This window comes from Blautia sp. An46 (assembly GCF_002161645.1).
Taxonomy (GTDB): Bacteria; Bacillota; Clostridia; order Lachnospirales; family Lachnospiraceae; genus Blautia; species Blautia ornithocaccae.
On record NZ_NFIF01000006.1, the window covers coordinates 57672 to 115342 of the forward strand.

Sequence of the window (57671 nt, forward strand, 5' to 3'; positions counted from 1 at the left end):
ACATGGGAATTTATCAGCTTTTTATCCCCAAAGTCCGGGTGGGAGACCTGTATAAATTCTGTATTACCACCTATAAAGGAGAAAAGCTGTATAAGGCGGACCCATATGCAAACTTTTCAGAAGTACGTCCAGGTACAGCCTCCAGGGTAGTGGATATTACCAATTACAAATGGACAGACGCTACATGGATGAAGAAACGTCAGGAGTTTGATGTAAAAAAAGACGCTATGGCCATTTACGAGGTACATCCCGGTTCCTGGAAAAAACATCCCCGGAAAGACGAGGAAGACAAAGGCTTTTACAATTACCGGGAACTGGCCCATGCCCTTGCAGACTATGTAAAAGAGATGGGATATACTCACGTAGAACTTATGGGGATTGCAGAGCATCCCTTTGACGGCTCCTGGGGCTATCAGGTAACAGGTTATTATGCGCCTACTTCCCGTTATGGTACTCCTGAAGACTTCCGTTATTTTGTCAACTATATGCACAGAAATAAAATCGGCGTTATCCTGGACTGGGTACCGGCCCATTTCCCAAGAGACGCCCATGGACTGGCAGATTTTGACGGTACGCCTACTTACGAATACGCAGACCCGAGAAAAGGGGAACATCCCGATTGGGGCACCAAGGTCTTTGATTATGGCAAGAATGAGGTGAAGAACTTCCTTATTGCCAACGCGCTGTTCTGGATCCAGGAGTATCATGTGGATGGATTGAGAGTGGACGCTGTGGCTTCCATGCTGTATCTGGATTATGGACGGCAGCAGGGACAGTGGGTTCCTAATCAGTATGGAGAGAACAAGAACCTGGAGGCGATTGAATTCTTCCGTCACCTGAATTCCGTGGTTCTTGGGAAAAATAAAGGCGCCGTTATGATCGCTGAGGAGTCTACCGCCTGGCCTATGGTTACCGGAGATCCAAAAGACGGAGGCCTTGGCTTCAGCCTGAAGTGGAATATGGGCTGGATGCATGACTTCCTGGAATACATGAAGCTGGACCCCTATTTCAGAAAATATAACCACAATAAGATGACGTTCTCCACTACCTACGCTTACAGCGAGAATTATGTCCTGGTACTTTCCCATGACGAGGTAGTCCATCTGAAATGCTCGATGATCAATAAAATGCCGGGCCTGGGACAGGACAAGTTCGAAAACCTGAAAGCAGGTTATTCTTACATGATCGGTCATCCGGGAAAGAAACTGCTGTTCATGGGACAGGATTTCGGCCAGTATCAGGAATGGAGCGAGGAGAGAGAACTGGATTGGTACCTCTTAGGAGAGCAGAGCCACCAGCAGCTCCAAAACTACGTGAAACAGCTTTTTGCCCTTTATAAAAAATACCCTGCTCTGTACGCCAATGACGCAAATCCTCAGGGCCTGGAGTGGATCAATGCAGACGATGCTACAAGAAGTATTTACAGTTTTATGCGGATGTCACCTACAGGAAGAAACAATCTTCTCTTTGTGATCAACTATACTCCTGTGGCCAGGGATGACTACCGGGTTGGCGTGCCAAAACGGAAACAGTATAAACTGATCCTGAACAGCCGGGAGCCGGAGTTCGGCGGCCATGAACATAAAGAACAGACCATTTACAAAGCAGTGAAGAAAGAATGCGACGGAAGGCCATATTCCTTTGCATATCCGCTGCCGGCTTATGGAGTGGCAGTGTTCTTATTCTAAAATAGAATATTGAAAAAGAGGAATCCCTCAAAATCTCTGACGAAATTTGAAGGCAGAGGTTTTGGGGGATTTTTATGGGTGGATTAGATGATCTATAGGTATAGATTAATGATTGCGATTATGTTAAAATTTAAAGTGTTTATACAAAAGATGAAGTAATGCTAAATTGAGGAAAATAAGTATGTTTAAGATAACAGAGGGCAATTTTAAAAAGCAGAAATATGGAAATGAAAGCTACCTGTCCAACTGGCCCATGCTTTACATATTAGAGAATGGGAAACAGGCATATATAGGGCAGTCTAACCATGTGAAAAACCGCATGTCACAACATTATAACTCTGTTGATAAACGTATTTTTAATAAAGTACATTTTATATATTCTTCAAAATTTAACCAGTCCGTTACTTTTGATTATGAGTCTAAACTTATCCAGTATATTGCAGCAGATGAACTCTATGAGGTACGCAATAAAAACGCTGGAATGGCGGATAAGGAATATTATGGAAAGAAAGAATATGACGATAAATTTCAGGTGCTGTGGCGCAGCCTCCAGCGGGCGAAGTTAGTAAAACATTCGTTAGAAGAACTTGAGAATTCTGACCTGTTTAAATATTCCCCATATAAAGAACTGAATAATGATCAGAGAACAGCAGTAGAAGAAATTGTCGGATCATTGAGACAGGAAGAGAACCAAACCATTGTTGTAAATGGTATGCCTGGAAGCGGAAAAACAATCGTTGCTATCTTTCTGATGAAATATTTAAAAGACAGTGAAGAATTTAAGGGGAAAAAGATCGGATTTGTAGTACCTCAAACTTCACTGCGAAAAACATTAAAAGGAATTTTCAAAAGCATTTACGGCCTTAGGGTATCAGATATTTTATCTCCATCAGACGTGACGAAACAGTTCTATGATATTCTGCTTGTAGATGAGGCTCATCGGCTCCACCAATATAAAAACATTTCCTATATGGGACCATTCAAAAAAAGCTGTGAACGGATCGGATTAACAACGGAAAGCGATGAGTTGGACTGGATCCTGCATCAATGTAAATGTCCGGTATTATTCTATGATGAAATGCAGGTGGTTGGCCCATCCGGTATTGATGTAAAAAGATTTCAAAATAAAATGCGAAGGGAACAGTCAAAAAGAGTATTATCTTATTACAATCTCCTCACACAGATGAGAGTGAAAGGCGGAAAGGATTATATAGCCTATGTAAAGCAGCTTTTAGAAGGACGAGTAAAAGAGAAAACAACTTTTGCAGGCTACGAGCTGAAACTAGTAGAAGATTTTGGTAAATTCAATAACCTGATGTACCAGAAAGAAAAAGAAGTTCAATTAGTAAGAATGGCAGCCGGTTATGCATGGGAATGGGACAGTAAAAAGGATAAGTCCTTGTATGACATTGAAATCCAGGAAATAAAGAAACAGTGGAATCATTGTACAGAAGGCTGGGTGCTTTCTGAAGGAGCCATTGATGAAGTAGGATGTATCCATTCCATTCAGGGCTATGACCTGAATTATGGTTTTATTATTATAGGCGATGAAATTGGATATGACGCTGTTAAGAAAAAAATTATAATCCGTCCTCAGAATTATCATGACCAAAACGGGAAAAGAACAGCGGAATACGAAGAACTTAAGGAATACATTCAGCATATTTACTATGTGCTGATGACCAGGGGCATTCTTGGCACATACCTTTATGTGTGCGATCCTGCTTTAAAAGAGTATATTTCGCAGTATGTTGACACAGAGTGATCGGGAAAGGGGATAAAACTATGAAAGAAGAAACAATTAATGAGGTATTAAAATTTCGGGAAGACAGGAACTGGAAGCAGTTCCATAATCCAAAAGACCTGGCAATCTCCATCTGTCTGGAAGCAGCGGAACTGCTGGAAGTCTTTCAATGGAGTGCAGAAGATGTCTGGTGTGAGTCCAAAAAAGAAAAAATCCGGGAAGAACTGGCAGATGTATTAAACTATTGTATTTTAATGGCAGATACATGCGGGCTGGACATGGATGAGATCATTCAGGAAAAAGTCAGAAAAAACGGAGAAAAGTATCCGGTGGAAAAAGCATATGGGCATAAAGAAAAGTATACAGAGTTGGGGACATAGAAGGGAACTTAGTCTGTATTCTAAAATAACAGGATTGTTTCTATTTTCATAAAAAAAGAATTTTGACAGGAAAAGCTGCAGATGATGAACTATAAGTCAAGAGAGGAAAATTTAATAAAAGAAGGATGTGTTACAGCATATATTGATAAAGTATATCCTTCTAATTTGGCCTATAAGCCTCAGTTTATTTCTAACAACTATAAAGAAGGGCGCAAAGTTATTTCATCCATCGAAGATGAGCTTTTATCATGTGAAGAATTTTTTATTAGTGTCGCTTTTATTACAATGGGAGGTATTACACCTCTTCTTCAGACATTGAAAGATTTGGAAAAGAGAGGCATTCCCGGGAAAATCCTTACCACGGACTATCAGAATTTCAGCGAACCCAGAGCCTTAAGAAAGCTGGATGAACTGAGTAATATTACATTAAAGATGTATCAGACGAATGAGGCCCAAGAAGGCTTTCATACGAAAGGCTATATTTTTAAAAATGAGGAATTTTATCGGATCATTGTTGGAAGCTCGAATCTGACCTTAAACGCTTTGACAAAAAACAAAGAATGGAATACAAAAGTAGTTTCTACAGAACAAGGAGAATATGCAGAGGAACTGCTAACAGAATTTGCCGGCTTATGGAATTCCCCATATGCTGTGGCATTTGAAGATTTTATTGATGAGTATGCTTTAAATTACAGTGTGATCCGGAGACAACGAGAAATAGCAAAAAGGGAACAGATTCCATCTCTGGAACAATACAAACTTCAGCCGAATACCATGCAGTTAGGATTTATTGCTAATCTTCAGAGAATCTGTGCAGATGGTGGATCTAAGGCTTTATTAATTTCAGCGACAGGAACAGGTAAAACTTATGCATCGGCATTCGCACTGCGAGAAGAAGGAACAAAGAAAGTGTTGTTCCTTGTGCACAGGGAACAGATTGCAAAACAGGCGATTGTAAGTTACAAAAAGGTGTTTGGAAATACCCGCACCTTTGGACTGCTTTCAGGAAATTCAAAAACATTTGATACGGATTACCTGTTTGCAACTATGCAGATGATGGCGAAGCAGGAAATCCTTTCTAAGTTCCGAAGAGATGAGTTTGATACGATTATTATTGACGAGGCTCATCGAATAGGTGCGGAAAGCTATCAGAATATCATGAAGTATTTTACACCGAAGCTTTGGCTGGGTATGACTGCTTCACCGGAACGTACAGATACTTTTGACGTATACGCTGCTTTTAACCATAATATTGCTTATGAAATACGTCTTCAGCAAGCGTTGGAAGAAAATCTGCTGTGTCCGTTTCACTACTTTGGCATTACAGATTTACAGATTGACGGCGAGACAATAGATGAAAACACAGGGCTGAAAGATTTTAATAAACTTACCAGCGATGAACGGGTCAGTTATGTAATCAAACAAATAGAATATTATGGTTATTGCGGTAAGAGACCTAAGGGATTGATTTTTTGCAGTTCTAAAAAAGAAGCATGCATATTAAGTGAAAAATTTAATGAGAGGGGATACAGAACCCTGGCATTAACTGGCGATGACAGTCAGGAGAAGCGGGAACGGGCAGTTGAAAGGCTGGTTCTTGAAGAGGGGGCAGACAAGCTTGACTACATTCTCACAGTTGATATCTTTAACGAAGGAGTTGACATTCCGGAAGTAAACCAGATTATTATGCTCAGACCTACACAGTCGCCGATTATATTTGTGCAGCAACTGGGCCGTGGGCTCCGCAAAGCTGAGAATAAAGAATATTTAGTAATTTTAGATTTTATTGGAAACTATAAAAATAATTTTATGATACCTATTGCTCTGTCTGGCGACAGAAGCTATAACAAGGATAACATTCGTCGATATGTTTTAGAAGGAGAGCGAATAATACCAGGTTCTTCAACGATTCATTTTGACGAAATATCGAAAAAACGAATTTTTTCGGCAATTGACAGTGCGAATTTCAGCGATATCCGGTTGATAAAAGAAAATTACAGAAATTTAAAAAATAAGCTGGGACATATTCCTGCTTTGAAGGATTTTGATGACTATGGGGAGATGGACGTTCTTCGTATCTTTGATAACAGCAGCCTTGGTTCCTACTACAAATTTTTAGTAAAATATGAAAAGGAATATACGGTCAGACTTTCTCCCGAGGAAGAAAAAGTGCTTGAATTTATTTCAAAAAAGTTAGCCAGCGGGAAAAGGATCCACGAACTTGCTATGCTTAACCGTATGCTGATCTATCGACAGAGTTTTTTTCAGTTGTGGAAGAAAGATCTGTCAGATATTTATGGAATTGAACTAAAGGATAAAACAGTTAAAAATGTTGTTAATGTAATGACAAATAAATTCCAGTCTGGATCAGGTAAGAAAACATATTCAGACTGCATTTTCTTAGATAGAACAAAAACAGGGGAGTATGAGATTTCTCCGGAATTTGAGAAAATGCTGGAAAATCCGGAGTTTTATAAGATTATAAAAGAACTGATTGAATTCGGTGTTTCCAGGTATAAAGAGAATTACAGTCGCAGATATCAAGATACAAATTTTGTTCTTTATCAGAAATATACATACGAAGATGTATGCAGACTTCTGGAATGGGAGAACAATGAAGTGCCGCTGAATCTTGGTGGATATAAGTATGACCGGAAAACGAAAACATTCCCGGTATTTATTAATTATGATAAAGAAGAGTATATCCAGGATACGATAAAATATGAAGACCATTTTGAAAGTCCAAGCAGACTTATTGCTATATCAAAGCAGAGCAGAACGAGAGAATCTGATGATGTACAAAATTTTCTTCATGCGAAGGAACGTGGTATTGATGTGGAACTGTTTGTCCGCAAAAATAAAGATGATAAAATATCAAAGGAGTTCTACTATCTGGGAAGAATGACGGCAACCGGCAAAGCAGAAGAATTTGTTATGGCAAATACAGATAAAACAGCGGTGGAGATTGAATGGCAGTTGGATACGCCGGTTCGTGAGGATATATACGAATATATTGTAAATACATAATGGAGGAATTGAATGAAAACAATAAAAGTAGCTGCAGCAATTATCATACATGACAATCAAATATTTGCCACCCAGCGGGGATATGGTGAATTCAAGGATGGATGGGAGTTCCCAGGAGGAAAGATCGAGGAGGGGGAGACACCTCAGGAAGCTCTAGCTCGGGAAATAAAAGAAGAATTAGATACAGAAATTGAAGTAAAAGATTTTCTGGAGACCGTGGAATATGATTATCCGGAATTCCATTTATCTATGGATTGCTTTTTCTGTACAATTAAATCAGGTGAGCTCGTGCTAAAGGAGCATGAGGCGGCAAAATGGTTAACGGCAGAAACACTGGATAGCGTGGATTGGCTGCCGGCAGATCAGGCATTGGTTCAGAGCATAAAAAAGCATATGGAGGAAATACAAAAGAGATAGATGAAAATTTTTCCGGCTGGACAGGCCGGCTCTTTTATCTTCAATTATATGAAAATGAATAAAAACGGTAAATGTGTCAACAATATTCAATAGGAGATTGCTTATAGCTATTTTACAGTATATAATAGTTAAAAAAAATGGCATTTGTGTCAAAAATATTCAATGAAAAGAGGCGCTGTATGGAAATCAAGAGAAATCATTATTTGCAGGCACTGATTAACCGGATGCACAATCACCTGATTAAGGTAGTGACCGGTGTCAGAAGGTCTGGAAAATCTTATCTGATATTTCATATTTTTCGAAATTATCTTTTGGAGCAAGGAATTTCAGAATCTCACATTATCAGTATTGAGCTGGATCAGAGAAAACACAGACAATACAGGGATCCGGATGTGATTCTCGAATATATTGAATCCTGTATTCAGGATGGAGAGATGCATTACATTCTTCTGGATGAAGTACAGCTCTTAAATGAATTTGAAGAGGTGTTAAACTCTCTGCTGCATATCGACAATGTGGATATATATGTGACAGGGAGTAATTCAAGGTTCCTTTCCAAGGATGTTATAACGGAGTTCCGGGGGCGAGGAGACGAGATTCATATTTTTCCACTGACATTCCGGGAATTTATGCAGGTATATGAGGGGGATATGTACCACGGGTGGGCAGACTATATGTTATACGGGGGACTGCCCCTGACTGTGACAATGAAGACAGAGGACCAGAAAGTTTCTTATTTGACCCGACTGTTCGAGGAGACCTACCTGAAGGATATTATTGAACGTCATCATATTGAAAAGTCACAGGAACTGGAAGATTTGGTTAATATCCTTGCTTCTGCTATCGGTTCACTTACCAATGTGTCAAAGATTGAGGCGACATTTAGAAGTGTTCTTAGGTCCAGCATCAGTGGAAATACAATACGCCAGTATATTGAATATCTAGAGGACGCTTTTATTGTGCACAAAGCAAATCGTTATAATGTGAAAGGCAGAAAATATATCGGTACACCTGTGAAATATTATTTTGAAGATGTGGGACTTCGAAATGCCAGACTGGGATTCAGGCAGGTGGAGGAAACCCATCTGATGGAGAACATTATCTATAATGAACTCCGCAGCCGAGGATATTCCGTAGATGTGGGACTTGTAGAGAAACGAGGAAGAGATGTGGAAGGAAAATCAGAGAGAAAACAGCTGGAAATTGATTTCGTTGCTAACATGGGGAGCCGAAGATACTATATTCAGTCTGCATTTGCTATGCCGACGGAGGAAAAGCAGCAGCAAGAGAAAGCGTCTCTGCTTCAGGTGAGGGATTCATTCAAAAAGATCATTGTGGTGAAAGATGTGGTAAATGTGACAAGAGATGAAAACGGGATCACGACCATGAGTATATATGATTTCCTGATGAAAGAGAATAGCCTGGAACTGTAGCTGGTTAACAGGCATGGAATAGAGGTAAGAGTGCATCGCCGAAATAGAGGTAAGAGTGCATCGCCGAATGAGAATGAAGCCAGATATATCCGAAAAGTAATAATCCCCTTGTCTATTACGGAAGGCTTCTGGTTTATTTTGTAAAGACCGGAGTACTTCAAAAAAGGAAAGTATTACGTTCTATCCTCTTGCAGAAAGTGTAAAAAGAGTGTATGCAAGGGGATATATTCAAAAGGAGAAAAAAGTGTTATTTATAATATAATGCACCAATATATTTTCCAATTTAATGTTCACGGATAAAGGGAATGCCCCCTTATTTCTCTGCATAGATTGTAAAAAGCAGAGATTTCGGGGGATTTTCCTTGAAAGATTATATTGAAGAGCGTGCTATTGAAATTGCAAATTATATTATTGAAGAGAAAGCCACGGTAAGGCAGACAGCAAAGAAATTTGGGGTGTCGAAATCTACGGTACATAAAGATGATGGTGTCATAATAGGAATAGAATTTCAGGGAAGGCAAAAAGCGCCTGTTTAAAAGGTTTTCAGGGCTTCTTCGGGCAGGAAGGAGCCTGATCACAACTTCATAGTGGATTACATAGCGTCTGTTTGACGATTCATAAGAATCGCCGGACAGGCGCTTTTTTCATGCCCGGAAACGGGTGAAGGAGGTGAGCCAGAATGTCGGAAGTGAAATATGCGGAGGACAGACCGAAGGACTGCAGGTACTGTTACTTCTGGTCAGGAAAGAAAAAGGGCTGTGATCTGGGCGGTGAGGAAAACTGCTACTACAGAGTACGGCCGGAAAAGAAATTGCACAGCGAATGCAACGGCTGCCCTTACAGGCAGGAGCCGAAATGCGTGAGCCTGTGTATGAAGAAAATCCTGAAGGACTGGAAGGAAAAGAGATGACCGCTGTCCTCATGGATGTGGAAAGGCGGTGGCGGTAAGTGGCTTTTGATTATTTTTACGGCCCACAGGCGGAGCAGTTTGCCTTCTACCGGATTCCTAAAGTGCTTTTCACAGACGGACGTTTCGGGAATATATCCACAGACGCTAAAACACTGTATGGAATCCTGCTTGACCGGATGAACCTGTCTGCGGCTAACGGCTGGCTGGATCAGGCGGGAAGGGTATATATCATCTTCACCGTAGAGGAAATCATGAGCGCCCTCTCCTGCGGGAACAAGAAGGCTGTTTCCCTTCTGGCGGAGTTAGAACAGAAAGCCGGGCTGATTGAGAGAAAGCGCCAGGGACTTGGAAAGCCCAACTTAATCTATGTCAAAAACTTTACTGGCGTTTATGTGGATAAGTCTGTGGATAACTATGTGGATAGCAATTCCCAGAAATGTCAAAAGGACACTTCTGGAAGTGTCGAAAGACCATTTCAGGAAGTGTCAGAACGACACGGAAATAATACTGATTTAAAAGAGACTGACAGTAATGATACTGATCTTTTCTCTTCTTTCAGGATGAAGGGACGGGATAGCGAGGGAATAGAACTTCGCAGAAGTTATGAAGAGTATTTTCGGGAGCAGCTTGGATATGTGTATCTGGTTCAGGAATATCCCTATGAGACAGAAAGCCTTGAAGAGATACTTGGACTTCTGGTTGATACCTGCTGTACGGCCAGGAAGCTGATAAGGATTGCCGGGGATGATAAGCCAGTGGATGTGGTAAAGAGCCAGTTTATGAAGCTGACAGGTGAACATATCCACTTTGTACTCTCCTGCCTGAAGGAGAATACCACAAAGGTGCGGAACATGAAGCAATATCTGCTGACTGCGCTTTATAATGCTCCGCTGACTATCAGCAATTATTACTCGTCCCGTGTGAACCATGACATGGCAAACGGGAGGATATGAAGGGAGGAGGAAAATGACGAATAAAGCTGTCGTTCTGGCTGTCTCGAACCAGAAGGGCGGAACGGGTAAAACGACAACCTGTGAGAATCTGGGGATTGGGCTGGCCCAGGAAGGGAAAAAGGTGCTGCTGGTAGACACAGATCCCCAGGCAAGCCTTACGGTGGCCCTTGGATATCCCAGGCCGGATGAGCTGCCTTTCACGCTGTCCGATGCGATGGAGAAAATTATGATGGAGCAGCCGTTTGCTCCGGGGGAAGGGCTTCTTCATCACCCGGAAGGCGTTGACCTGATGCCTGCCAATATCATGTTGTCCGGTCTGGAGGTATCGCTGGTGAACGCCATGAACCGGGAAAAGATCCTGAAACAGTACCTGGATACGGTGCGGCGGGAGTATGACTTTATTCTGCTGGACTGTATGCCCAGCCTGGGGATGCTGACGGTCAATGCGCTGGCGGCGGCTGATCAGGTGCTGATTCCGGTACAGGCCCAGTATCTTTCCGCGAAGGGTCTTGAACAGCTACTTCAGACCATCAGCAAGGTGAGGCGGCAGATCAATCCCAAACTGAAGATAGAAGGCATTCTTCTGACAATGGTGGATTCCCGGACGAATTACGCGAAGGAAATCAGCGCACTGATCCGGGAAGCCTATGGAAACAATATTAAAGTTTTTTCTACGGATATCCCCCGGTCTGTCCGGGCCGCTGAAATTAGTGCCGAGGGGAAAAGTATTTTTCAGCACGATCCGAAGGGAAAGGTGGCGGAGGCTTACCGCATATTGACGAAGGAGGTGTTAAGCGATGCAGAAAAAAGGCGGAAACGTCAGCTTGAACACTTACGCTGATATCTTCTCCACAGAGCAGAGCCGCGCTGAGGATAGGCTGGAAAAGGTACGGGAGATACCGTTGGCGGAGCTTCATCCTTTTAAAAATCATCCCTTTAAGGTGCTGGATGATGAATCCATGCAGCGGACGGTGGAGAGTATCGCAAGGTTTGGTGTTTTGTCTCCGGCGATTGCAAGGCCATCCCCGGACGGCGGTTATGAACTGGTAGCTGGGCACAGACGACATCATGCCTGTGAACTGGTAGGCATGGAAACCATGCCGGTAATTGTCAGGGACCTGGATGATGACGCGGCCACGATTCTCATGGTGGACAGTAATCTGCAGAGAGAAACCATTCTACCCAGCGAGCGAGCTTTCGCCTATAAGATGAAGCTGGAAGCGATTAAACATCAGGGAATGCGTTCCGATTTAACTTCTACGCAAGTTGCGCAGAAGTTATCCGTACAGCAAGTTGGTGATGAAGCTGGGGTAAGCAAAGATACGGTTCGGCGCTTTATCCGGCTGACCGAACTGATCCCTGAACTGCTGGATATGGTGGATCAGAAACAGATTGCCTTTAATCCTGCGGTGGAGCTGTCTTTTTTAAAGCCGGAGGAACAGAAGCAGCTTCTGGAAGCCATGGATTACGCGCAGGCTACGCCCTCACTGTCACAGGCGCAGAGATTAAAGAAATACAGCCAGGAAGGGAAATGTACCTTCGAGGTCATGTGTACGGTCATGGATGAAGAAAAGAAAACGGATCTTGACCGGGTCATTATCAAGCAGGACGTCCTGCGGAAATACTTTCCCAAATCCTATACGCCCAAACAGATGGAGGACACGATCATCCGGCTGCTGGAGCAGTGGCAAAGAAAAAAGCAGAGAGAACAGGAACGATAAACGAAGGAATCTTGCCCCATAGAGGGCATTTTTTATACGCAGAAAAAAGGAGAATTTCAGATGGATATGAGTGTAAACATTTCTGGAAACGTAAACTTTTTTGTCCCGGTACTGTCCGGCTCTCCGGATGAGGCCAGACGGCTGCTCCGCTACTATGAAAAGGAGCTGGAAGGACGCAAGACAGAAGAAGCGGCTGCCCTGTTGGATTTCCTTCAGGATTTTCTGGAAGAGTGTCAGGAGGAACAGGACAAAGAGAAAAGTAAAGGCAAAGAGGAGGCGGGAAAACAGATGGACGAGGATGTGAATGTCATGATTGTGGAGCCGGGAAAGCCCACAAAGCTGATGAAACTGCCGCTGGCTCTTGAGGTGATGGAGCAGGAGTTCCAGGGGACAACGGAAGTCCTGGAATGTGTTGTACCGACGTATGATCTGACTATGTGCTGCAGCGGCGGAAAGGTGATTCCTGTAGGAGAAGAAAAATTTCTGTTTGGGAAGGCCATGATCTGCAAAAAGGTAAGCGACGATTTCTATCTCCCGCTGACTGGAGATGAGATTCACGATGTTACCCGTATTTTTGAAATGCTGACCGTAACGCTTTGCGCGGACGGGAAGGATTTTCAGGCGTTTCGCATTTAAGGGGGAAATGAAAATGAAGAGACCGCTCGCCTATATCACTGCTCCATGGGGCAGCAAAGACTTTGATAACCGTGAGAATGCAGCCCGTTACTGCCGTCAGGTGTACGAAGCGGGATACTCTCCCATCTGCCCGGTTCTGTTTCAGCCCTATTTTCTTCATCCGGAGGTGCCGCAGGAGGCAAAAGACCGGGCTGACATGGCCGCTGAACTGCTTCGCCGCTCCAGGATTCTGGTGGTCTGCGGGAATATCGCGACACAGGAAGTGAAAAATGACATCGCTCTGGCAAAGCATCTGCGGATTGCAGCCACAACGCTGGAAGGGATTCTGACTGTGGACGGCAAAGGCAAAGACGGCGGGGAGGGCGTGTGAGATGGGGAAAACCATTGGCGAGATGATGGAGGAAATGCGCATCCGGGCAGGAGCTATGGAGTACAAAGGGCATGAGTATCTGGACCTGAACCGCTTCGCTGAGGACACCCGGCACATGATTATCTTTGATGTGAAATCGGATGATTCGCCCTGGGGCTTCAAAGGCGACCGGATGCGCCTGTACCTCAATGACACAGGTTATGGGAAGGCAAAGGAGTTTCAGGATCAGGGATATATCCAGATCCGGAGTCATGCCAGAGTAATCGCCGGAAACCTGCATTATGATTCCAGATCGCAGGAGCGGTGACGGACAGGAAGGAGGAAAGACAATTCAGAAATATCAGGCAATCTACGCAGATCCGCCATGGGATTATCAGCAGTGCCGTTTATCCGGCTCGGCAAAGAAGCATTATCCCACTATGCGGATCGAGGAACTCTGCGCGCTCCCGGTGGCTGAGATCGCCGACCGGGACTGCGCGCTTTTTCTATGGGCTACGTTTCCGCAGCTTCCCGAAGCGCTCCGGCTGATCCAGGCATGGGGATTTGTGTATAAGACAGTTGCCTTTGTCTGGCTGAAGCAGAACCGGAAAGCCCTAACTTGGTTCTATGGGCTGGGCTTCTGGACCCGCAGTAATGCGGAAATCTGCCTGCTTGCCACAAAGGGTCATCCGAAACGCCAGTCCGCCGGAATCCATCAGCTGGTTATCAGCCCGGTGGAACATCACAGCAAAAAGCCGGACGAAGTACGGGAGAAGATTGTGGCGCTGATGGGCGATGTGCCTCGGATTGAACTGTTTGCCCGCCAGCAGACGCCGGGCTGGGATGTCTGGGGGAATGAGGTAGAAAACAGTACCGCTCTGCTGAAGGAGGGATAAGATTTGCAGGAGGAAGTGGAAAACAGGACAGTCAATCTGATGATCAGTACCACAAAACTGACATGGCGGGCGTTGGTGACAGGTTATCGAAAATTTCAGCAGTATCGGGCAAAGGTAAAGGCAGGAAAAGAGGCTCCACATGGAAAGCAGACGGTAAAAAAGCTGATCGGGCAGAATCAGGGCGTGTCCAGCATTGATATCGCCAATACCGGGATACGGGACTTCGACCGCATAGCAAAGAAATATGGCGTAGATTATGCTATCAAAAAGGATCGGTCAGTCTCTCCGCCAAAGTATCTCGTATTTTTCAAGGCCAGGGACGCAGATGCCCTGACCGCAGCTTTTAATGAGTATTCTGCAAAACAGATGAACCGCAGCCAGAAGCCCAGCGTATTGAAGCAGCTCTCCAGATTCAAAGAATTGGCAGCCGGTATTCCTGCTAAGGTTCGGCAGAAAAAGCTGGAGAGAGATTTGTAGGAGGCAGTGAATGGATTACAGAGAATTTATGGAGCAGGTAAAAAAGGATTTGCCGGAACAGCTCTCCGGGGTATTGGAAGGGGCCACAGTAGACACAACGCAGGTGGATAAACTGCAGGGGCGTTCCTATGAAGGACTCAGCATTGCGCCGGATGGCTCCATAATCGGGCTGACAATGGATTTACAGCCCTATTTTCAGATGTTCAATGATGGGATATCTTACGAGAATATCGTGGAGCAGATTGCAGACAGGGCCATCGGGGCCTATGCGGTTCGTCCTGCTGTTACGGCAGAAGACATTGGAAGTTATGAAGCTGTAAAAGATAAGCTCATGATTCAGCTGATAGGCCGGGAAGGGAATGAGGAAATGTTGCGGACAATTCCCCACCATTCCATTGAGGATATGGAAATTGTTTACCGTTTCCACGTTCAGGATACAGAGCTGGGAATGGCTTCGGCGCTGGTGACAAATTCCATGCTGGAGCGTTATGGAATTACAGCAGAACAGTTGAAACAGGATGCTTTTGTCTCGGCAGTCTCCCACGATCCTTTTGAGATTAAAACCATGGCGGAAATCCTGAATGAGCTGATGGGAGCAGAAATTATTCCAGAAGATGCGATGCCTATGTATGTGGCCAGCAATAAAGAACGGATTCATGGCGCGGGAGTGATTGCGTATCCGGAATTTATGGAGGAAGCGGCAAAACGTCTGGGTGGGGACTTCTATGTTTTGCCGTCCTCGATTCACGAAGTAATTCTGATTCCGGATACACCTGACGTTTCTGCCCTGGAGCTGCAGGGAATAGTGCAGTCTGTCAATGTGGAACAGGTTGCTCCGGAGGAGAGGCTCAGCGATCATATTTATCATTACGACAGCAAAGAAAAACTGTTTGAGCGGTCAGATAAATATGAGAGCCGGAAACTGAATCAGGAACAGGAAAGGGAATCTTCCCGCTCTTCCGTTCTTGACGCACTTCGCAGCAATCAGAAAGATTGTTCAGAAAGACCTCACAAAAATACTGCGGTTATCCGGCGGGATGTGGCTGCTCTGTGAGAGAGAATTTTATGATAAAGATATGGGAGGGGCGCGAAGCATGACGGATAAAGCAAGAAAGCTGCTGATTTTGAATCTGCCCTATGTGATTCTTGGGCTTATTGCCACAAATTTTGGAGAAGCATGGAGGCTGGCGGAAGGGGCGGATATTTCCGAGAAACTGCTGGCATTGTTCGGGATTCTTCCAGCGGCTTTCCAGAATCCCCTTCCCAGCTTTCATCCGCTGGATCTTTTGATTGGGCTGATGTGCGGGGCGGCTCTGCGGCTTGCCGTATATCTGAGGGGAAAGAACGCGAAGAAATATCGCCATAATGTGGAGTACGGGTCAGCGCGATGGGGAACAGCGGCAGATATCGCTCCTTTTATAGCACCGAAGTTTGAGGATAATATCATCCTCACGAAAACGGAGCGGCTGATGATGTCAAACCGTCCCAAAAACCCGGCCAATGCCAGAAATAAGAATGTCCTGATTGTGGGCGGCTCCGGCTCAGGCAAAACAAGGTTTTGGCTGAAGCCGAACCTGCTCCAGTGCCATTCTTCGTATGTTTGCACCGATCCAAAGGGCCAGATCGTATGCGAATGCGGAACTGCGTTATTGAAGCATGGGTATCGGATTAAGATTTTTAACACAATCAATTTTAAAAAATCTATGCATTTTAATCCTTTCGCCTATATTCACAGTGAGAAGGATATTTTGAAGCTGGTAACAACTCTGATTGCGAATACCAAAGGCGACGGAAAATCCGGAGATGAATTCTGGACGAAAGCCGAGACGCTGCTGTACACGGCGCTGATCGGCTATATCCATTACGAAGCCCCGGAGGAAGAGCAGAATTTTGCCACCCTGATTGAGTTTATCAATGCCATGGAGGTCCGGGAAGATGATGAAGAATTTCAGAATCCGGTGGATATGATGTTTGAGGATTTGAAAAAACGGGATCCCAATCACTTCGCAGTCCGTCAATATGCCAAATATAAATTAGCCGCGGGCAAAACAGCTAAGTCGATCCTGATTTCCTGTGGAGCCAGGCTTGCGCCATTCGATATTCAGGAGCTGAGGGAGATCACGGCATACGATGAACTGCAGCTGGATACGCTGGGTGACCAGAAAACAGCACTGTTTTTGATTATGTCGGATACGGACAGCACGTTCAATTTCCTGATTTCCATGATCTACACACAGCTATTCAATTTGCTGTGCGAAAAGGCAGATGACGTGTACGGCGGCAGGCTTCCGGTTCATGTGCGATGTCTGATTGATGAAGCGGCGAATATTGGACAGATTCCTAATCTGGAAAAGCTGGTAGCGACGATCCGAAGTAGGGAGATCTCCGCCTGCCTTGTCCTGCAGGCCAGGAGCCAGCTGAAAGCCATTTATAAGGACAATGCGGATACGATCATTGGAAATATGGACTCGCAGATCTTCCTGGGCGGTTCGGAGCCGACTACGCTCAAAGAGCTGAATCAGGCGCTGGGTAAGGAAACCATAGACACGTTTAACACCGGAGAAAGCCGGGGCCGGGAGACATCCCACTCACTAAATTATCAAAAGCTGGGGAAAGATCTTGCTACAATCGATGAGCTGGCAGTGCTGGATGGAGGCAAGTGTATTCTTCAGCTACGCGGCGTCCGCCCCTTCCTTTCAGACAAATATGATTTGACCCAGCATCCCAACTATAAGTACACGTCTGATTATGACAAGAAGAATACTTTTGACATTGAAAAGTTTCTGGAGCATCGCCTGAAGCTGAGAGCAAACGACGAATATGAAGTAACTGAGGTATAAGGAGGTCGAGATGAAAGGAGAAAAGAGTGTGCAGGGACAGCCGGCAGTCCCGGAAGATTCCCCAAAGCGGGAGGAAGTGACGATAAAGTTTGGCAAAGGACTGGTAGGTGAACCGTTTATCTCAAAGGCCGGAAAAGAGCTGGTGGAAATCAAAATCCCCAACAGAGATGCCAGAGACCATCGGCCATGGGAGTCCTTTGTGGTATCGCCGAAAATGGTTCACGAGAATCAGTATGGAGCGGGGGTATGGATGAAGCTCCCAGCTGACGGGACAACAAAGGTTTCCCGTCCGGAGTACAAGGGCCGGGATGAAAGCGGGAAAAGTATCTGGGGAACCGAATCCAGAACTGTGTCCAATCAGGAGCTGAAGACCCTGATGGAATCATATAAGGAAAGAAACCGAGAATCGGTGCGGTCAGCGCTGGAGGAAAAGAAGGCGGATACTGGAATGAGGGAAAAACCCTCGCCCGCAAAGACTGCACCGTCTAAAGAAACTGCCAGATAAAATCGTAAAACTGAATCAATATCCAATCATTTTGGGCAGCCTGCCGGGAAACCGGAACCGCAGGCTGCTTTCTTTTTACGAAAAACTTCGGCGGCAGGCAGAGAAACAGCCAGGCTGCGGCAGGCAGGGAAAAGAGGGTTTCCGGAAATCTGCCGCCGGATGCAATAAGAAACCTAAATTAAAGTACCGCTCTGAATTTCTGAGCGCAGAGAAAACGGAGGAATGTGTATGGATTTTTTTAACAGTGCGATTGAGGTGCTTCAGACCCTTGTAGTTGCCCTGGGGGCAGGTCTTGGGATCTGGGGCGCGATTAACCTGCTGGAAGGTTACGGGAATGATAATCCGGGGGCCAAGTCGCAGGGTATGAAGCAGTTAATGGCCGGAGGAGGAGTTGCTCTGATCGGGATAACTCTGGTGCCGCTTCTGTCCGGACTGTTCGGATGAGCAATCCTAGGGCATGACTATGTTCATGCCAAGTGGCGGCGAAAGCCGCCTACATAGACCGCGTGAAGGGCAGGCGGGTACGTAGCCGTTCAGCAGACTGATCACCTCTGAAAGGCTGATTTTATGCGGGTTTTCTCGATATGCAGGTGCGCAGGCAGAGAGAAATACGCAAAGAAACTACTATCTCATTTTTAAAGGAGGAACTGCCCTATGGATTTTTTCAACAGTGCTATTGATGTACTGCAGACACTCGTTATTGCCCTTGGCGCGGGCCTTGGAATCTGGGGAGCCATCAACCTGCTGGAAGGTTACGGTAATGACAACCCGGGGGCCAAGTCGCAGGGTATGAAACAGTTAATGGCCGGAGGAGGGGTTGCACTGATCGGTCTGACCCTTGTGCCGCTGCTTTCCGGTCTGTTTGGCTAAGAAGGAGGTAACTGCCCGTGGACAGCATTATTTCAGCGATTCAGGAATGGATTAAGGAAATGCTGGTCGGTGGGATTATGTCGAACCTGTCCGGGATGTTTGACGCGGTCAACCAGCAGGTGGCTGAAATTGCGGGCGATGTGGGGACGACTCCGGCGAATTTTTCGCCGGGCGTCTACTCCATGATCCGCAACATCTCTGAAAGCGTCATCATCCCGATTGCGGGCCTGATTCTCACCTTTATCGCCTGTTATGAACTGATCCAACTGATTATTGACCACAATAATTTGGCAAATTTTGAGACCTGGATATTTTTTAAATGGATTTTTAAGACCTTTGTGGCGGTCACGCTGATCACTAATACGTTCAACATTGTGATGGCGGTCTTTGACGTGGCGCAGAACGTGGTGAATGCCAGCTCAGGCATTATATCAGCAGGGACGGCGGTGGATGCCTCTACCCTGGAAGCTATGGAGGAAACTTTGAGGGGAATGGATATCGGGCCGCTATTGGGGGTGTTTCTGCAGTCCATTATCGTACAGATTACCATGTACGCCCTCTCCATTGTAATATTTATCATCGTGTATGGAAGAATGGTGGAAATTTATCGCGCGTCCAGAAGCGCCGCTTTTCATCCAAAGGCGGTGTGCGGGCATTTTGGGAACCCGGCTTTAGCAAGCCGGTAAAGAAAAGTATCAAAGACGTGAAAAGCGTCACTTTAGCGTCATCCGATTTACCTCGGAGGGAAACCACAAGGGGGACAATAGCGTATCGGAAAAATCGCAAGTTGGGAAAACCATCTACCCACGACTGAGCGGCAAGACGCAACATTGTGAATGAGGAGCAAGGCTAAACTGCTTTAAGGGCAGTCCGAGGCGGGATACTCGACCCGACGGCGCAGGATGGTTGTATTCGCCGTATGTCATAGCGGAATGTGACAGGTAAACACAGACCGCACGATACTTATGACAGCCAGCCGCAGTAAGCGGAAAAGGACGAAAACCCACTACCGACATCACAATACGCTTTTCCCAAAGTGTCTAACTGGAGATTGCCTAAACCGGAACGCCGGAACTATCCGGCTATGCGTAATGCCGCAAGGCGATAAATTTCAAGGGGTAAAAACCCAAGAAAGATGACGCTGAATATCCGGCATGGCAACGGAGCCTCCGTAGTAGTCCGAGGGCGGGAAAGCCGTCTACATGGCGAAGGGAGGCAGGATGTCAACCAATTCATAAAAAGGAAAGGTGCGTGAGGCATTATGAGAAGTCCTGAAAATGTGTTGGAAAGCCTAAAATCCAAGGCGTGTAACAAGAGTTACAAGTACGAGCGGTTATACCGCAACCTGTACAATCCACAATTCTATCTGCTGGCATATCAGCGGATACAGGCGAAACCAGGCAACATGACAGCCGGAACAGACGGCAAAACCATTGACGGAATGGGAATGGCAAGGATAAACGCCCTCATTGAAAAGATGCGGGATTTTAGTTATCAGCCTAACCCGGCAAGGAGAACGTATATCCCGAAATCCAATGGGAAAATGCGTCCTCTGGGGATACCGTCATTCGACGATAAACTGATACAGGAGGTGGTGCGGCTCATCTTAGAGAGTATTTATGAGCCAACCTTTAGCGACTATTCCCACGGTTTCCGTATAAACAGAAGCTGTCATACGGCACTCAAATATGTGCAGAAATATTTTACGGGGACAAAGTGGTTCGTTGAGGGAGATATAAAGGGCTGTTTTGACAACGTAGACCATCATGTGTTGATTGCTATTTTGCGAAAGCGGATTGCAGATGAACATTTCATCGGTCTGCTCTGGAAGTTCTTGAAAGCTGGATATATGGAGGATTGGAATTATCACAATACTTATTCCGGCACTCCGCAAGGCTCCATCATCAGCCCTATCCTTGCAAACATCTACATGAACGAACTGGATAGCTATATGGCAGAGTATGCAGAGAAATTCAACTGCGGAAACCGCCGTAAAATCAATCCTGCGTTCAAGAAGAAGCTGGATGTCTGCCGGGGGAAAGAACAAAGGCTTAAAAGAAATCTCTCTAAAATGAGCGAGGAAGAAAAAGAGGGCTTAATTGCAGAAATCCGGGAACTGCGGCGTAGTCTGAAATCTATGCCGTATAGCGACCAGATGGACGATAGCTATAAACGGATTTGCTATATCCGATATGCCGATGATTTCTTAATTGGAGTTATCGGCAGCAAAGAGGACGCAGAACAGATTAAACAAGATGTAGGCTGCTTTATCCGGGACAAACTCCATCTGGAAATGTCCGAGGAAAAGACATTGATTACTCATGGACACGACGCTGCGAAGTTCTTGGGATATGAGGTCACAATCGCCAAAGGCGAACACAACAAAAAGACCAAAACCGGGGCTACCAGACGGGTAAACAATGGAAAAGTCTTACTTTATGTTCCCCATGATAAGTGGGTAAAACGACTGTTCTCCTACAATGCCCTCAAGATTAAATACGACAAACAAAATGGAAACAAAGAGGTTTGGGAACCTGTCCGGCGCACTCGCCTGTTGCACTTGGACGATTTGGAAATCCTAAACCAATACAACGCAGAAATCCGTGGATTGTATAACTACTACCGACTTGCAAACAACGTGTCTGTACTCAATAACTTCTACTATGTAATGAGATACAGTATGCTCAAAACCTTTGCTGGAAAATATCGGACACGAATCAGCAGAATTATCCGCAAGTACCGTCAAGGGAAAGATTTTGTTGTGGAGTATCCGAAGAAAAACGGCAAGGTGGGAAAAGTGCTGTTCTACAATGACGGTTTCCGCCGGAATACCAAAGTAGAAAGCGGAAATCCCGATATAGTAGCACGAGCCGTTGAGAATTATGGACGCAACAGCCTGATTAAAAGACTGCAAGCGAACCAATGCGAGTGGTGCGGCGCAGAAAATGTGCCGCTTGAAATACACCATGTACGAAAACTCAAAGATTTAAGTGGCAGAAAACAATGGGAAATCGCCATGATTGGGCGTAAGCGCAAGACAATGGCACTCTGCGTCTACTGTCACGATAAGTTACACGCTGGGAAATTAGACTGACATCTGGAGAGCCGGATACGCTGAGAGGTGTAAGTCCGGTTCGGAGGGGAGTTCTCGGAAACCTACCATAGCAATATGGCAAGGCGCCGGGTTCTTACCCTACTCCTGACCAGCCTTGCGCCGATTCCCTTCGCCACCTTTGGAAATCGGGAGCAGAGCCAGATTGGCCAGAATTATCTGCGCTCCCTTTTGGCGCTGGGATTTCAGGGATTCCTCATTATGATCTGTGTGGGAATTTATGCGGTACTGATCCAGTCGATAGCTTTTTCCGACAATATCATTTCCTCCATCTGGGGAGCCATGGGCTATACGGTCCTTCTGGTGTTTACCCTGTTTAAAACCGGGGCAATCGCCCGCAGCGTGTTCAATGCGCATTAGAAAGAGGTGATGAAAATAGCAGCTTATGTATCGGTTCCGCGTGATTTGACGCGGGTGAAATCGAAAATCCTGTTTGGGCTGACCAGGCGTCAGCTCATTTGCTTTGGCGTGGCGGCGCTGATTGGAGTGCCGTCTTTCTTTCTGCTCCGGCAGACGGGAAATACCAGCCTTGCGGCCATGTGCATGATTGTGATCATGCTGCCGCTGTTCTTTCTCGCCATGTATGAGCGGGATGGTCAGCCTCTGGAGGTGATTGCGAAGCATTTCATCGAGGCACGCATGATCAGGCCGAGAATACGGCCCTATGAGACAGATAACTACTATTCCGCTCTTTTGCGGCAGTATCAGGTTGAGAGGGAGGTACAGCAGATTGTTTGGAAAAAAGAAAGTGAAGCGCGATGTGAAAATGCCGCCTCATCTGACTCCAAAGGAGCAGAAGCAGGTAAAAGCAGTTGTGGAAGCGGCGCGTAGGGATAATGGCGTCCCCCGTACCGCACAGCAGTCCATCCCGTTTCAGCGGATGTTCCCGGACGGAATCTGCCGGGTAAGGGACAACTACTACACAAAGACAATCCAGTTTCAGGATATCAACTACCAGCTGGCCCAGCAGGAGGATAAAACGGCGATTTTTGAAGAGTGGTGTGGATTTTTGAACTTTTTCGACAGTTCCATCCACTTCGAACTTTCCTTTATGAATATGGCGACGGATGCGGAAAGCTTTGAACAATCGATCCGGATTCCCTTCCGGAAGGACGAATTTAATCCGGTCCGCTCCGAGTACAGCCAGATGCTCAGACAGCAGCTGGCACGAGGCAATAACGGCCTGACCAAAACGAAGTTTTTGACTTTTGGGATCGAGGCGGATTCCATGAAGCAGGCAAAGCCCAGGCTGGATCATGTGGAGACGGACCTGTTAAACAATTTCCGGCGTCTGGGCGCTTCTGCCAGGGTACTGGATGGAAAGGAACGGCTGCACCTGATGCATTCCATGTTCCACATGGGGGACGATGACAAATTCTTCTTTGAGTGGAAATGGCTGGTGGAATCCGGTCTGTCCGTGAAGGATTTTATTGCGCCCTCTTCCTTTGCTTTCCCCAAAGGACGGATTTTCCAGATGGGGAATCTGTACGGGGCCATGTCGTTTCTTGCCATAACAGCCTCCGACATTTCTGACCGGATGCTGGCGGATTTCCTGAACATGGATTCCAGCCTGATTGTCTCCATGCACCTGCAGTCGGTGGATCAGACGGCGGCGATTAAGACAGTTAAGCACACTATTACGGAGCTTGACCGTTCCAAAATCGAGGAGCAGAAAAAGGCTGTCCGGGCCGGATATGATATCGACATCATTCCCAGCGATCTGGCCACTTATGGCAAGGACGCAAAAGCGCTTCTGAAGGAGCTGCAGAGCCAGAACGAGCGGATGTTCCTGATTACCTTCCTCGTGATGAACACGGGACGCACTGAGCAGGAGCTGGAGAACAACGTATTCCAGGCACAGAGCATCGCACAGAAGCATAACTGCAACCTGCGGCGGCTGGATTACCAGCAGGAGCAGGGCCTGATGAGCAGCCTGCCCCTTGCTCAGAACCTGATCGAGATTCAGCGGGCGCTGACCACCAGCTCCACGGCGATCTTTGTACCCTTTACCACGCAGGAGCTGTTTCAGGACGAGCCGGGAGCCTTGTATTATGGGCTGAACGCCCTCTCCAACAACCTGATTATGGTGGATCGGAAGAAACTGAAAAATCCCAACGGCCTGATTCTCGGAACGCCCGGCTCCGGCAAGAGCTTTTCAGCGAAGCGCGAGATCACCAATGCCTTTCTGGTAACGGACGATGATGTGATTATCTGCGATCCCGAGTCGGAATATACCGCACTGGTGACAAAGCTGAAGGGGCAGGTGATTAAAATTTCACCTTCCAGCAGCCAGTATATCAATCCCATGGATATCAATTCCAACTACTCAGAAGAGGACAATCCCATCGCCCTGAAAGCGGATTTTATTCTTTCCCTGTGCGAGCTTGTGGTGGGCGGAAAGGACGGCCTCCAGCCTGTGGAAAAGACGGTTATTGACCGCTGCGTCCATCAGATTTATCAGAAGTATTTCAACGATCCCAGACCGGAAAATATGCCGATTCTTCAGGATTTGTATGAAGCGCTTCTGAAGCAGGAGGAAAAGGAAGCTCATCATGTGGCGACTGCCCTTGAAATCTATGTCACAGGTTCTCTGAACCTGTTCAATCACCGGACAAATGTGGACATTGAAAACCGTCTGGTCTGCTATGACATTAAGGAGCTGGGAAAGCAGATGAAGAAAATCGGGATGCTTGTGGTACACGATCAGGTCTGGGGGCGTGTCACTGCCAACCGGAGCGCCGGGAAAACTACCTGGTATTATATGGACGAATTCCACCTCCTTCTCCGGGAGGAGCAGACAGCGGCATATTCGGTGGAAATCTGGAAGCGGTTCCGGAAATGGGGCGGCATTCCCACAGGTATCACTCAGAATATTAAGGATCTCCTGGCAAGCCGGGAGGTGGAGAATATTTTTGAGAACAGTGATTTCATCTATATGCTGAATCAGGCTGCCGGAGACCGGGCGATTCTGGCGAAGCAGCTGAACATCTCGCCCCACCAGCTTTCCTATGTAACCCATTCCGGCGAAGGGGAAGGACTGCTGTTTTATGGAAATGTGATTCTGCCCTTTGTGGATCGGTTCCCCACAGACCTGGAACTGTACCGGATCATGACCACCAAATTGTCCGAGGTATCCGGAAATGACAGAAAGCAGGCATAGAGCGGCTGGAAAGGAGGAAGGAGCGGATGAAAAAAGAAACTACGCGGCTACATTTTTCCGGGGAAGACTTGGAGAATGCAGCCGTTTCCCGCGCTGCAGGGAAAGCGGAACGGGCGGCTGACAGGGCGGACGCGGCGAAAGCCCGTCTTCCCACCAAAGGCAAGCTGAGGGACGAGAAGGAAAAGACAGCTTTCTATGGAGAACAGCTCCGTTTTGGAAAGAAGGATTTTTCAGGTGCCGGGGAAGAGATTGTCTCACCGGGAAGGACCACAGGCCGCTCTGCCCTCCATGCGGCTGCCGGAATGCTCAGTGCGCGGGCACACCGTGAGATCGCGGAACATGAGAATGACAATGCAGGCGTACAGGCCGCTCACCAGAGTGAAGCGTTTATGGAGGGGACAGGGCGGGCTATTGATCACGCCAGCTACAGCCGGAAGTTGAAAAACTACCGGAAGGCGGTCAGGCTGGAAAAGAAGGCGGATAAAGCCAATGTGGAAGCATTATTTCAGAAAAGCATGGCGGACAATCCGGAAGCTGCGTCTAATCCCCTCTCCCGCTGGAAACAGCGTCAGGAGATCAAAAAGCAGTACGCGGCGACAAAGTCTGCCGGCAGCACAGCAACCGGGGCAAAATCAGCGGGCGGTACTGCAAAGGGGACGAAGAAAGCCACCAAAGGAGCCGGGACGTTATTGGAACGGCTCAAAGAATTTGCGGTTCAGCACTCCCATGCCTTATGGCTGGTGCTGATTTTTGCGTTCCTGCTCATGATGATTTCCGGGATGTTCTCTTCCTGCTCAGCCATGCTGGAGGGAGGTTCGGTATCAATTCTGGGAACTTCCTTCACAGCGGAGGACGAGGATATTATCGGCGCGAATGAGGATTACAGGGCATTGGAGGAAGAACTGCGAAGACAGCTTGACCGGATTGAAACAGACCATCCCGGATATGACGAATACCGCTATCAGTTGGATGAGATTAACCACAATCCTTACGAACTGACGGCTTATCTGACCGTAACCTTTGAGGACTATACCAGAGCAGAGGTGCAGTCTGCCCTGCGGGAGTTGTTCCAGAGGCAGTACACGCTGACACTGAGGGAGGAAGTGGAAGTCCGGACACGCACTGAGACACACACCCACACTTCCACAGATCCGGAGACAGGGGAAACTACGGAGGAAGAATATGAGGTAGAGGTGGAATACAACTACTATATTCTCCATGTGACACTGACCAATCACAGCCTTGGATCGGCCATAGAAGCAGGCGGGCTTAGTGCGGATCAGCAGGAACGGTATGAGATTCTCCTGCAGACGAAGGGAAACCGTCCTTACCTGTTCGGCGATGACATTTACGCCAACTCATCCGGGGAATATCTGGACTATGATATTCCGGGAGAGGCCCTGACAGATGAAAAGTTTGCCAATATGATCCGGGAAGCGGAAAATTATCTGGGAATGCCTTATGTCTGGGGAGGAAGTTCCCCTGCCACCAGCTTTGACTGTTCCGGTTTTGTCTGCTGGGTTATCAACAACTGCGGGAATGGCTGGAATGTGGGGAGGACAACAGCGAATGGGCTGATGAGCAGCTGTGATATTATTCGCGCCAGCGAGGCGCAGCCGGGCGATCTGATCTTTTTCCAGGGAACCTATGATACGGCGGGGGCTTCCCATGTGGGTATTTATGTTGGAAACGGAATGATGATCCACTGCGGAAATCCGATTTCCTATGCCTCAATAGAAACAAATTACTGGCAGTCTCACTTTTATTGTTATGGCAGAATCCGCTGATTCTGCCGGGAAAGGAGAAATAATGGGGGTAAAACTTGAAAAGATCGGTACTGATCTGGAAAAAGCTCGGAAGAAACGGGCGGAATGGGATGCGAAGGTCAAAGACCTGGAGCGGCGGTACCGGGAAGAGGAAAATACCGAGATCCATGAAATGGTTCATGCGGCCAACCTGACTCCGGAACAGCTTGCAGAGCTGATCCGAAAGTCTGCAGCGTTCATGCCGCAGGTAATGGCTGAGGAAGTGAAGGAGGATGGACAGTATGACGAGTAAAATGCGGATGACGGCGGCATTTCTAGCGGCAGCTTTGTGTATGACCGTATTTCCGGTTACGGTTCTTGCCGCCGGGACAGAGACAAAAGAGTTGGTGGAGACGGAGGATTCGTCTGTATCGGAAACCGAAGAGACTGTCGAGGAAGCGGAAACGGTCGCTGGCGAAAGGGACATTGACGAAGAAACTCTGAAGAATCTTTTAGGAGACTCTTTGGAGATCACGGTGACAGAAGACGGCATTGTGATTGGTGGCGGAGAATTAGCGAAGGAAAGCCAGGATGATTCTACCGGGGAAGGAACGAAAAGCTCCCAGGTGGGGATTGTCACAACCAATGGCGGAGAGCTGAACGTCCGCACTGGCGCGGGAATGGAAAACACTGCTTTCGCCCAGCTGCCGAACGGCACCGAAGTGGAGGTACTCGGCAGAAATGGCGACTGGGCCGAGATTCTTCTGCCAGAGAGAGTCGGCTATGTGTATGGCAGTTACCTGACCATTCAGGCAGATGGAGAAATCGACGGTGATTTTACTCTGTCATTCAGTGAGGAAGAATTGTCCCAGCTGATGGAGCTGTTTATGAGCGGTGTTTTCAACCTGAATCAGACAGACGGCAATGCTTTTACGCCGGACGGAAATCTGACGCTGGTAGACGACCTGGGCGGCATCACAAAAACGGGGAAGCAGTTCATCACTTTGGTCACGAAGAACGGGAACTACTTTTATCTGATTATTGACCGGGACGATGAGGGGAACGAAACGGTACACTTCCTGAACCAGGTGGACGAGGCGGATCTGCTGTCGCTGATGGATGAAGAGGAGGCAGCGCAGTATCAGACGCCGGAAGAGCCAGAAGAGACTCCGATTCCTGAAACACCTGAGCCAGAGGAAGAAAGTCCAGAAACGGAGGATGTGAATATGGAAGCAGAAACAAAAAAATCTGTGAATCTCCTGCCTGTGGCACTGCTGTCCCTGGCGTTGCTCGGCGGCGGTGCGGCCTATGGCTGGATGAAGCTGAAGGGAAAGAAAAAGGAACAGGCAAAACCTGATCCTGACGCAGACTATGAGGAAGATTTGGATGAATATGGCTTCCCGGAAGATGACGAAGGGGAATTCTCTGAGGAGGAAGAAGAGGAAGAGTCCGGGGATGCAGAAGCTCCGGAGGATGATGAGCTGATGTGATGAAGTTTGAGGGCGGCTTTAAGCTGCCCTACATAAGGCAGCGGATCATACTTTTATCCGCTTTGCTTCCGGGTTATACTGTTTCTGTAACCAGTTGCGAGAAGCGATGCCGTCAGACGGCAGAAATGGAGGATACTTATGGGAGCAAAGAAAAAGGAAATGGAACGGCTGGTAAAGATTTTTATCGGATGCATTGAGCAGCATGAGAATTATGAATTGCTGTATTCAAAGAAACTGGACTGCTATCTTCTTCTGGAACTGAATTCTTACAGGAAAGATGTGGAAGCTGTAGGCTGCTATTATGAACCGAAGGAGTTTTGTCAGAAAATGTTCGAGATTATTGCTCAGGACGCATTTGCACTTTCAGAATTTGAGCATGACGAGCCGGATGAGCAGGAACAGGCGGAAATGAAGCGGTCGCTGGGAATTTATACAGACCAGCTTCCGGAATATAAGTTTTTGGCGGATGAGGTGTTGGAGGGGTATGGCGTAGGGTGAACTGACGGGGAGCAAGCGAAAGATTTATGGTTCCAGGTGGTGATCTAGGGCTGTTTACCCAAAGAGGCTTATGATATAATGGAAAAAGTAGATCGCAATTAAATGACCAATTTGGGGAAGTGCTATATTATAAGGTTAAAGAGCTACTAAGGGAATAAAATTATATCTTTAAAAGCGAGGATAAAAATAAGACTATGATAATATCTGAATTAAAAGTTTATAACTTCCGCCGATTCAAAGCGGTAGATGGCGCTCCTGGCTTACATATCACTTTTCATGAAGGACTAAATGCCCTGATTGGAGAGAATGATTCTGGAAAAACTGCAGTAATTGATGCGCTTAAGCTAGTTTTGTTAACACAGAGCAATGAGTATATTAGACCAGTAGATGAGGATTTCTATAAGCCTATTAATGGCGATGCTTGTTCTGAATTTAAGATTGATTGTACGATTACAAAGTTTACTCAGAATGAAGCAAAGAACTTTATTGAGTATTTGAAATTCAAAAAGAACGGTGAAGAAATTGAATATACGCTCGAACTTCATTATCGTGCATGGAAAGAGGGACACAAAATCTTTCAGGAGTTGCGAGTGGGCGATGTAGATGACAGCATTTCGATTGACGGAAAGGCAAGAGACTTGTTGAAAGCGGTTTATTTGAAGCCACTCCGGGACGCTGAACGTGAGATGAGTTCTGGACGGGGTTCAAGAATTTCACAGATTCTGCTTAATCACCCTGTTTTCAAAGATAAAAAGGAACATGCCATTCGGGATATTTTTCAAGACGCAAACAAGAAGATAGAGAATTACTTCACGAATGATGAAGAAGGAAGACATATTCTCCAAACAATTCGTGATAATTTAGAAGCGTTTAATGACAAAGGACAAGCCAGCAGTGCAGAGCTGAAAACATCAGATATTCAACTTAAGGCAATACTTGAATCCTTATCGCTAAATGCTCCGGAGATTAACCCAGGGTTGGGAGAATTGAATCTACTATTCATTGCAGCAGAATTATTACTACTTAAGGATGACACCGATGGAGGTATAAAGCTGGCACTTATTGAGGAATTAGAAGCCCACCTGCATCCACAAGCTCAGCTTCGATTGATCAGCTATCTTCAAAATGAATATAACGAGAATGATGTTCAAATTATTATATCTACGCATAGTCCAATCCTCGCCTCAAAAATTAACCTTAAGAATTTGATCCTAATGAAAGATGGTGTCGGATATGATTTAGCTGAAGGGATGACTGGACTGGAAAAAGGGGATTATCTGTTCCTTCAGCGTTTTCTTGATTCAACAAAAGCCAATTTATTCTTTGCTAAGGGTATCATCATGGTAGAAGGCGATGCAGAGAATATCCTAATTCCAGTAATTGCCGATATTCTTGGCTATCCGTTGGAGAAATATGGAGTATCTATTGTAAATGTTGGTAGTACAGCTTTTCTTCGGTACAGTAGAATTATGGTAAGGAAAGATGGACATAACATAGGAATTCCGGTTTCTGTAATTACAGATTGTGATGTGAAACCATATGATGTTGACCCAGTAACGAAGGAAAGGAAGTTCAATGAGAAAATATCGGAATCGGCGCAGGCTGAAAAGGAGAAGAATGATAAATACACTAACGGTTCAGTTCATGGATTCACTTCGCCAAGGTGGACGTTGGAGTATTGTATTGCTATGAGCAGTCTTTCAAAAGATTTCCATAAAGCAGTTCATTACGGAATGAAAATTTTGAATGCACGAGAATATATCTCACTAACCGATAAAAAAATCATCGAAGCAAATCAAGATGCTGAGAAAGAAACAAGGCAGTGGCATAATTTATCTCAGGCAGAAATTGCATACACGATGTATAACTTAATGCTCAATGAGGACGGAAAAAGCAGTTTAAAAGCAATTGTTGCACAGTGTTTAGCATCAATTTTGCGCTGGGAAATATCGGTAATACCCCCTGAACTTACACAAGAGAAAATGTTTGATCTTGATTTGTATGGTCTGAAAACGGATGAACATAAGAAATCGGAATTGAAATCCAAGCTTGAGAGCGATCAATTTCTAAATTATATAGTGAGCGCTATCAAGTATGCAGCGGGAGAAACCGTATAGATGAGGGGATTCTATGGTTGAATGGAAAATTTCAGATCAGGATATTGAATCAACGGAGAAGCTTCTTTTACCAGAAGGAGCACACTTTCCAGAAGATGCTAGGAATGTTATACGTTGTTGGCACTCAACCGATGTGGCGGCGTGTCCAGGTAGTGGTAAAACAACGGTTCTGCTCGCAAAATTGAAACTGTTAGCTGATAGGATGCCGCTTGAAAATAGTGCAGGAATTTGTGTCCTTTCACACACTAATGTTGCTGTGGATGAAATTAGAAAACGACTTGCAGGCTATGCTGACAAACTTCTTAGCTATCCAAATTATATTGGAACGATCCAGTCATTTGTCGATAGGTTTGTTACGATGCCATATCTACGAAATATTGTTGGTCGGAACGTACAAGCGGTTGACGATCTTACTTATGCGCAGCATATGGTAAACAAAATGCAGAATAGCAAGAAGTATATGGCTCTTGAGTTTGCAACAAAGAATAGTTTTGAAAGGAGCAATCAATTTACTGAGCGGCTTGAATTTATACAAGCATTATATATACGGAATGATGGTGCTCTTTGTGTAGAAAAACAGACAAAGGCATTGGCTGGTGCGGATAAACCCTCGTCCAAACAGTATAAAGCATTGATATTAGATCTCTTAAAAAATGAAGGTATAATGCGGTATCGTGATGCCTATTTATATGCCAAAACCGCTATAGAGGCTTTGCCCGAAACATATACGAATCTTTTTTCATTACGATTCCGGTATGTTTTTATCGATGAGTATCAGGATTGTGATAGTATTCAGCGACAAGCAATAAGCGCAATATTTAATCATTCAAAGTGTACAGTAATCAGAATTGGAGATTCAGATCAAGCTATTTATAACTCTTCGGAAAATAATACACCAGATTGGGTGCCTCAGGATGGTTTTTTACCTATCTTGACTTCATGCAGGTATAGCCAAGAAATTGCCAATGTGATTTGCAAACTAAAGAAAGATAACAAAAATATTGTTACTTTCTCTGGAAAGACTGGTGTTAAACCAGTGTTACTTATTTTTAGCCCTGAGAAAATCGATAGAGTGATTAGTGGGTTTATCAATGTTTTAGAGACTCACGGCCTCTATGATAATAAAGGTGTGTATAAAGCTATTGGTGCTGTTAAAAAGAAGGAGTCATCCGGGCTTAAAATAGGAAGCTATTGGTCAGGGTTTGACGGCTCTGCAAAAAGGCAGGATGAGTATAACTATTGGGCATTGATAGATGATATCATTACGAGTATGTTAGACGGGAATTTATACAAAACAGAACGCATTGTTCGTAAACTTTTATGTCGTATATTCCATTATGCTAAAATTAGACATCCTATATTTGAAAAAGAATATTCTGTAGCTACAATAAAAAAATTGCTTGATGATGAATATCGAGAAATATATCGTCAGTGGATTTATGAAATGTCCAGATTACAGAGTAGAGAGAGAGAAAATATTGATTGCATAGTGCGGCATAAAATATATGAGCTTTCGAGAGCCATGAACCTACATGTAGACGACATTTTTGACTGTTTACCAGCGCATTTTCTTGATAAGGTTACGGGAGTAAATCCGACGGAAAAAACCGAAAAAAATATATTCATTGATCCGATTAGAGGACGCAGAATAATATTTGATACAATTCATGGAGTTAAGGGTGAAACACATGACGCAACCCTTTACCTTGAAACTGATAGGAAAAGGGCATCAGATTTGAGTAGAATTCTTCCATATTATGGTGTGGGTAAACTTGGAAGTTCGGATTTATTTGATTATAGTCGCAAACTTGCGTATGTTGGTATGAGTAGGCCTAAGAAGCTGTTATGTGTGGCGATGCAGGCTAAAACCTATGAAAAAAGTAAAGGAGTATTTGATAATGATTGGGAAATCATCGATTTGAGAGAATAAGGGTTTATGTAATACTCAATAAGAACCATGGACAAGTGTGCATATTTCTTTGTAATGAATAGTATTTTCTTTACATAGCAGCCCCGGCCACCTCCGGGGCTGCTCTCTCATTCAGGAAAGGAGCGGATGCAGATTGAGCAAATTGGTTCTGGCCGAGAAGCCCTCGGTCGCACAGGCACTGTCGAAGGTTCTGGGAGCAACCAGACGCGGGGACGGCTATCTGGAAGGAAACGGCTATGTGGTGAGTTGGTGTGTCGGCCATCTGGTGGAGTTGGCTCCGCCGGAAGCATACGGTGACCAGTATAAGAAATGGCGTAAGGATGACCTGCCGATTTTCCCGGAGCCGTTTCAATATTGGGTTTCAGCGGCAACGAAAAAGCAGTTTGAAATCCTGAAAAAGCTGATGTCCCGTGAAGATGTGGAGAGCCTGGTCTGTGCGACAGATGCAGGGCGTGAAGGAGAGCTGATTTTCAGACTGGTCTATCATCAGTGCAGGTGCCGGAAGCCGTTTGAGCGGCTTTGGATTTCGTCCATGGAAGACAGCGCCATCCGCGAAGGATTTAAGCGCCTTCGACCATCAAAAGAATATGATGCTTTGTATGAAGCGGCCCTGTGCCGGGAGCGAGCCGACTGGATTGTCGGAATCAACGCTACTCGGCTTTTTTCATGCCTGTATGGAACAACGCTGAATACCGGACGAGTCATGTCCCCTACCCTTGCCATGGCCGTTGAGAGGGAAGCCGTGATTGCGGCATTCCAGCCGGAAACTTTCTATCAGGTACACCTTCACTTCGATGGTTTTACCGTATCCGGCGAGCGCATGGGAAATCGCGAGACGACAGATAGCCTTGCTGAAACCTGCCGGAAAGAAGGTTCAGCCAAAGTCGCAAAGATTACGCAGGCAGAGAAAAGTGAAAGACCTCCTGCACTTTATGATTTGACCAGTCTTCAGAGAGAAGCAAACCGGATACTTGGCTACACGGCACAGCAGACGCTGGACTACACACAGGCCCTTTACGAGAAAAAACTGGTCACGTATCCCAGAACGGACAGCAGGTATCTGACAGAAGATATGGCGGGAATGCTGCCGGAGCTTGTGGCTACAGCGGCAGCCGCGTGTTTCCCGGATGTTAGCGCTGTAATGGTGAATGCCGGACAGGTCGTCAACAACAAAAAAGTGACCGATCATCACGCTATCATCCCTACGAAAGAATTGCAGAAATACACTTTATCAGAGCTTCCGAAAGGGGAAGTGGAGGTTTTAAGGCTGATTGTTCAGCGCCTCCTGGCAGCTGTAAGTGAGCCCTGCAAAACAGCGGAAACTACAGCTGAAATTCTTTGCGGCAATGCGGCTTTCAAAGCAAAGGGGAAAACGGTTCTTTCTGCCGGATGGAAGGAAATTGAAGAGAAATGCAGTCCTAAAAAGAAAAAAGAGAAAGAGAACGTCCTGCCATCCATGAAGGATAACTGTACTCTTCCGCTGCTTTCCGCAGAGATAAAGGAGGGGAAGACCGTTCCGCCAAAGCATTTTACAGAAGATACGCTTCTGCAGAGCATGGAGACGGCTGGCGCGAATGAAATGCCGGATGAGGCAGAGCGTAAAGGGCTGGGAACTCCGGCTACCCGCGCTGGAATTATTGAAAAACTGGTACAGAAGGGATTTCTGGAGCGACAAGGGGATAAGAAGACCAGATATCTGATTCCCACGCAAAAGGGAGCTTCTCTCGTAAAAATCCTGCCGGAACAGATTCGGTCTCCTGCGATGACGGCGGAATGGGAAGAAAAACTTCTTCTGGTTGAACGCGGCGATTATCAGGCGGAAGATTTTATGAAGGAAATCTGTGAAATGATACGGGAACTGATAGACACTTATGAGGTTGTGAAAGGAGCCGATGTACTGATGCAGAAAAACGAAGTGATTGGAACCTGCCCTCACTGTGGGGCGGAAGTTGTCGGCCACAGTAAGGGCTGGTTCTGCTCCAACCGCGAGTGCCGTTTTGTCCTTTGGGCGGATAACGCCTATTTCAACAAAATCGGCAAGCGGATGACGAAACAGACTGCAGAAAAGCTGGTACGGGACGGACGTGTGAAGTTAAAGGACTGCAAGAGCCAGAAGACGGGAAAAAACTATAATGCCTCGGTATTACTGGAAACGGAAAATGACGGCAGACCGCGCTTTAAAATGGAATTTGAAAACGGGGGACAGAAATGAGCGAAGAAAAGAGGAAAACGGAAGCAGCTTTCCTGATTGATGACAAATCTTTTCTGCACTTGCAGGAAATTGAGGAAGGCTATTATTTTGTATTTTATGATAAAGCCAGTTATGAGAAACAGTACGATGGAGATATTTCCAGAGAAGACCTGCACTGCTGTCCCGTTAAAAATCCCATGGCTGCGGCCAGAATCCTGGCAGTAGAGGTCGCAGGATTTGATGGACTGAGGGCAGAAAGAGTGTCTCTCCGTATGCTGGAACCCTGCGTGGAATCGGGAATTCGCAGTCGAAGCCTCTGGGAGCCGGAAACACTGCCGAAACGGGATATCCGGTTCATTACTCCGGATTATAAAGAGAAGTTTCGTATTCCGGACGGCGGCACGATTGAAGTAGTGTATCCAGACAGGGCTTTCACGGCCAGGTGCCGGTTCCTTGATGAATATCACCTCACAGTATCCGGCTCCGTCTATCATATCTGTGAATATGCAGAAAAACTCAAGCTGTCAGGTGGAAGCTGCAGGCCGGAGGCAGAGCTGGACGCAGACAAAGGCTGCTGGAAAATAGGAAATGACCGTTATCTTGCCGTTCAATATTGTGATGACGGCTGGACTTATCTCCTGTTGAATGGTCAGTATTGCGAAATGGAAAAAGGTAAGCTGGAGAAGCCGGAATCCTCTCTCTTTGAAGCACGTGAGGAAGTTCTGGACAGCGTCGGCTTGGTTGATAAGACACGTTACCGGGCCGTATATGACGTGATTCTGGACAGAGCTGCAGAAATCAGGGAAAGAAACAGCGCAGGGAAAAGAAAATCGGCGGTGGAAAAGCTCAACGGCATGAAAAGAACCGGAGCAGAGTACCATTCTTCCAGTATAAAGCGCCGGGAGGAATCACGATGAGCCGCCGCTACCATCTGACACTGGCGGAGCAGGAAACGGTGATCCTGTGGGATAATGAGCTGGATACCGCCAGCGTTTACACCCATGACCAGCGTCTGATCAACAAGCTAAAAGCCCTCTCCGATAAATATCCTGATCAGTATAGACTGGAACGGTGCGGGCCGCAGCGGGCTGTGACCTATACCGTTCCGAAAAAGAGTATCGGGATACGGCCTCCTTATGGGGAAAGCCGCCGCCAGCGTGACATTGAGAATGCGAGGAAAAACGGGCTTCCTTTTATGAAGCCGTTGCGGGAGGAGAACGATGTCGAGGGATAAAATCGAGAAATGGGACGAGGTGAACGGGATTACTGCTCCAGAAAGAAATCTTGAAGCCTTTCTTGAGAGCAGTACGGACACCTATGTGATTTTGCAGCTGAGAGACAGCGAAGATACCAGGTACGAAAGATTTGCGTCTTACAGCGCATTGAAGAGGCAGGGAAAGGAACCGGAGATTGACCATTATGATGTGGTTTATCTGGCTCCGCTTCCGCCTTTTCAGGACAGAGACAGGATGCTTGAGCAGTTGTTTGTGAGATTCAATTTTAATCATCCGGCAGATTTCAGAGGGCACAGCCTTTCTGTCAGCGATATCGTAGCGCTCAACACTGGCGGAGAGGTATCCTGTCATTATGTGGATTCGGTCGGGTTCGTGGAGCTTCCGGGTTTCTTTTCCGGGAAAAATCATCTGCGGTCTGCCGAGGACAGTCTGGAGCAGAATGACAACAATCTGGACGGAGTGATAAACAATCTGCCTGACGAGCGGGCAGGCCGCAGCAGATCGGAGGAAAAACCTTCTGTATTGGAACAGTTGAAAGGTCTGCAGCCGCCTGGGCGGACTATGGCTCCACACCAGCCGACAGAGCGAAGCAGGGAGTGAGAATGTGGATTTTACGGGCGAAGAAAAAATATTGATGATGCTTTACAGCCCCGGAGACCGTCCGGGGCTGTATCAGGCCCTTGGGGAAATGCGCGGACAGCTTGAGCATGATGAAAAGGAATTGAGGGCTTTGACGGATCGGGTAATGGAAAAGCTGGAACAGATGACGGACGAGGATTTTGACCAGCTGGATCTTTATCCGGATATCTGAGACAGGGAGGAGGATGAGAATGGGAATTAAGGCGCGGCGCTATGCGGACATTCTGGCAGGCGCACCGGAATATGTGACAGGGCGGCAGGATGAGTGGAAAGCCTTTCTGACTACCGCTGCCAGAAATTATAAATATCCCTATTATGACCAGCTGATGATTTACCTGCAGCGCCCGGAAGCGACTGCCTGTGCGGAATATGATTTCTGGTTCGATACCATGCACAGGTATGTAAAACAGGGCGCAAAGGGGATTGCCCTGGTGGACAACGAAGGAGATTCGCCGAAGCTGCGGTATGTCTTTGATGTGGCGGATACCGGAGCCAGAAGCAATTCCCGCCCGGTCTGGCTCTGGCAGATGAAGGAAGAATACCAGAATCCGGTTATGGCTGCTCTGGAACGCACCTATGGCATCAGCGGGGAAAATCTGTCGCTGAAAGCACAGCTTGAACAGGTGGCAGACCGTCTGGCTGCTGACTACTGGATGGATTACGGCAGGCAGATCAGCAGCATCGTTGCGGATAGTTTCCTGGAAGAGTATGATGAATTTAACATAGGAGCTGCATTTCGGAAGGCTGCGCAGGCCAGCATTGCCTATACCCTCTCTGTCAGATGTACAGAAGAAGCAGAAAACCAGTTTGAACCGGAGGATTTCAAAGATGTTGCTGACTTCAACACCCGTCAGACAGCCGCTGCGCTGGGAACCGCTGTCAGCAGTATTTCCAGAGAGGTGTTCCGCGAAATTGAAAGGGCCATCCGGGATTATGAACGAACGAAAGCACAGGAAAGGAGCCAGGACTATGAGGAAAGAAATAGCATACAGACAGGAAGGGGATTATCTGCTTCCGGAGATCGAGTTGAACGTGACGATGGAGAAGCCTCTGGGCAAATACGGGAGAATGCGCAGAGCGTATTTGAAGGAGAACAATCCGATATTGTACAGCGATCTGGTGCTGACGGAGCAGCTGTTTCCCCATCTTCAGGAGATCGACGAGACAGCACACAGGAGATTGGAGCAGCTGATGAAGGAGCTTCTGGAGAAGAATTCGGCTCCGGACAAAAAGACGAACCAGATGGAGTGGGTACGTCACTTAAACAGCCTGAAAGCACAGGCGGAAGAGATAATACAGGTGGAGCTTATCAACAATTAAGCCTGTTTCCAACGGAAGCGGAGCAGATAGCAGCCACAGACCGTTTAGAACCAGCGGAGAGCGCAAAGCCCTCCGTTTTTTCTGTTCCTGAAGAAGAAATTGAGAGGATGCTTGCACAGGGGACCATGTTAAAAGGCGGAAAGCTGCGGATCAATGCGATTTATGCCGGAGAAACGGAACCGAAGGAACGGGTAAGGCTTATCAAGGAAGAATACGGCATAAGCGGCCATAGCTACCATTTCCTTGACGGAACGAAAGGCTTTGTGGATGCAGATGGAAAAGGAATCCGGGTCAGGAATTATGAGTATGACAGCGAAAGGCTGTTTCGCTGGACAGAAATAGAACAGCGCCTTGGCAAAATGATTCGTGAGAACCGATATCTGACTGCTGAGGAACAGGAATCTTTGCAGCCCGTTTCCGGTACAGAGTCAGCACAAATGTCTGAGGAACTTCCGGGGGAATTGCTTGAAGGCAGTGCTGAGCTGCCAGCGGCCGAATATGGAATTCCCCCTGCCCCTGTATCGGTAATTCCGGCCCAGAACTACCGGATTACAGACGAGCATCTGGGGGAAGGCGGACCGAAGGCAAAGTATGAGCGCAATGTGGCGGCTATCCGCGCCCTTTTCACATTGGAACAGGAAAACAGAAACGCCACGCCCGAAGAACAGTCTGTCCTTGCTCAGTATGTGGGCTGGGGCGGCCTGCCCGATGCCTTTGATTCGGAGAAAGCAGGCTGGGCGCGGGAATATCAGGAACTGAAAGACCTTCTGTCTGAGCAGGAGTATGAAATGGCAAGGGCAAGCACGTTGAACGCCCACTACACCAGCCCAACCGTAATCAAAGCGATTTATGAGGTAGTTGGCGGCATGGGCTTTACCTCCGGAAATATCCTGGAACCGTCTATGGGTGTGGGAAATTTCTTTGGCCTTCTCCCGGACGAAATGAGCAGCAGCCGTCTGTACGGTGTGGAGCTGGATTCCATCAGCGGGCGGATCGCACAGAAACTTTATCCCAATGCGGAGATTACTGTTGCCGGATTTGAGACTACGGATCGGCGGGACTTCTATGATCTGGCTGTCGGAAATGTTCCTTTTGGAAATTACAAGGTCTCGGATAAGCCCTATGACAAGCTGGGCTTTTCTATCCACAACTATTTTTTCGCCAAGGCGCTGGATCAGGTTCGGCCTGGCGGTATCGTGGCCTTCGTGACCAGCCGCTACACGATGGATTCCCAAAATTTGGATGCAAGGCGTTACCTGGCACAGCGGGCAGAGCTGCTGGGGGCAATCCGCCTTCCTAATAATGCCTTTAAAGCTAATGCAGGAACCGAGGTAGTCTCTGACATCATTTTTCTGCAGAAACGGGAACATCCCATTGATATTGAGCCGGAGTGGGTGCATCTGGGGCTTACACCGGAAGGGTTCCAGTTGAACAGCTATTTTGCGGAGCATCCGGAAATGATTCTGGGAAATCTTTCAATGGAAAATACCCAGTATGGCCGGAAGGAATGTACGGTTGAGCCGATTCTTGGCGCAGAGCTGGCAGAGCAGCTGCATCAGGCGGTGTCCCGGATTCACGGGCAGTATCAGGCTGCCGAGACGGTGCTTGCGGAAGGGGAAGACACGCCGCAGGTTATTCCGGCAGATCCGGGCGTTAAAAATTTTTCTTACACGATTGTGGACGAGGCGGTGTATTTCCGGGAAAATTCCGTCATGTGCCCGGTGGAATTAAATGAAACTGCCAAAGGCCGGGTACGGGGGCTGGTGGAGCTTCGCCAGACAGTTAATGAGCTGATAGACTATCAGATGGAGGACTATCCGGAGGAAGATATTCACGCAAAACAGCAGGAACTGGACACGCTCTATGATAAGTTTACTGCGGAGTACGGCTTGATCAATTCCCGCAGCAATGCCCAGGCATTTGCGGATGATTCTTCCTATTACTTGCTCTGTTCCCTGGAGAATATCAATGAGAACGGCGAGTTGGAAAGTAAGGCGGATATGTTTACGAAACGTACTATCCGCCCGGAACGCCATGTCACTCATGTGGACACGCCCAGCGAAGCCCTGGCTGTCTCCATCGGAGAACGTGGTAAGGTGGATCTTCCATTTATGGCGGAGCTTCTTGGTACACCCGGCGAGTACGAGGCTATTATGGAAGGATTAAGGGGAGTCATCTTCAAAGATCCTCTGTCTTCTGACCAGCCGGAAGCGGGCTGGCAGACTGCGGATGAGTACCTTTCCGGGAATGTCCGTGAGAAACTGCGGATTGCTCAGACAGCAGTCAAAAGTGACAGCGCCTTTACTGTCAATGTAGAGGCTCTGACGAAGGCACAGCCAAAGGATCTGGACGCTTCTGAGATTGATGTGCGCCTGGGAGCCACCTGGATTGAGGCAGAGGATATCCAGCGGTTTATGCAGGAAACATTTGAGACGCCATTTTATCTGTTCCGTTCCATTGAAGTGCATTACTCTCCCATTACCGCAGAATGGCAGATAAGCGGAAAAAGCGCAGTCAGCCGGAACAATGTGGCGGCTTATACCACTTATGGCACAGAACGTGCCAATGCCTACCGGATTCTGGAGGAGACGCTGAACCTGAAGGATATCCGGATTTATGACACGGTAGAAGATCCCAACGGCAAGGAGAAACGTGTCCTGAACAAGAAAGAGACGACATTGGCCCAGCAGAAACAGCAGGCCATAAAAGATGCGTTTCAGGATTGGATCTGGCGGGAACCGGAGCGCCGGGAGCGGCTGTGTAATCGCTATAATGAGCTGTTCAATGCTACCAGGCCCAGGGAGTATGACGGCAGTCATATCCATTTCGTCGGCATGAATCCAGATATTAAACTTCGGCCTCATCAGCGCAACGCCATCGCTCACGTGCTTTATGGGGGAAATGTTTTGTTGGCCCATGAGGTCGGCGCAGGAAAGACCTTTGAAATGGCTGCGTCTGCCATGGAATCCAAACGGCTGGGTCTTTGCCAGAAGTCTCTCTTTGTGGTGCCCAACCACCTGACGCTCCAGTGGGCCAATGAATTCCTCCGGCTGTATCCCAGCGCGAAATTGCTGGTAGCGTCCAAAAAGGATTTTGAGACTGCGAACCGGAAGAAATTCTGTGCCCGGATTGCTACCGGGGACTATGATGCGGTGATTATCGGACATTCTCAGTTTGAGAAGATTCCCATCAGCGCAGAACGCCAGGAACGGCTTCTCCGGGAGCAGATTGACGAGATTACCAATGCGTTGAGCGAGTTAAAATTCCAGAGAGGCGACAGCTTTACCATTAAGCAGATGGAAAAGACCAGAAAATCTCTGCAGGCAAGGCTGGATAAACTGCTGGGTGCAGACAGAAAAGACGATGTGATTACTTTCGAGCAGCTAGGTGTGGACAGGCTGTTTGTGGATGAGAGTCATGCGTTTAAGAACCTTTTCCTTTTTACAAAAATGCGCAATGTAGCGGGGCTTTCGACCTCCGAGGCGCAGAAATCACAGGATATGTTCCTGAAATGCCGCTATATGGATGAACTGACCGGAGGGCGCGGCGTGGTATTTGCCACAGGTACGCCCGTCAGCAACTCCATGACGGAGCTTTATACGGTCATGCGTTATCTTCAATATGGAACCCTTCGGCAGAAAGGTCTGACACATTTTGACTGCTGGGCGTCCACTTTTGGAGAGACGACTACCGCTATTGAGCTGGCTCCGGAGGGAACCGGATACCGGGCAAGGACGAGGTTTGCGAAGTTTTTTAATCTCCCGGAACTGATGGCCATGTTTAAGGAAGTCGCAGATATCAAAACCAGCGACCAACTGAACCTGCCAGTACCGGAGGCAAAATTTGAGACTGTGGTGGTTCAGCCTTCGGAGCACCAGCAGGCCATGGTGGCGGAACTGTCGGAACGGGCTGCGGCAGTCCACAGTGGTATGGTGGATTCTACTGTGGACAATATGCTTAAAATCACCTCTGACGGCAGGAAGCTGGGACTGGATCAGCGGCTGATGAATCCGCTGCTTCCGGATGATCCCGGAAGTAAAGTCAACGCCTGTGTTTCCAATGTACTGCGGATCTGGGAGGAGGGAAAAGAGGAACGGCTGACACAGCTTCTCTTCTGTGATCTCTCCACGCCGAAGAATGACGGCACCTTCAATGTCTATGACGATATCCGCTCCAAACTGATTGCGGCGGGTGTGCCGGAGCAGGAAGTGGCCTTTATCCATACGGCAGATACCGAAGCGAAAAAGAAAGAATTATTCGCCAAAGCGCGAAGCGGCCAAGTCCGGATTCTCATGGGCAGCACACAGAAAATGGGGGCCGGAACCAATGTGCAGGACAGGCTGATCGCCGTCCATCATCTGGATGTGGGCTGGCGGCCTTCCGATATGACTCAACGTAATGGCCGTATCATCCGGCAGGGAAACCAGAATAAAGAAGTGCAGATTTATCAGTATGTGACGGAGAAAACTTTTGACGCTTATCTCTTTCAGACTCTTGAAAATAAGCAGAAATTTATCAGCCAAATCATGACGTCCAAATCTCCGGCCCGTTCCTGCGACGACGTGGATGAGCAGGCACTCTCCTATGCCGAGATAAAAGCCTTATGCGCCGGAGATCCGCAGATTAAAGAAAAAATGGATCTGGATATTGAAGTGGCCCGGCTGAAGGTGCTGAAAGCAGACCACATGAGCCAGCATTTCCGGCTGGAAGACCGTCTGCTGAAATACTTTCCGGCGGAGATTGAAAAGAGCCAGGAAATAATCCGGGGACTGACTGCGGATATCCAGACTGCCGCGTCTCATCCCCATCCGGCAGACGGCTTTGCGGGTGTGAAAATCGGCGATGCAGTCTTTACGGAAAAAACCGATGCCGGGAAAACAATCATTGAGGCGTGCCGGAACCTGAAAGGTGACGGGCCGGTTCCTCTGGGGGAGTATCGAGGATTTTCCATGGAGCTTTGTTTTAATGCCTTTTCTAAGGAATTTGAAGTGATCCTGAAGGGAACCTTAAGCCACAAAGTAACTCTTGGAGAAGACGCGAGGGGCAATCTCATCCGGATGGACAATGCTTTGTCCGGGCTTTCGGGCAGACTGGAACGGGTGCAAAATGAGCTAATGAATCTGGAAAATCAGCAGAATGCCGCCAGGGAAGAACTGCAGAAGCCCTTTCCACAGGAACGGGAGCTTGCGGAGAAATCAGCCAGACTGGCGGAGCTGGACGCGGCGCTGAATATGGATGATTCCCATCCAGAAGCCGAACACATTTCAGATGAGCAGGAGCTAGTGAGACGGCCATCTGTGCTTGCAGATTTAAAATCCAGGGCGGGATATTCTCCGATACCGAAGCGAGAAACAGAAAGGGAGGAGGCTGTGCTGTAATGGAGAAAAAGGATCAGGAGCTGCATTTCTTTGTGACGAAAAGCGATCAGGAACGAATCCATCAGAAAATGGCTGAGATGGGGATACACAGTAAAAGCGCGTATCTCCGAAAAATGGCACTGGACGGTTACTGCGTGAAGCTGGATCTGCAGGATGTGAAGGAACTGGTTTCTCTCCTGCGCCGCTGCAGCAACAACCTGAATCAATACGCAAAACGGGCTAATGAGACGGGAAGCATTTATCAGGAAGACATCCGGGATCTGCAGGCGCGGCTGGATGAAATCTGGCAGTGCGCCAGGGAACTGCTCTCCCGTCTCGCATCGATCCGATAAGCCCTTTTGTAAACTTGGCAGGCGGGAAGCGCTCCTGTATAATGAGGGTACAAAATGATTTCACGAAAGAAAGGACGTTGAATATGTGGCTTTTAAAACTTCCCTTTAAGATACTTGCGCTTCCCGTCATTCTTCTGCTGGGCGTTTTCTGGGTGCTGGGCAAGATCATGACAAACCTGTCTGCCTTTGTGGTCGGAATCTTCATGCTGTTCATTTTTCTGGTAGGTATCTTCTGTGCTTTCCAGGGCCAGTGGGGCAACGTGGCGTTTCTCATCGGCGTGGAAGTGGCCTGCCTGGTTCTGCAGTATGGGGCCATGATGATTGTAGATATCTCCGGCTCCATCAACGGCTCACTGGTACGGTTTCTTCATTCCTGAAAGGAGCTGTGATGGACAAAGAATTTATTCGGAAATACTGCGAAAGCGTTTATCCGGAATTGGAAGTGACGGCAGTAAAGTGCAACGAAAAATATCAGCATCTGAAGGAAATCTTTAAGAAACATGAGGACGAATTTGAAAAAGCCATTGGTGACCGGAAGCTGTTTATGATGTATGAAGAACTGCTGGCTGACTATATGGATATGGAACATGAAATGGCCGTGAGCGTATATCTTCTCGGAGCCGAAGATCGCGAAAAGATGCTGCGGTAAAAGTCAAAGGGGCATATCAGGGCGGCTCCTTTTCTGATGGGAAGGAGGCGAAGGAATGGCGGCATGCAGACTGATTGCGCTCCATATCAATAAGGGAAAAACTATCGCTCAGTGTCTGGCAGATAGAACGGACTATTCACAGAATGCAGAGAAAACCAACGGTGGCGAATATATCAGCTCCTACGAGTGTGACCCTGAGACTGCCGATCAGGAATTCCTTCTCTCCAAACGCCAGTATCTGCAGATGACCGGACGGACGCAGGAGCATGATGTGATTGCCTACCAGATCCGCCAGTCCTTCAAACCGGGGGAAATTACGCCGGAGGAAGCCAATGAAATCGGCTACGAGCTGGCCATGCGTTTTACCAAGGGGAAGCACGCATTTCTGGTGGCGACTCACATAGATAAGGCACATATCCACAATCACATCATATATAATTCCACGACCCTGGACTGCCTGCACAAATTCCGGGATTTCCGGCGTTCCGGTCTGGCGGTGCAGCGGCTCAGCGATATGATCTGTCTGGAGCATGGGAAATCCGTGATCAAGCCGAGGCCATACAAGGAGCGAACAAAGAGGACAGGTTATCCCAGACGCCCCTGCCATCGTGATGATATCCGGCTGGCAATCGACCGGGCACTTCTGAAAAAACCGAAGGACTTTGAAGAACTGATTCGACTTCTTGTGGAGGCAGGATTCGAATATAAAGACGGGAAACAGCCATCGCTCCGTGGTAAGGACAGCGGGCGTTTTCTGCGCTTCCGCTCTCTCGGAGAAGGCTATACCGTTGAAGATCTGAAAGCAGCATTGGCTGGCAAAGGAAGACATCCGGTTAAAAGCGGTAAACCGCAGAATCACAGGCGCACGCTGGATCTTCCCATTAACATTCAGGAGAAACTGGCCGCCGGAAAAGGCGCAGGATATGAGCGGTGGGCGAAGGTGTATAATCTGAAAGCGGCGGCAAAAGCGATCCTGTTTCTGCAGGAAAAGGATATCCACACTATGGAGCAGCTCCGGAAAACAACGGAGGATATCACTCATCATAGCCACGAACTCTTGGATTCTGTGAAACAGTCTGAGAAAAGACTGACGGAGATAGCGATCCTGCGGAAGCATATCGTCAATTATGCAAAGACCAGAGAGACTTATATCGCATACCGCAAGGCAGGTTACAGCCGGAAATTCTATGAGGCGCATCGAGAGGCACTGACGCTTCACAAGGCGGCAAAGGAAGCTTTTGATCAGCTGGGAATCAAAAAGATTCCGAAAGTGAAAGAATTGAATGCGGAGTATGCGAAAGTTCTGGAAAGCAAGAAGAAAACCTATGCAGAGTACAGGAAGGTACGGGCTGAAATGCAGGATTATCAGATTGCACTGAAAGTGGCTGAGGCGTGTGTAGGTGAAGAGGCCGAGAAGGAAATGCTTCAGAAGGAACAGGAGCAGGGACAGGCGCAGAGTCAGGAACGGTAGTGTATAGAAGATTCCCCGGTGCAGTGGATCACAGAATGGTGGTCTGCTGTGCCGGGGATTTTTGCTGTTTTGCGACTCTTGCTATGTGATAGATTTGGCTTTGACGTCTATGCCGTAAAGCGTCCAATAGGACGCGCAGCCATCACCTGTGGTGATGATCTCAAGGGGATTGGGGATATGCCCCAACAAGCCGTTTGAAGAGGTTTGCGCGGAGGCGGAAATCTCGAAAACGAGCATTCCTGGACAGGAATGCCCTGCTTGCGAATTTGTGCGTATAAGAATTGCGACCCGTAAATTCAGAAACATTGGCAAAATATATAGAATAACAAGTATATATTTGCTACAAGAGATAAAAACATAGTTATAACTATATTTTTTGTTGAATTTGCAAGGAGATATGCTATAATTCATAATGGAGTGATTTTGAACGAAGACATTTTGAAAAATATAAAGATTGAAGAAAGGATTGGTGAAGCAATGGCTGTCAGCTATAAAAGACTTTGGAAATTATTGATCGATCGTGATATGAAAAAAAAGGATTTAGCTGAAAAGGCTAATCTGAGCAGTTATACAATCAATAAAATGAATCGAGGCGATAATGTGACAACGGATACGCTCGTAAAAATATGTACCGTTCTCAACTGCACCTTTGATGATATTATGGAAATGGTTCCTGACGAAAAATCATGATGCCTGTTTTTGTTGGACAGTGCCTTTGACACATTACTGATTAAAGGATTATGAGGAGATTAGTAAATGGAGTTAATTAACAATACAACAAAAACATTAAGAGATGATTTGGCTGTTGAAATTAAGAAAGGAAGCAAAATTTCTATTGCGGCATCCTGTTTCTCGATCTATGCGTTTCAGGAATTAAAGAAAGAACTGCAAGGCATTGATGAGCTGAGATTTATTTTTACATCCCCCACATTTACAACGGAAAAAGCCAAAAAAGAGAAAAGGGAATTTTATATTCCCCGGTTGAATAGAGAGCGCAGTTTGTACGGAACAGAGTTTGAAATAAAGCTCAGAAATGAATTAACACAAAAAGCCATTGCCAAGGAGTGCGCCGAATGGATTCGTCAGAAAGTTACATTCAAATCCAATGTAACAAATGAACACATGATGGGATTCATCAATTTGGATGACAAGAATTATATGCCTATCAATGGTTTTACTACTGTGGATTTGGGCTGTGAGCGTGGCAATAACGCTTATAATATGGTTCAGAAAACAGAAGCGCCATTTTCAACTGCCTACATAGAGTTGTTTGAAAGCATTTGGAATGATAATACAAAATTGCAGGAAGTTACAGATGAAATCATAGAAAATATTACAGCCGCTTATAATGAGAATTCTCCAGACTTCATCTACTTTGTAACATTGTATAACATTTTCAATGAGTTTCTGGAGGATGTATCAGAAGATAATCTTCCGAATGAAGCTACCGGATTCAAGGAAAGCAAAATCTGGTCGATGCTTTATAATTTCCAAAAAGATGCCGTTCTTGCTATTATCAGCAAGCTTGAACAATACAATGGGTGTATTTTGGCAGATAGTGTCGGTCTTGGTAAAACTTTTACAGCCTTGGCAGTAATTAAGTATTATGAAAATAGAAATAAGTCTGTACTTGTACTATGTCCCAAAAAATTGACCAATAACTGGAATACATATAAAGACAACTATGTGAACAATCCTATCGCTGCGGATCGTCTGCGTTATGATGTTCTTTATCATACAGACCTGAACCGTACGCACGGAACGTCCAATGGCTTGGATTTAGACAGGCTGAACTGGAGCAATTACGATTTGGTTGTAATTGATGAATCTCATAACTTCCGTAATGGTGGGAAACTGTCTGGCGAGGATAACGAAAAGGAAAACCGCTATCTGAAATTGTTGAATAAGGTTATCCGCAAAGGTGTCAAAACGAAAGTCCTGATGTTGTCGGCGACTCCGGTAAATAATCGTTTCAATGATTTGAAAAATCAGCTGGCGCTTGCATATGAAGGTAATACCGAACTGATTGATGATAAACTGAACACCACTCGCAGCATCGATGATATTTTTAAAAGTGCACAGAGAGCGTTCAACACCTGGAGCAAATGGGTGCCTGCTGAGAGGACAACTGAGAATTTGCTTCGTATGTTGGACTTCGATTTTTTTGAGGTTTTAGATTCTGTAACGATTGCCCGATCCCGGAAGCATATTCAGAAGTATTATGATACTACGGACATTGGAACATTTCCGACCAGATTGAAGCCGATTTCATTAAGACCGCCGCTTACCAGTCTGAAGAAAGCTATTAACTATAATGAGATTTACGAACAGCTGATGATGTTGTCCCTGTCGATTTATACACCTTCTCATTTTATTCTTCCAAGTAAAATGGAGAAGTATGCTGAATTGTATGAGGACAATAAAGTAAATATTGGTTTTACTCAGGCAAACCGGGAACAGGGTATCCGGCGTTTGACGGCAATCAATCTGATGAAACGTATGGAAAGCTCTGTATATTCTTTTAATTTGACATTGAAAAGAATCCTTGAACTGATTGATTCAACGATACACAGCATCGACACTTACGATAAAACATCCTCTGTCAAACTTGATTTGACTGACATTACCAATATTGATGATTACGACAGTGAAGATCAGAACGGTGACGAGCTGTTCACTTTTGGAAAAAAAGTCAGGATTGAAATCGGAGACATGGACTATAAGTCCTGGAGAGATAGTCTTGTGAAAGACCGTGAAGTTCTTGAGCTGCTGACCCTGATGGTTGGAGATATTACGCCAGAGTATGATTCCAAGCTTCAGGAGCTGTTCCGAGTTATCAGGAATAAATTGGAGCATCCAATCAACGAAGGGAACAAGAAGATTATTATCTTCACAGCCTTTGCAGATACAGCAGGCTATCTTTACGATAATGTAAGCAAATTTGTGATGGATAATTTTGGGCTGAATACAGCGATGGTATCCGGATCTGTAGAAGGGCGTACAACCGTTCCGAAGCTCCGCAGCGACCTGAATACCGTGCTGACTTGCTTCTCTCCGATTTCCAAGGACAAGGATCTTTTAATGCCAGGAGATAAAACAGAAATTGATTTCCTGATTGCCACAGACTGTATTTCTGAAGGTCAGAACTTGCAGGACTGTGATTACCTGATCAACTATGACATCCACTGGAATCCTGTTCGCATCATTCAGCGTTTCGGACGTATCGACCGTATCGGAAGCAAAAACACTTACATCCAGCTGGTGAATTTCTGGCCGGATGTAACGCTTGACGAGTATATCGACCTGAAGGCAAAAGTCGAGACTCGTATGAAAATCGTGGATATGACCGCAACCGGCGATGACAATCTTTTGAGCGAAGAAGAAAAGACGGACCTTGAATATCGCAAGGCACAGTTGAAACGGTTGCAGGAAGAAGTTGTGGATATTGAAGATATGTCATCGGGTATTTCCATTATGGATTTGGGGCTGAATGAATTTCGTCTGGATTTGCTGGAATATATCAAGCATCATCCGGATATTGATAAAACTCCATTCGGACTTCACTCTGTAGCAGCTGCATCAGAGGACACACCGGCAGGAGTCATCTATGTTCTGAAGAATCGTTCCAATAGTGTGAATATTGATAATCAGAACAGATTGCATCCGTTCTATATGGTTTATATCAGCAATGAAGGGGAAGTGATTTGCGACCATCTTTCTCCAAAGCAGATGTTGGATAAGATGCGCTTCCTTTGTAAAGGGAAGACGGAGCCTATTCCTGAACTGTATCGCCAGTTTAATAAAGAGACTCGTGATGGGCGGAATATGTCTGCACTCTCCAAGCTGCTGGGAGATGCCATTTCTTCTATCATTGAGGTAAAAGAAGAAAGTGATATTGCCAGCTTTTTAGGCGGTGGTCAGATCAGTTTCCTCACAAATGAAATAAAAGGACTGGATGATTTTGAACTGATTTGTTTCCTGGTTGTCCGATAACATAGAAAGCGAGGTGGGATAATGCTTGGTTTGCCAAAGGCTACCGAATTAAATAAGCAGCTTCCCAAGAATGCGATTTATGCGAAGTTCCAAATGAACACCGCAGAGAGAGCAAAAATAGATGCCGATATTTCAAGAATCACCATTGTAAACGAAGTGTCCCCAGCCAAAATAAATATTGCAGACGGCGAGCGAGTGAAATCGTTCTTTGTCCTTCTGGTAGCTCTGAAAAGGAAAGACTTTGAGGAAAAGACCATTATCACCATTTCAAAATTGATTCCGCAGAATATGCTGCTTGTATTGGAGTGTGCTGGAGAAGCAAAACTTGCCGCTTACCACACGAAGCTGATGCAGACAGACTGGAAGCGAAAGGAAGATATTTCCATTGAGCTGAAGGGATTAAATATGGATACCGTTTGGAAGAATATCATTGTTCAAATCGGCGGTATCACGATAGAACAGGGAAACACCCTGGATGAGCAGATAGCGGTTAATGAGCAGAGAATGAAGATTCAAAAGGAAATCGACCGTTTGACAAAGGCTGCAAAGATTGAAAAGCAGCCGAAGAAAAAGTTTGAGCTGGCACAAAAGATTAACAAGCTCAAAAAGGAATTGGAGGGATGCTGATGGAGGTAAAGTTTAATATACCTGACTGGTTGAAGATACCTTTGAACATCTTACTTCCTGCGATATGGCTATTCAGTGGCATGTTGTTACTGATCCCTGATTCATGGCTTGAAACCTTGTATCTCTTGGAGTGGCGAAATGAAAATGGATTTGCAATAGGATTAACTTTCGCTGTGGCATCATGTCTCTTACTGGTATATTTCCTGTTTTACACAAAGAAGCTGATTTCAGCAGTCCTGTATAAGTTTACTTATAAAAGGAAAACCATGCGTAGAATAGCGGACATGAATGATACCGAGAGAGCGATCATCTTTAAGCTCTATAATTCGATGGGATATACTTGTGATTTGGACTACAATCAACCTTTAACTCAAGGTTTGTTGGCACGAAATTACATATATATATGGGTGGTCAACAGCAAGTTACTTTAGATGTGTTTTCCAACTGTATTCCTGCACGGTTTACACTTCAACCATTTGTGTATCGGACTTTGGACTATTATAAACCTAAGATAGAGAAATATATCGAGAAAATGGAAAAACGTGCAAGTAGAATAAAGGATGTTTCTAAAAAGGAGAAATTAAGATCAGAAATCTCAATTATCAGAGAGAACTATGATTATATGTATGGAGGAAAAATCTAATGGACAAATTGAAGATGCACACCCCCAATCGGGCGGATGAAAATTTCAAAAAGCTGGCAGCATTGTTCCCGAATGCTGTTACGGAGACAATCAATGAAAACGGCGAAGTAGTCCGTGCTATTGATAAGGATGTTCTGATGCAGGAGATTTCCTGCACGGTGGTTGATGGCAATGAGGAACGTTATCAGTTCACATGGCCGGATAAGAAGAAATCGGTTCTTCTGGCAAATGCGCCGATTTCCAAAACCCTGCGTCCTTACCGTGAAGAAAGCGTGGGTAAAGATGGTACACCAGGCGGCTTTGATTCCGAAAACCTATATATTGAGGGCGATAACCTTGAAGTGTTGAAACTGCTTCAAGAAACTTATCTTGGCAAAATCAAAATGATTTACATAGATCCGCCTTACAATACGGGAAATGACTTTGTGTATGAAGATGATTTTGCACAGAGCACAGAGGAATATCTTGCAAACAGCGGACAGTTTGATGATGGGGGCAATCGTTTGGTAGCCAATACAGAAAATAATGGTCGCTTCCATACTGATTGGTTAAATATGATTTATCCTCGTCTTCGTATCGCAAAGGATCTGTTGACGCCTGATGGTGTAATATTCATCAGCATTGATGATAATGAGTTGGAAAATCTCAAAAAAATATGTGATGAGATATTTGGGGCAAGTAATTTTGTTAATATAATATCCCTAAAGACTAAAGATAGTTCGGGAGCATCAGGCGGTGGCGAAGATCGTCGTCTAAAAAAGAATATTGAGTTCGTTCTTTGCTATGCTAAGGGTGATTTTACGGGATTCAAGGAGCTTTATCGTCCTGTTGAAATAGGTCAGTTTCTTTCGGAAATGGAAGCCTCAAACCGTAGTTTCAAATATACAACTGTGTTTACGAATCTTGGCAAAAAGGAGTATGTAAAAACAATCAAAGACGGTTCGGGTCAAGATATGATTATCTATAAACATACTGGCTATGAAACCAAAAGCTTAAAAAAGATTTCGCAGGAGGAGAATTGTAGTATAATTGATGTGTTTTATAGATATTTAGACAGGATTTGTACAACAGAAAATGCTCAAACTTCTATTAGGACACGGATAAAAAAAGCTACTATGGGGGATGATGGACTGTTCTCTGTAGAATATATGCCTATTTCAGGTCGTAATAAGAATAAACTTACAACGATTTATTTCGTTGGGGAACAGAAAAGGCTTGTTAGTTGGTTTGACGTTCTATGTATAAAAGAAAATGGTATTATCTACAAAAAGGAAAAAGTCGGGACTTTTTGGAGTGGATTTAATTGGAATAATGTTGCTCGGGAAGGTGGTGTCCCTTATCCAAATGGGAAAAAAGCAGTTGCTTTTGTTGAACAGTTATGTAAAGTAGGCACTACAGTAGATGAGGATGATATAGTGTTGGATTTTTTCTCGGGATCTGCAACAACTGCACATGCGGTGATGAATTGTAACAACAGGGATGGTGGAAATAGAAAATTTATTATGGTGCAATTACCTGAAATCCCTGAGTTGTCATCTGTTGAATATGATTTCGATGCACAGACAATATGTGAAATCGGCAAAGAGCGTATCCGCCGTGCCGGTGCTAAGATTAAAGAGGAGGATCCTCTGGGTACCCAGCAGTTGGATGTCGGTTTTCGTGTGTTGAAATGTGACAGTTCCAATATGAAAGATGTTTACTACAGCCCTGCCGATTATGAGGCAGACCTGTTCGACTTTATGACCGACAACATCAAAGAGGACAGAACTCCTGAAGACCTGCTGTTCCAGGTGATGCTTGATTTGGGTATCGAACTTTCCAGTAAAATTGAGGAAAAGGAGATTGCTGGCAAGAAGGTATTTGATGTTGCCGATGGCTTCCTGATTGCCTGCTTCGATGCCGATGTGAATGATGAGACGATTAAGGCGATTGCTCAGAAGCAGCCTTATTATTTTGTGATGCGTGACAGCTCCCTGGCAAATGACAGTGTCGCTGCGAACTTTGAGCAGATTTTTGCTGCATATAGTCCTGACACAGTAAGGAAGGTGCTGTAAATTGAAACAGATAACAGAGATAACACGGAGGGATATTTTTGCTTTGTTTCTCTATGGCATGGACATTGAGGAATTTTGGGAAAATAAGCGAATTAGCTATGGTTATTATGGTAAATTGAGCGAATTGGATTTTCTGAAGCGAATTTATGACCTGAAAGCTTTACCCAGCTGTGATAGTCGTTTTGACAATGCCGAGGGCGATATATGGCAGCATACCATCAACAACGATGACTATGAAGATGGATGGATTTTTGAAGACGAACGGTTCGGTTTGCTAAACGGCGAGGATGAAGTGCTACTGAAATTTCTTTGTGCAGTGTTTCATCCGGCTGTAAGAAATGAAAATGGGTATTGGAAAGAGTTTCTTGAGGCAGTAAATGGACTTCTCCATGCAGATGGATATGAACTTTATCCTGAAAGCAAAATATCTGGTCGAGATGTATTTGGATGGAGAAAGTATGACCCAGAGGCAAATGCTTTGTTTATTCCATTCTCACAGAGAAATAAAAAAGAAATCAAGGCAAGGCACATTCAACTCAGCTTAAAGATGAATCTACGCAAGCAAATCTATAATCTTCTCGAAAAACACTCGGTTGTCTATCGAGAGACAACCGAAACCGGCTTGGATTATGACATTACAACAAATGAATGTGTTTTTCGGGATATAGCACAATTTTATCAGCCCAAGTGTTACGATGAAGCAGGCAACTACATCGAAACAAACGATATGCAGCAGTTTGTATTGAGAAACTCACCCTTTTATGTTTTAGATGCGATTGAGTTCTTTGAAAAATATAATATGGATAATGATTTCGCTTCTCAGATAAATACGCTTTTTAGTTTGTATAGCGTCTCATACCGGTTAGAGCAGGGGCAGTTTCACAGCATTCTCAATTCAACTCCGCTTGCATCAAATGCTGTTGCACTCCAAGAAAAATTCACCAGCGAGTATCTTTCAAAGCAAATAGAGCTTATGCTCAGGATGCAGACGGAGAATCCAACGGATGCCATAGGAAAAGCCAAGGAACTCATAGAGAGCTGCTGCAAGACTATTTTGGAAAATGAAAAAATAGCATGGGACAAAAATTGGGACATGGGCAAATTGACCGGAGAAACGCTGAAACATCTTAATTTGACACCCAAAGCTATTTCTGACACAGATCCGGTGTCAGAAAATATTAAGGCTGTCCTCGGCAATTTAAGAGGTATAACTACAAAACTTGCTGAAATCCGCAATCCGTATGGTAGTGGACATGGAAAAAGTGCTTCATTTACAGGGTTGGAAACAAGGCACGCAAAATTAGCAGTTGGATGTAGCATTACTTTTGTTACCTTTCTATGGGACACATACGAAGGAGGGATGTCAAAGTGAAATTTAATTTTAAGATACAGCAATATCAGACGGACGCTGTCGATGCTGTTGTTAAGGTGTTTCAGGGACAGGGATATCACGACAGGATCAGCTACATTCGGGATGTGGGCAAGAGACAGGCGAATCAGCAGATGCGGTTAAATATCGAGATGGATCAGCAGTACTCCTGGGATACTGGTGAGGATCGTCAGCTGAACATCTATGATTTAGATGACGATGATACCGGCTATAAAAACGAAGTGGTAGAACTGACGGACGATCAGCTACTGATGAATATTCAGAAGATACAGAGCCAGAACAACATTAAACAGTCTCCAAATCTTGTGAAAGATTTGGGCAGGTGCAGCCTTGATATTGAAATGGAGACGGGTACCGGTAAGACCTATGTTTATATCAAGACGATGTTCGAGTTGAATAAAAAATACGGCTGGAGTAAGTTCATTGTTGTTGTTCCGTCCATCGCTATCCGAGAGGGCGTGAAAAAAAACTTTGAAATTACCGCCGACCATTTCATGGAGTATTACGGAAAGAAAGCTCGTTTCTTCATCTACAATAGCTCAAACCTGAATCAGCTGGATAACTTTTCGTCCAGCTCCGGTATCAATGTAATGATTATCAATACGCAGGCTTTTGCTTCTTCTCTGAAAGAGGACGGCAGGAGTAAGGAAGCCCGTATTATTTATTCCAAGCGTGATGAGTTTGGTTCCCGCCGCCCGATTGATGTGATTAAGGCGAACAGACCCATTATCATTTTGGACGAACCGCAGAAGATGGGCGGCGCTGTTACCCAGAAAGCGTTGAAGAATTTCAATCCTCTGTTTACGCTGAATTATTCTGCAACTCATGCCGTTAAGCACAATACGGTTTATGTTCTGGATGCTCTGGATGCGTTCAACAAGCGTTTGGTTAAGAAGATTGAGGTGAAGGGCTTTGAAGTAAAGAACTTCCGAGGCACGGATAGCTATATGTTCCTGGAGCAGATCGTTCTCTCTTCCAAGAAACCGCCGATGGCTCGTATCGAGCTGGAAATCGGTTATAATAAGTCCATTAACCGGGAAACTCGTGTTTTGGGCGTTGATGATAATCTTTACTATGTATCTCAGGGAATGGAGCAGTACAAGGGATATACAATCTCTGACATTGATCCGTTCCGTGGCACAGTGACCTTTACCAACGGCGAAGTAATCAAAACCGGTGAGGTTTCCGGCGATGTGTCAGAGTCTGATATGCGCAGGATTCAGATTCGGGAAACTATCCTTTCTCACTTTGAGAAGGAAGAAAAGTTGTTTAATATGGGAATCAAGTCCCTCTCTCTTTTCTTCATTGACGAGGTTTCCAAGTATCGTCAGTACGATGCAGATGGCAACGAAATCCTGGGTGAATATGGGAGGATATTCGAGGAGGAATACCTGAATGTACTCAACGACTATATTACTGTTTTCGATACTCCTTACCAGAAATATTTGAAATCTATGTGCAGTGATGTAAGTACGGTTCACAAAGGATATTTCAGTATTGACAAAAAGACCGGCAGAAGTATCGACAGTCAGCTGAAGCGTGGCAGCGAGTTTTCTGACGATATTTCCGCTTACGATCTGATTTTGAAGAACAAAGAACGTCTGCTGTCCTTTGACGAGCCGACACGTTTTATCTTCTCTCACTCTGCTTTGCGAGAGGGATGGGATAACCCGAATGTATTTCAGATTTGTACGCTGAAGCATTCTGACAGTCAGACAGCGAAACGCCAGGAAGTGGGTCGTGGTTTGCGTCTCTGTGTAAACCAGCATGGTACTCGAATGGATGCAGAAAGCTGCGGTGACAGTGTTCATGACATCAATATGCTTACAGTAATTGCAAGCGAAAGCTATAAGGGCTTCGTGGCTGATCTTCAAAGCGACATTAAGACTGTTCTGTATGACAGACCGACGACTGCCACCAGCGAATACTTCAAGGGCAAATATGTCAAAGTGGATGGAACCCCTACTCTTATTGACGGCAATACTGCCGATGCCATTGAGTTCTATCTTATCAGCAATGGCTATGTCGATATGAAGCGCAAGGTTACCGATAAGTATCGTACTGATGTGAAGATGGGAACCGTTGCTCCGCTTCCTGAAGAAATTCAATCTATGGCAGAGGGTATCCATACCCTGATTCAGTCTGTTTATGATGATAGTGTTCTCAATGATATGTTCTCTGATGGTCATGAGACGAAGGTTAAAGAGAATCCGCTGAATGAGAATTTTGCAAAGGCTGAGTTTCAGGCACTATGGAAGCAGATCAATCACAAATATGCTTATACCGTTGAGTTTGACAGCGATGAACTTATTCGTAAGTCGATTGCGCATATCAACGAAAAATTATTTGTTTCAGAACTTCAATATACAACAACGGTTGGCAGACAAAAGTCTCAAATGAATGAATATGAGATAAGCCGTGGAGATTCGTTTGTAAGGGAAAGCTCTGGTACTTATACATTAACTCACGCTCATACAAGCCAGATAAAATACGATTTAATTGGTAAAGTTGCTGAGGGAACTGTTCTGACCCGTAAAACAGCAGCGGCTATTTTGAAAGGCTTAAGACTGGATAAGCTTTATATGTTCAAAAACAATCCGGAAGAGTTTATCTCTAAGGTCATTAAACTGATTAAAGAACAAAAAGCAACTATGATTGTTGAACACATTTCCTACAATCAAATTGAAGGCGGCTATGATAGTGCTATCTTTACCGCAGAAAAGAGCGCACAGAGCTTTGATAAAGCCTTTCGTGCGAATAAAGCAATTCAGGATTATGTATTTACGGACGGTTCTGCTGAAATGAGCATTGAGCGCCGTTTTGTGGAAGACTTGGATGCAGCGCAGGAAGT

47 protein-coding genes and 3 pseudogenes (2 of these 50 cut by a window edge) are annotated in these 57671 nt (G+C 45.8%); all 50 read left to right on the plus strand.

What is annotated here, in order from left to right:
* Positions 1–1688, plus strand: the 3' portion of a protein-coding gene (glgB, locus tag B5G00_RS06460; protein ID WP_087270588.1) for a 1,4-alpha-glucan branching protein GlgB. It extends 217 nt beyond the left edge of the window; only the last 1688 of its 1905 coding nucleotides appear in the window; its start codon lies beyond the left edge, outside the window; it ends in the stop codon at positions 1686–1688.
* 181 nt (positions 1689–1869) lie between these two features.
* Positions 1870–3453 carry a DUF2075 domain-containing protein gene (locus tag B5G00_RS06465; protein ID WP_087270310.1) on the plus strand — a complete coding sequence of 528 codons (1584 nt, stop codon included), beginning with the start codon at positions 1870–1872 and terminating at the stop codon, positions 3451–3453.
* A gap of 20 nt (positions 3454–3473) precedes the next feature.
* Complete coding sequence (locus B5G00_RS06470; protein ID WP_087270313.1) at positions 3474–3812, plus strand: nucleotide pyrophosphohydrolase; 339 nt, start codon at positions 3474–3476, stop codon at positions 3810–3812.
* A gap of 84 nt (positions 3813–3896) precedes the next feature.
* Positions 3897–6839 (plus strand): DUF3427 domain-containing protein, encoded by a 2943-nt coding sequence (locus B5G00_RS06475; protein ID WP_087270591.1) that lies wholly within the window; start codon positions 3897–3899, stop codon positions 6837–6839.
* A gap of 12 nt (positions 6840–6851) precedes the next feature.
* Positions 6852–7256, plus strand: a complete 405-nt coding sequence (gene mutT / locus B5G00_RS06480) for an 8-oxo-dGTP diphosphatase MutT (protein ID WP_087270316.1) — start codon at positions 6852–6854, stop codon at positions 7254–7256.
* Between the two features lie 179 nt (positions 7257–7435).
* Positions 7436–8689, plus strand: a complete 1254-nt coding sequence (locus tag B5G00_RS06485; RefSeq protein WP_087270319.1) for an ATP-binding protein — start codon at positions 7436–7438, stop codon at positions 8687–8689.
* A gap of 362 nt (positions 8690–9051) precedes the next feature.
* Positions 9052–9171 (plus strand): annotated as a pseudogene (locus B5G00_RS06490) (sporulation transcriptional regulator SpoIIID); the annotation flags it as partial.
* A gap of 197 nt (positions 9172–9368) precedes the next feature.
* Positions 9369–9599 (plus strand): hypothetical protein, encoded by a 231-nt coding sequence (locus B5G00_RS06495; RefSeq protein ID WP_022347015.1) that lies wholly within the window; start codon positions 9369–9371, stop codon positions 9597–9599.
* Between the two features lie 38 nt (positions 9600–9637).
* Complete coding sequence (locus B5G00_RS06500; protein WP_087270326.1) at positions 9638–10552, plus strand: DUF6017 domain-containing protein; 915 nt, start codon at positions 9638–9640, stop codon at positions 10550–10552.
* 13 nt (positions 10553–10565) lie between these two features.
* The gene (locus tag B5G00_RS06505) at positions 10566–11393 is read left to right on the plus strand and encodes a ParA family protein (RefSeq protein ID WP_022347017.1); all 828 of its coding nucleotides are present in this window, start codon (positions 10566–10568) and stop codon (positions 11391–11393) included.
* Entirely contained in the window at positions 11350–12273 is a 924-nt protein-coding gene (locus B5G00_RS06510) for a ParB/RepB/Spo0J family partition protein (RefSeq protein ID WP_087270329.1), read from the plus strand. Before B5G00_RS06505 ends, B5G00_RS06510 begins: the two co-directional genes overlap by 44 nt.
* 60 nt (positions 12274–12333) lie before the next feature.
* Positions 12334–12909: a hypothetical protein gene (locus B5G00_RS06515; RefSeq protein WP_087270333.1), complete on the plus strand. Its 576-nt coding sequence runs from the start codon at positions 12334–12336 to the stop codon at positions 12907–12909.
* 13 nt (positions 12910–12922) lie between these two features.
* The gene (locus B5G00_RS06520) at positions 12923–13279 is read left to right on the plus strand and encodes a DUF7768 domain-containing protein (RefSeq protein ID WP_022347020.1); all 357 of its coding nucleotides are present in this window, start codon (positions 12923–12925) and stop codon (positions 13277–13279) included.
* A gap of 1 nt (position 13280) precedes the next feature.
* A complete protein-coding gene (locus B5G00_RS06525; RefSeq protein WP_022347021.1) occupies positions 13281–13586 on the plus strand; it encodes a DUF5720 family protein in 306 nt (101 codons plus the stop codon).
* A 22-nt stretch (positions 13587–13608) separates the two neighbouring features.
* Positions 13609–14154, plus strand: a complete 546-nt coding sequence (locus B5G00_RS06530; RefSeq protein ID WP_242971309.1) for an MT-A70 family methyltransferase — start codon at positions 13609–13611, stop codon at positions 14152–14154.
* A 3-nt stretch (positions 14155–14157) separates the two neighbouring features.
* Positions 14158–14631, plus strand: a complete 474-nt coding sequence (locus B5G00_RS06535) for a PcfB family protein (protein ID WP_087270336.1) — start codon at positions 14158–14160, stop codon at positions 14629–14631.
* 10 nt (positions 14632–14641) lie between these two features.
* Positions 14642–15685 carry a DUF5688 family protein gene (locus B5G00_RS06540; RefSeq protein ID WP_087270339.1) on the plus strand — a complete coding sequence of 348 codons (1044 nt, stop codon included), beginning with the start codon at positions 14642–14644 and terminating at the stop codon, positions 15683–15685.
* Between the two features lie 40 nt (positions 15686–15725).
* Complete coding sequence (locus tag B5G00_RS06545) at positions 15726–17471, plus strand: VirD4-like conjugal transfer protein, CD1115 family (RefSeq protein ID WP_087270342.1); 1746 nt, start codon at positions 15726–15728, stop codon at positions 17469–17471.
* Between the two features lie 10 nt (positions 17472–17481).
* Positions 17482–17976, plus strand: a complete 495-nt coding sequence (locus tag B5G00_RS06550; protein WP_087270345.1) for a hypothetical protein — start codon at positions 17482–17484, stop codon at positions 17974–17976.
* 228 nt (positions 17977–18204) lie between these two features.
* Positions 18205–18420, plus strand: a complete 216-nt coding sequence (locus tag B5G00_RS06555; protein WP_087270348.1) for a Maff2 family mobile element protein — start codon at positions 18205–18207, stop codon at positions 18418–18420.
* 210 nt (positions 18421–18630) lie between these two features.
* Positions 18631–18846 (plus strand): Maff2 family mobile element protein, encoded by a 216-nt coding sequence (locus B5G00_RS06560; protein ID WP_022347027.1) that lies wholly within the window; start codon positions 18631–18633, stop codon positions 18844–18846.
* Between the two features lie 17 nt (positions 18847–18863).
* Positions 18864–19532 carry a VirB6/TrbL-like conjugal transfer protein, CD1112 family gene (locus tag B5G00_RS06565; RefSeq protein WP_087270351.1) on the plus strand — a complete coding sequence of 223 codons (669 nt, stop codon included), beginning with the start codon at positions 18864–18866 and terminating at the stop codon, positions 19530–19532.
* Positions 19533–20107: 575 nt separating this feature from the next.
* Positions 20108–21940, plus strand: a complete 1833-nt coding sequence (locus tag B5G00_RS06570) for a reverse transcriptase/maturase family protein (protein ID WP_042958109.1) — start codon at positions 20108–20110, stop codon at positions 21938–21940.
* A 102-nt stretch (positions 21941–22042) separates the two neighbouring features.
* Positions 22043–22318 (plus strand): annotated as a pseudogene (locus B5G00_RS06575) (VirB6/TrbL-like conjugal transfer protein, CD1112 family); the annotation flags it as partial.
* A 9-nt stretch (positions 22319–22327) separates the two neighbouring features.
* Complete coding sequence (locus tag B5G00_RS06580; RefSeq protein ID WP_442856320.1) at positions 22328–22789, plus strand: PrgI family protein; 462 nt, start codon at positions 22328–22330, stop codon at positions 22787–22789.
* The gene (locus B5G00_RS06585) at positions 22725–25118 is read left to right on the plus strand and encodes a VirB4-like conjugal transfer ATPase, CD1110 family (RefSeq protein WP_087270357.1); all 2394 of its coding nucleotides are present in this window, start codon (positions 22725–22727) and stop codon (positions 25116–25118) included. The genes B5G00_RS06580 and B5G00_RS06585 overlap by 65 nt, the downstream gene beginning before the upstream one ends.
* A gap of 26 nt (positions 25119–25144) precedes the next feature.
* On the plus strand, positions 25145–26905 hold the full coding sequence (locus B5G00_RS06590) for a C40 family peptidase (protein ID WP_087270359.1): 1761 nt from the start codon (positions 25145–25147) through the stop codon (positions 26903–26905).
* A 22-nt stretch (positions 26906–26927) separates the two neighbouring features.
* Positions 26928–27176 (plus strand): DUF4315 family protein, encoded by a 249-nt coding sequence (locus B5G00_RS06595; protein ID WP_087270362.1) that lies wholly within the window; start codon positions 26928–26930, stop codon positions 27174–27176.
* Positions 27166–28353: a CD1107 family mobile element protein gene (locus tag B5G00_RS06600; protein ID WP_242971303.1), complete on the plus strand. Its 1188-nt coding sequence runs from the start codon at positions 27166–27168 to the stop codon at positions 28351–28353. Before B5G00_RS06595 ends, B5G00_RS06600 begins: the two co-directional genes overlap by 11 nt.
* A 138-nt stretch (positions 28354–28491) precedes the next feature.
* A complete protein-coding gene (locus tag B5G00_RS06605; RefSeq protein ID WP_087270368.1) occupies positions 28492–28851 on the plus strand; it encodes a hypothetical protein in 360 nt (119 codons plus the stop codon).
* Positions 28852–29045: 194 nt separating this feature from the next.
* On the plus strand, positions 29046–30968 hold the full coding sequence (locus B5G00_RS06610) for an ATP-dependent nuclease (RefSeq protein WP_087270371.1): 1923 nt from the start codon (positions 29046–29048) through the stop codon (positions 30966–30968).
* A gap of 13 nt (positions 30969–30981) precedes the next feature.
* Positions 30982–32898 carry a UvrD-helicase domain-containing protein gene (locus tag B5G00_RS06615; protein WP_087270374.1) on the plus strand — a complete coding sequence of 639 codons (1917 nt, stop codon included), beginning with the start codon at positions 30982–30984 and terminating at the stop codon, positions 32896–32898.
* Between the two features lie 133 nt (positions 32899–33031).
* Positions 33032–35110 (plus strand): DNA topoisomerase 3, encoded by a 2079-nt coding sequence (locus tag B5G00_RS06620; RefSeq protein ID WP_087270377.1) that lies wholly within the window; start codon positions 33032–33034, stop codon positions 35108–35110.
* Positions 35107–36006 (plus strand): LPD16 domain-containing protein, encoded by a 900-nt coding sequence (locus B5G00_RS06625; protein WP_087270381.1) that lies wholly within the window; start codon positions 35107–35109, stop codon positions 36004–36006. Before B5G00_RS06620 ends, B5G00_RS06625 begins: the two co-directional genes overlap by 4 nt.
* Positions 36003–36323, plus strand: coding sequence for an immunoglobulin (locus B5G00_RS06630; protein WP_087270384.1), 321 nt, complete (start codon positions 36003–36005; stop codon positions 36321–36323). Before B5G00_RS06625 ends, B5G00_RS06630 begins: the two co-directional genes overlap by 4 nt.
* Complete coding sequence (locus B5G00_RS06635) at positions 36310–36924, plus strand: YodL domain-containing protein (protein ID WP_087270387.1); 615 nt, start codon at positions 36310–36312, stop codon at positions 36922–36924. Before B5G00_RS06630 ends, B5G00_RS06635 begins: the two co-directional genes overlap by 14 nt.
* Positions 36925–36928: 4 nt before the next feature.
* Complete coding sequence (locus B5G00_RS06640) at positions 36929–37135, plus strand: transposon-transfer assisting family protein (RefSeq protein ID WP_087270391.1); 207 nt, start codon at positions 36929–36931, stop codon at positions 37133–37135.
* Positions 37136–37932: 797 nt separating this feature from the next.
* Positions 37933–38283 carry a TnpV protein gene (locus B5G00_RS19285; protein WP_242971304.1) on the plus strand — a complete coding sequence of 117 codons (351 nt, stop codon included), beginning with the start codon at positions 37933–37935 and terminating at the stop codon, positions 38281–38283.
* A 533-nt stretch (positions 38284–38816) separates the two neighbouring features.
* A pseudogene (locus B5G00_RS19930) lies at positions 38817–43661 on the plus strand (SNF2-related protein); the annotation flags it as partial.
* Positions 43661–43993 carry a plasmid mobilization protein gene (locus B5G00_RS06650; protein WP_022344706.1) on the plus strand — a complete coding sequence of 111 codons (333 nt, stop codon included), beginning with the start codon at positions 43661–43663 and terminating at the stop codon, positions 43991–43993. The pseudogene B5G00_RS19930 and the gene B5G00_RS06650, both read left to right, overlap by 1 nt.
* Before the next feature lie 83 nt (positions 43994–44076).
* Entirely contained in the window at positions 44077–44370 is a 294-nt protein-coding gene (locus B5G00_RS06655) for a hypothetical protein (RefSeq protein ID WP_087270398.1), read from the plus strand.
* Between the two features lie 11 nt (positions 44371–44381).
* Complete coding sequence (locus B5G00_RS06660; protein ID WP_022344708.1) at positions 44382–44642, plus strand: hypothetical protein; 261 nt, start codon at positions 44382–44384, stop codon at positions 44640–44642.
* A gap of 55 nt (positions 44643–44697) precedes the next feature.
* A complete protein-coding gene (locus B5G00_RS06665; RefSeq protein WP_022344709.1) occupies positions 44698–46113 on the plus strand; it encodes a relaxase/mobilization nuclease domain-containing protein in 1416 nt (471 codons plus the stop codon).
* Positions 46114–46590: 477 nt separating this feature from the next.
* Positions 46591–46803, plus strand: coding sequence for a helix-turn-helix domain-containing protein (locus tag B5G00_RS06675; RefSeq protein ID WP_087270597.1), 213 nt, complete (start codon positions 46591–46593; stop codon positions 46801–46803).
* A gap of 66 nt (positions 46804–46869) precedes the next feature.
* Positions 46870–50106: a helicase-related protein gene (locus tag B5G00_RS06680; protein ID WP_087270404.1), complete on the plus strand. Its 3237-nt coding sequence runs from the start codon at positions 46870–46872 to the stop codon at positions 50104–50106.
* A 21-nt stretch (positions 50107–50127) separates the two neighbouring features.
* Positions 50128–50733 (plus strand): DUF4391 domain-containing protein, encoded by a 606-nt coding sequence (locus B5G00_RS06685; RefSeq protein WP_087270407.1) that lies wholly within the window; start codon positions 50128–50130, stop codon positions 50731–50733.
* Entirely contained in the window at positions 50733–51164 is a 432-nt protein-coding gene (locus tag B5G00_RS06690; protein WP_162613489.1) for a super-infection exclusion protein B, read from the plus strand. The genes B5G00_RS06685 and B5G00_RS06690 overlap by 1 nt, the downstream gene beginning before the upstream one ends.
* Before the next feature lie 211 nt (positions 51165–51375).
* Positions 51376–53430, plus strand: coding sequence for a site-specific DNA-methyltransferase (locus B5G00_RS06700; protein ID WP_087270416.1), 2055 nt, complete (start codon positions 51376–51378; stop codon positions 53428–53430).
* A 1-nt stretch (position 53431) separates the two neighbouring features.
* The gene (locus tag B5G00_RS19295) at positions 53432–54802 is read left to right on the plus strand and encodes an abortive infection family protein (protein ID WP_242971305.1); all 1371 of its coding nucleotides are present in this window, start codon (positions 53432–53434) and stop codon (positions 54800–54802) included.
* A protein-coding gene (locus B5G00_RS06710) for a type III restriction-modification system endonuclease (protein ID WP_087270419.1) crosses the window boundary here: on the plus strand, positions 54799–57671 show its 5' portion. The gene runs 277 nt beyond the window's last position; the window shows 2873 of its 3150 coding nt (coding positions 1–2873); it begins with the start codon at positions 54799–54801; its stop codon lies off the right edge, out of view. The genes B5G00_RS19295 and B5G00_RS06710 overlap by 4 nt, the downstream gene beginning before the upstream one ends.

Excerpts from the sequence above, each read along its gene's own strand:
- B5G00_RS06675 (WP_087270597.1), top strand. The coding sequence starts at position 46,591 with ATGGCTGTCAGCTATAAAAGACTTTGGAAATTATTGATCGATCGTGAT.
- B5G00_RS19285 (WP_242971304.1), top strand. The coding sequence starts at position 37,933 with ATGAGGAAAGAAATAGCATACAGACAGGAAGGGGATTATCTGCTTCCG.
- B5G00_RS06560 (WP_022347027.1), top strand. The coding sequence starts at position 18,631 with ATGGATTTTTTCAACAGTGCTATTGATGTACTGCAGACACTCGTTATT.
- B5G00_RS06585 (WP_087270357.1), top strand. The coding sequence starts at position 22,725 with ATGCCGCCTCATCTGACTCCAAAGGAGCAGAAGCAGGTAAAAGCAGTT.
- B5G00_RS06690 (WP_162613489.1), top strand. The coding sequence starts at position 50,733 with ATGGAGGTAAAGTTTAATATACCTGACTGGTTGAAGATACCTTTGAAC.
- B5G00_RS06555 (WP_087270348.1), top strand. The coding sequence starts at position 18,205 with ATGGATTTTTTTAACAGTGCGATTGAGGTGCTTCAGACCCTTGTAGTT.
- B5G00_RS06665 (WP_022344709.1), top strand. The coding sequence starts at position 44,698 with ATGGCGGCATGCAGACTGATTGCGCTCCATATCAATAAGGGAAAAACT.
- B5G00_RS06660 (WP_022344708.1), top strand. The coding sequence starts at position 44,382 with ATGGACAAAGAATTTATTCGGAAATACTGCGAAAGCGTTTATCCGGAA.
- B5G00_RS06525 (WP_022347021.1), top strand. The coding sequence starts at position 13,281 with ATGGGGAAAACCATTGGCGAGATGATGGAGGAAATGCGCATCCGGGCA.
- B5G00_RS06550 (WP_087270345.1), top strand. The coding sequence starts at position 17,482 with ATGAAAGGAGAAAAGAGTGTGCAGGGACAGCCGGCAGTCCCGGAAGAT.
- B5G00_RS06680 (WP_087270404.1), top strand. The coding sequence starts at position 46,870 with ATGGAGTTAATTAACAATACAACAAAAACATTAAGAGATGATTTGGCT.
- B5G00_RS06590 (WP_087270359.1), top strand. The coding sequence starts at position 25,145 with ATGAAAAAAGAAACTACGCGGCTACATTTTTCCGGGGAAGACTTGGAG.
- B5G00_RS06685 (WP_087270407.1), top strand. The coding sequence starts at position 50,128 with ATGCTTGGTTTGCCAAAGGCTACCGAATTAAATAAGCAGCTTCCCAAG.
- B5G00_RS06540 (WP_087270339.1), top strand. The coding sequence starts at position 14,642 with ATGGATTACAGAGAATTTATGGAGCAGGTAAAAAAGGATTTGCCGGAA.
- B5G00_RS06650 (WP_022344706.1), top strand. The coding sequence starts at position 43,661 with ATGGAGAAAAAGGATCAGGAGCTGCATTTCTTTGTGACGAAAAGCGAT.
- B5G00_RS06495 (WP_022347015.1), top strand. The coding sequence starts at position 9,369 with ATGTCGGAAGTGAAATATGCGGAGGACAGACCGAAGGACTGCAGGTAC.
- B5G00_RS06700 (WP_087270416.1), top strand. The coding sequence starts at position 51,376 with ATGGACAAATTGAAGATGCACACCCCCAATCGGGCGGATGAAAATTTC.
- B5G00_RS06505 (WP_022347017.1), top strand. The coding sequence starts at position 10,566 with ATGACGAATAAAGCTGTCGTTCTGGCTGTCTCGAACCAGAAGGGCGGA.
- B5G00_RS06615 (WP_087270374.1), top strand. The coding sequence starts at position 30,982 with ATGGTTGAATGGAAAATTTCAGATCAGGATATTGAATCAACGGAGAAG.
- mutT (WP_087270316.1), top strand. The coding sequence starts at position 6,852 with ATGAAAACAATAAAAGTAGCTGCAGCAATTATCATACATGACAATCAA.
- B5G00_RS06610 (WP_087270371.1), top strand. The coding sequence starts at position 29,046 with ATGATAATATCTGAATTAAAAGTTTATAACTTCCGCCGATTCAAAGCG.
- B5G00_RS06595 (WP_087270362.1), top strand. The coding sequence starts at position 26,928 with ATGGGGGTAAAACTTGAAAAGATCGGTACTGATCTGGAAAAAGCTCGG.
- B5G00_RS06545 (WP_087270342.1), top strand. The coding sequence starts at position 15,726 with ATGACGGATAAAGCAAGAAAGCTGCTGATTTTGAATCTGCCCTATGTG.
- B5G00_RS06475 (WP_087270591.1), top strand. The coding sequence starts at position 3,897 with ATGAACTATAAGTCAAGAGAGGAAAATTTAATAAAAGAAGGATGTGTT.
- B5G00_RS06515 (WP_087270333.1), top strand. The coding sequence starts at position 12,334 with ATGGATATGAGTGTAAACATTTCTGGAAACGTAAACTTTTTTGTCCCG.
- B5G00_RS06465 (WP_087270310.1), top strand. The coding sequence starts at position 1,870 with ATGTTTAAGATAACAGAGGGCAATTTTAAAAAGCAGAAATATGGAAAT.
- B5G00_RS06510 (WP_087270329.1), top strand. The coding sequence starts at position 11,350 with ATGCAGAAAAAAGGCGGAAACGTCAGCTTGAACACTTACGCTGATATC.
- B5G00_RS06635 (WP_087270387.1), top strand. The coding sequence starts at position 36,310 with ATGTCGAGGGATAAAATCGAGAAATGGGACGAGGTGAACGGGATTACT.
- B5G00_RS06570 (WP_042958109.1), top strand. The coding sequence starts at position 20,108 with ATGAGAAGTCCTGAAAATGTGTTGGAAAGCCTAAAATCCAAGGCGTGT.
- B5G00_RS06630 (WP_087270384.1), top strand. The coding sequence starts at position 36,003 with ATGAGCCGCCGCTACCATCTGACACTGGCGGAGCAGGAAACGGTGATC.
- B5G00_RS06655 (WP_087270398.1), top strand. The coding sequence starts at position 44,077 with ATGTGGCTTTTAAAACTTCCCTTTAAGATACTTGCGCTTCCCGTCATT.
- B5G00_RS06625 (WP_087270381.1), top strand. The coding sequence starts at position 35,107 with ATGAGCGAAGAAAAGAGGAAAACGGAAGCAGCTTTCCTGATTGATGAC.
- B5G00_RS06600 (WP_242971303.1), top strand. The coding sequence starts at position 27,166 with ATGACGAGTAAAATGCGGATGACGGCGGCATTTCTAGCGGCAGCTTTG.
- B5G00_RS06485 (WP_087270319.1), top strand. The coding sequence starts at position 7,436 with ATGGAAATCAAGAGAAATCATTATTTGCAGGCACTGATTAACCGGATG.
- B5G00_RS06580 (WP_442856320.1), top strand. The coding sequence starts at position 22,328 with ATGAAAATAGCAGCTTATGTATCGGTTCCGCGTGATTTGACGCGGGTG.
- B5G00_RS06470 (WP_087270313.1), top strand. The coding sequence starts at position 3,474 with ATGAAAGAAGAAACAATTAATGAGGTATTAAAATTTCGGGAAGACAGG.
- B5G00_RS06605 (WP_087270368.1), top strand. The coding sequence starts at position 28,492 with ATGGGAGCAAAGAAAAAGGAAATGGAACGGCTGGTAAAGATTTTTATC.
- B5G00_RS06520 (WP_022347020.1), top strand. The coding sequence starts at position 12,923 with ATGAAGAGACCGCTCGCCTATATCACTGCTCCATGGGGCAGCAAAGAC.